The following is a 57671-nucleotide window of genomic DNA, read 5'->3' as shown; positions in this document are numbered from 1 at the left end:
ATCGGAGCCTTTTCGCCTCGGCGCTTGGCGAAAACTGGCCGCTGATCCCGCTTGAACTCGACCCCCCGGCTCACAGCGTGTTTCGCTCACTTCTCAATCCGCTGCTTTCGCCCAGGCGGATAATGGAGCTTGAACCGGCGGTCCGTGATCGGGCGATTGCGTTGATTTCCAAGATTTCCGCGTCGAGCACAAGCTGCGACATCTTGACGGACTTCGCCTTTCCTTTTGCGGTTAGTATCTTCCTCCGTTTGCTCGGCTTATCCGATGAGCGCCTCAATACATTCGTGGGCTGGGGGAAGGACCTGCTCCACGGCGACGGCATCAGACGAACCGCAGCCGCCCGAACAATTTTGGCGTTCATCGATGAACTTGCAGCGATGCGCCGCAAAGAACCGGCCGACGATTTCATGACCTTCGTCGTGCAGGCAAAGGTCGACGGCCGCCTGTTGAGAGACCAGGAAATCCATGGAATAGGCGTGCTTCTATTCGTCGCGGGACTGGACACCGTGGCAACGGCGATCGGCTTTGACCTGGCCTATCTCGCGCGCAATCCGACAGAACAGGAATTGCTGCGGAGCAAACCGGATCGAATTGTGCTCGCAGCCGAAGAACTGCTTCGCGCCTATTCGACCGTGCAGATGATCCGTGTGGCGACGAAAGATATCAATTTCGAAGGCGCGCCGATCCGTAAGGGTGACTACATTTCCTGCGCCACGATGATTGCCAATCGTGATCCGGTGGAATTCGAAAATCCGAACACGATCGATTTGGCACGAGAAGACAATCGCCACACCGCTTTTGCGTACGGTCCCCATCGCTGTCTTGGATCACACCTTGCCCGGCGAGAGATCATCATCGGCCTGGAGGAGTGGCTGTCGCGCATCCCTGACTTCCGTATCAAGGATGGTACGGCGCCCATCACCTATGGGGGCCACGTGTTTGGAATGGAGAATCTGATCCTGGACTGGTCCTGATAATTGAGAGGAGGAAAGACATGGAGTACCGTATGCGCGTCATAGTGCACACTTCCAAATGCCAAGGTCATGCAAGATGCTGGGCCCAAGCGCCCGAAATATTCAATCTTGACGACGAGGGATACATACTGCCCGGTGCAATCGATGTCGAGGAGAGGGACGAACTGTTCGCGTCGCGAGGCGCTCGATCCTGCCCTGAACGTGCGCTGGAGATAGATTGCGTTTCGGATGCGTTGCTCGATCGCCTTTTGTTCAACCAACATTGTGGGGGTTGAAACGCAACGCAACTGGTGCATGACGGCGCCGTCGCTGTCCAAACACCTTACCCGCAGCTCTCCCATTGGTGTCTACTTCTAAGGGCAGTTGTTTACATGCATGCCTAAGCAGAGGGAGGGTTTTTCCTTACGTCAGCCGAGCAGTTGAAAGCTGGCTGCGTCACTGGATGGGTAAGCGCCCCGATATCAGATGTGCGACAAGCGATGAAACACAAAAAAAAATTACCGAATTGCTCGACCGCGAGGCGCTCCGCGACTGCCTCTATCGGTATTGCCGCGGGATAGACCGCGCCGATGAAAGGGCGCTGCGCAGTTCCTACTGGCCCGATGCACGTGACAATCACGGGACCTATCCCGGTTCGGCCGAGGGCTTCATCGAGTTCGCCCTTGGTGTCTTCAAGACGGGACCGCGCAACATCCATCAAATCACGAACATTCTGATTGAGTTCAGCAGCCCGGAAAAAGCCGCCGTCGAAAGTTACTTCGCCGCACTGCAACGCGCACCGGACAAGGCCGGAACGCTAAGTCAGGCCCTGATCTGCGGCCGCTATTGCGATCTGTTCCTGAAAAAGGGAGGGGATTGGAGAATTGCCGAACGGACGGTGGTCTATGATCTAGTCGAGGAGCAGATCTTGGCCGCGGCATCCGAGACTGAGCAGTTCGGCCACCGGCAGCCGATCGGAGCATCATGTCCCGATGACCCCGTCTACGCATTTAGGAAGACTGCATTCCTTCAAGAGGATGAAAGTGAGACTTGATCGATCAGGATTCAGCCTCGAGATCGTCAACGTTGGTCAGGGAACTTTTACGTGCGCATGCCGATGGTTTCGGAACTTGAACGCGCGGGCAAGATAGACCTCACCGCGGTGCGCAGCCGGGTGCCAATGGGTCGCGTGGCGCGTCCAGACGAAATTGCCCGAGCGGTGCGCTTTCTCGCCAGCGCGCAAGCGTCACCGGGTCTGTGGTGACCGTCGACGGTGGCTGGAGATCGTTTAATAACCGGGGTAGGCGCACCCGCCATGCCCGGGACGCCACGAGCCGAACTCTTCCCTCCTGCCGAGCACTCCACCGCGCGAATTGCGCTTGTCATGGCGGGGCGGACTGCATAGGCGCTGCCGTTGTGCGCCGCTTTGCGGAAAACGGCGACGCGCTTACCAGAACACTGCCGGAGCTGCTCGGAGTTTTCTCCCTCGTCTGCGGTTGATTGGCGCGCATGCGGCGCTGCCGATTTGTTGAAACGCGACGCGATATTGTTCGGGCGCTGTTGATGCAGTTGCATTTAGGCTCCGAGCAAATAGGAAAACTTTTCCTAGGCTCTTTTTGCAGCTGGCACGATTTTTGGATCTACCACATGCCGAGAGATTGGAGTTTTGTTTATCAGCAATGGGCGCCGAGTCGACCGTAATGGTGAAGTGGGGCTTCATACGACCGTATGGGCCTCCCGAAGCCGCCTTATACTTCTTGACAAGCTGGAAAATCGCCAGCGATGGGTTGGGCCAAATGAAAGGCTCGAAGAGGAGGAAAAGAGCATGAACGGCGTTATGTTTCGGACCGTCCACCGCGGTTCTGCCATTGGCGAAGAAGACGTCAAACTGCAACAAGGGCGACGTGTGTCTGTCCCGGCTGCAAATTCAGGTGCGATGTCGCCCCTCGTACCGAGTGAGGTCGCTCGTGCACTACTTTAAGCCGTTATTAAAGCGTTCTCATCAGGTGTTTGTAGCCGACGACGGGAGTATCTGGATCGGGAAGGAATCCCAGAAATCAAGAAAGATCATCCAATCTCCTCCGCCTTGGGTCGCCGGTTTGGTTTCGAAACTGGACGGCGAGTATACACTACCAAGGATACTGAGCGAGCTTAAATCAGAACGGTATGACGTCACCAAATGCGACGTTCACGATTTCGTCTCTGCCCTTGCTAGCTGTGGCCTCATTGAAGAGAGCTGAGCCACTTAAGTTGGAGACTGGGGTCAATCGGGCAATGGTTGCCCCATGTCCGGCCGCGGCGTTGGAACTGGCTAAAAGGGTTTCTCATCAAGGGCGATCACGCAACGAGCGTTCGACGACAAAATGGGGTTTCGATGAAAGAGATCATGCGGAAGATTGTCGAACAGCCCTTTGATGTCGAATTCCAGAACCCAATCGTACTTCCAGCACCGCTGACGCGTTACCCCAACGGCATCCAAAGCCGACTTCATCGGCCTGTAGCCATAGGAGTCTCGCAAGAAGAGCGGCCCTAAATCCGGCTCAATCATCTGCTTGACCACCATCTGCGCGATCCGATCACTGACCGTCGGCACACCCAAAACCCTTTCGCCTCCGGTCTTCTTTGGAATGGAGACGACGCGCACCGGCGGCGGAAAGTAAGCCCCAGCCACCACGGCTCTTTATCGCAGCAGTTCGGACTGGTTTGAGACCCGCTCCTGAAAGCCGATCCCGGAGGGCCATCCTCCATCATTCACGCAGCTTCACGTTACGGGGTTAGCTCATACTGAACTCCTTCCGTGCCTCTGCAGCACACTTTCGTCGATGAAGATCAGCTGTTCTGGATCGAGATCAGTTGGCCGTCGAACCAGACACGCCGGCGCTTTAGGACATCCGGCTGGTTCCGCAAAGCCAATTTTTTCGCCGATACCAAGCTCGACGAATACCTCAAAGCCCTTTTCTGTGTAGTACGGCACTTCATTCGGCACGATCATAGTGCGGAATTCAGAAGGGTATTTTTCGCGCACGAAAACGATTTGTCTAGACATGTTCCGCCTCGATTTCGGAGAATACTTTCGGTTAAAGCGCTTCCACAATATTTGGATGCGTTATTCTTGTTCCAAGAAGACGCTTGTGCTCGCTAATATGGATCCGGGATGGACGAAATACGTCGCGCAACGCGGTGATACTCGCGTACGGGTCTAGCGAACCACAAAAAAATACGTCTATCGCGACCATGCGTTCTTCGTGCCAGGTATTTACGCAAATGTGCGATTCAGCGAGAATTGCGAAGCCCGTGACGCCCCCATCTTCGCTATATTTTCTATAACTCGATTCCAACATCGTTGCGCGGCAGTCATGAACGGCTTGCGCTACCGCCGCCTCAATCGCTTCAGCATTTCAGGTATTTTCTGCATCCCACATATCGATAAAGAGATGGGTTCCGGCGCATACTCGGTCTGAGCTAGGGTAATTTATTCCGCCTTTAGGCGCTCCGTTCAGCATATATATGCTCCGCTTCTTGATCGTGTCCAATGGAGTGGTGTAGCTGGATTTCCTAGCCATCGGTGATTTCCGGTAGGGTCGGGTTGCTTAGAGCCAACCTGAGGGACACCACCGATGACCGACGACATGATGAACCTGCGCTCACTCGTTGAGAAGAGCGCCGATGCCGATTTGCTGCGCGAGATGATCGGCTTTACTGCCGAGAAGCTGATGGCGCTGGAGGTCGGCACGAAGACCGGCGCGGGCTATGGCGAGAAGAATGGCTTCCGACTGGCCCAGCGTAACGGCTATCGCGACCGGGATTGGGAGACACGGGCGGGCACCGTCGAGCTGCGCATTCCCAAGCTTCGCACAGGCAGCTATTTCCCGAGCTTTCTCGAACCACGCCGGATGGCCGAGAAGGCCCTGACGGCGGTCATCGAAGAAGCCTATATCCATGGCGTTTCGACCCGATCCGTCGATGACCTCGTCAAGGCCATGGGCATGAGCGGCATCTCCAAAAGCCAGGTATCCCGGCTGTGCGAAGAAATCGATGAGAAGGTGAAGGTCTTCCTCGACAGGCCCATCGAAGGAGAATGGCCCTACCTGTGGATCGATGCGACCTCCCTCAAGGTTCGGCGCGGTGGTCGTATTGTCTCCGTCGCCGTAATCATCGCCGTCGGCGTCAACACCGACGGTCGACGCGAGGTGCTCGGCACGTCCGAGGCCGAGGCGACCTGGACGGAGTTTCTTCGAAAGCTGACCAGGCGGGTCTGCGTGGCGTGAAGCTCGTTGTCTCCGATGCGCATGAGGGCATCAAGGCCGCAGTATCGAAGGTGCTCTCCGCCACCTGGCAGCGCTGCAGGGTCCACTTCATGCGCAATGCCTTGGCCCATGCTGGAAAGAGCGGACGCCGAGTTTTCTCCGCCTTCATTGCCACGGCCTTCGCTCAGGACACGCCGGAGGCGGCAAGCACTCAGTGGCGCAACGTCGCCGACCAGATCAGGCCAAAGGTACCGAAGCTCACCAGTCTTATGGACAGCGCCGAGCAAGACGTGCTCGCCTACATGTCCCAAGCAGCATTGGGCCAAACTTCACTCGACCAACCCGATTGAGCGATTGAACGGCGAGATCAAGCGGCGGACAGAGGTCGTCGGCATCTTCCCCAACGACGACGCCATCGTGCGCCTGGTCGGTGCGCTGCTGCTCGAACAGAACGATGAATGGGCCGTCCAGCGATCCCGCTACATGACACTTGAGACAATCGCCACAATGAGCGATGATCCCCTCATCAGCCTGCCAGCAGCAAGCTGACACTCATCCGGCTGGGATGAGCCGTGGTCGTCTAAGCTACACCACGTCCTGGGACATGATCCGCTTCTTGCTTTTGCATTGGGTGTGCAGGCGGCATAGCCATGATCTCCTTGGTGGCTTGGAGAATATCCTTTACGGAGGCTTCGTCTGGGCTTGTACCGCCGGCAATTGGATAGATTTCAGAGGATTCGCCAAAATTCCTTAACAACGACAGCATGGGACCGGGCGACACCGCCCAATCCAAATAGGTATATTCATTCCCCTGAACCGTGTTTCTCAAAGGGTGTTGGACGGCCCAGTTCATGCTGATTGTGATCAGAGAGCCCGTTTTCCGCCAGCATTCTAAGGCCGAAAACAATTGCTGCCTTTCAGCAGCTCCCTCGCCCATACCAAATAGGAGGGATACCCCAACCTTGATTCCGGCTTCGGACAAGATCTCAACTGCTTTGTCCGCGCGTTCCATCCACGAACCCTTCTTGGTGGCGATGTTCTTGTGAAGACCTCCAACAAGTTCTGGGCGCGGTGTCTCGACCCCGATGAAAAGATATCCAGGCCCATGCGGCCTAGTCTTCGTGCAAGGGCTGGGTTATTGACAATTTGGTCAATGGTCGCTTGTCCGCCAAGCCGCACAGGATTTTCGAGTGGGTCGAATACCTTTTCAAACTGGGCTACGAGGGCCGAATTCCATCCAAGAAGAGTTGAGTCTTCAATGAACGCCGAGACAGGAAAGTTTTCGCCGTAATCTGCCTTGACTACGCGGCGGGCTGCTGCGAGTTGGCCGCATAACCGGTGGGGGCTTATCTTGAACTGTCGAGGAGGCCCGCCAACGCTGATCCTCTCACTGCAGAAGATACAATCATAGATACATCCACGCCCGATGTCGCTGAAGACGTGCGCGGTAGGCGCGCCACCAAACACGTCAAAGCTAGTTGTAACTCCGAACATTTCGGCTGGGGATGGCATCCCATTATAATCGAGCGGCATGCCCGAAGAGCACACAGTGTGGACCTGATCGTCCATGATTGTGCCGGCGATCCAGTGCCCCGGGGTGGTCGTCAGGTGGCCCAATGAGAATTTCGCCTCCCTTGGCGAAAAACCTCTTGCTTCCAAGGAAGCGACGACGCACCCAATTTCCGCGATAAAGTGTTCACCATCTCCGGAGAGCGCGATGTCGAAACAGCTGGAAACTTTTCCGTCAGCAATTAGCCGCAGAGGGGACGCTAGATGATGTCTTACACGATTTTCGTCATCCCGATATATTGTTTCGGTGGCGTGGCGACCGCCAAGAACGATACAAACGTCATCGCCTAGAAACTCTCTGATGTATTTCGCTGTCTCAATCGCACCACGGAAGCATATCGACATCGCTCCTATGAGAACTAAATTGGGCCGGACCCGGACTAATAGCGGCGTTAGCCTTCGCTGCACATCGTCCCTGTCAGATAGCAGAAGCGTTGATTGTCGCCTGTCACTCCTGGTGCCGCGCCAATTGCTTTCGCCCCATGCACCTTCCGCCTTGGATGCCAGTGACGCAGCATATCTGCAGGCATTGTAGAGGCTTGCCGGATCGGCGCTTGATAATGCCATTTCGCCCGCCTCGCCGTGAGAAAACTGGGGAGCAGAACACGCGATTACACGTAAGCCCACGGGCTTCCTCCACTATCTGTAATATTTTTTGAAATGATTCGGGCGGTTAAGCGATCTTTTCTCCGGTATTAGACTCGGTCGTATCCGATGGCATAAGTATTGATACAACAAATAGGGCTCGTATAACCGCGAAGCACGCAGAATACACCAAGTGGTAATGCCCGGTATATTTGATAATCCGTCCTCCGCCGAAATTGCCTAAGAGCCCGATTTAAAAGAAGTTGAGCGATAACAGTCAGTTGTGATTCCCTATTGGTGCTAAATCAAATGGGGTTTCGATGAGCTGGACTGCTATCGCTCGCCGTGAGCATAACCGAGACGTGCTTCGTTTTCCAAGTGATTTGAAGGACCGGGAATGGGCGTTGATCAAACCGCTGATCTCGCCAGCGCGTCGTGGCGGGCGGCGTCGGACGACGAATATGCGCTCGGTCGTGGAGGCGATCCTCTATATCGCCTCGAGCGGCTGCCAATGGCGCATGCTGCCGGGCGATTTTCCGCCGGTTTCGACAGTGCGCGGTTATTTTTATGCTTGGCGCGCGATCGGACTGTGGCAGAGCATCAACCAGCTTCTGGTGATGGCGGCGCGGGAAATCGAGGGACGGGAGGCGCAACCGACGGCAGGGATTATCGACAGCCAAAGCGTAGCGACGGCGCACCCCATGTCCTCAAGGCGATCCGCCGCCGTTTTCCGTGGCTGCGCCACATCTTCGCCGATGGTGGCTACGCCGGAGCCAAGTTGAGGCGAGCAATGTGCGGCCATGGTGACTGGACGATCGAAATGGTCAAGCGTTCGGATCACGCCAAGGGCTTCGTCGTCCTGCCCAAGAGATGGGTGGTGGAAAGAACTTTCGCCTGGCTTGGACGCTGCCGCCGTCTCGCCAAGGATTGGGAGAAATCGATCGAAAGCGCAACCGCATGGGCGCAAATCGCTTCAATCAGAATGCTCACAAGGCGCATCGCAAGATAGGATATACGAATGAACTTTTGAATCGGGCTCTGAGACGCGGGTGCGCTACGGCTATCGCCGCGTGCATGTGCTGTTGGAACGCGAGGGTTGGGGCACCAACATCAAGCGAACCTACCGCATTTACAGGGACTTGGGGCTACAGTTGCGGAACAAGACACCGAAGCGGGGGGTAAAAGCCAAGCTTCGCGAGGATCGGCACATGGCCGTCGGACCCAACGACGTCTGGGCGATGGACTTCGTTCACGACCAACTCGCAACGGGTAAGAAACTGCGCGTGCTGACGGTGGTCGACACCTTCTCGCGCTACGTGCCGGTGCTTGATCCACGTCATAGCTATAGAGGCGAAGACGTTGTGCAAACCCTTGAACGGGTGTGCCAAAAAGCCGGCTATCCGAAAACGATCCGTGTCGACCAAGGGACCGAGTTCGTGTCGCGCGACTTGGACCTGTGGGCCTATTCCAAGGGTGTGACGTTGGACTTCTCACGCCCCGGCAAGCCGACTGATAATGCTTTCATCGAAGCGTTCAATGGCCGCTTCCGTGCAGAATGCCTGAACCAGCATTGGTTCCTGACCCTTGCGGATGCCCGCGAAAAGATGGAGGATTGGCGTAGATACTACAATGAGGAAAGACCTCATGGTGCGATCGGCAACAAGGTGCCGATCTCGTTGGTGAATTCGGGAGGCGCAACCAGCCCGCCTCCCTGAATGAAGCCGGAAAACTCTAGCATCCGGTGGTCCAACGTTTGGGAGCGTTTCAAGACCGCCGAGGCTCTAATCGCCGTCAGTGGCAGGTCAGGATCGAAAGCTTCAACATTTTTCGATTGGGAGCTGGGTGCGATTGTCTCCAGTTTTCGGATCCGTTGTCCTGCTGATAGTCGCGGTCGACCTAGCGGTGCAAGTGATGCCATCACGACACCGTCTGTCGGCTTTGTCTGATCGGCGACATTAGGTTTGTTTGGCAGTTTCCTGTGGTGGTTCGGAGTAACTTTCTGAAACCCAACAAAAGGATCTTTCCTTTGGCTCGATCGGCCCACATGGCACGGGTTTTGAAGATTGCCATGCGAGGCGGCGCGAGCTGCCTGCCTTTTACTCAGCGATGGATGGAACGAAAGAAGGAAGGCGATATGTCAGATTTGCGTCAAATCGCATTTTACGGCAAAGGGGGGATCGGCAAGTCCACCACCTCCCAAAATACGCTCGCAGCGCTTGTCGACCTCGGGCAGAAGATCCTGATCGTCGGATGCGACCCGAAAGCCGACTCCACCCGGCTGATCCTGAACGCCAAAGCACAGGACACGGTTCTGCATCTGGCAGCGCAGGAAGGTTCGGTGGAAGACCTTGAGCTCGAGGACGTGCTCAAGGCCGGCTACAAAGGCATCAAGTGCGTGGAGTCCGGCGGTCCGGAACCGGGCGTCGGCTGCGCCGGGCGCGGCGTCATCACCTCGATCAATTTCCTTGAAGAGAACGGTGCATATGACGATGTCGACTACGTCTCCTATGACGTGCTCGGCGATGTGGTGTGCGGTGGCTTTGCGATGCCGATCCGTGAGAACAAGGCCCAGGAGATCTACATCGTGATGTCCGGCGAGATGATGGCGCTCTATGCCGCCAACAACATCGCCAAGGGCATCCTGAAATATGCCCATTCCGGCGGCGTGCGGCTCGGCGGCCTGATCTGTAACGAGCGCCAGACGGACCGCGAGCTCGACCTCTCCGAGGCGCTGGCTGCCAGGCTCAATTCCAAGCTCATCCACTTTGTGCCGCGTGACAACATCGTCCAGCACGCCGAGCTCAGGAAGATGACGGTGATCCAGTACGCGCCGGACTCCAAGCAGGCCGGGGAATATCGGGCGCTAGCCGAGAAGATCCATGCCAATTCGGGCCAAGGGACCATTCCGACCCCGATTACCATGGAAGAGCTCGAAGACATGCTGCTCGACTTCGGCATCATGAAGAGCGACGAGCAGATGCTGGCCGAACTACAGGCCAAGGAGTCAGCGGTGGTTGCGGCTCAATAACTGCCGCTGTCGACAGGACGCGCTGGCCCTTGCGCCAGCGCGTCCTTCCAAGAAAGCCGCTTCGGCGACGACGACCTAACCCGAACCTTGAAAGGGGGCAGGGGCCCATGAGCCTTGATTACGAGAATGACAGCGTTTTGCATGAACAGCTCATTGCGGAAGTATTAGCGCAATATCCAGACAAGGCGGCGAAGCGCCGCAAGAAGCACCTCAGCGTCGCAACGAGCGGCGACGAGCCTGGCGATGAGCCGAAGGCCCTTTCCGAATGCGACGTCAAATCGAACATCAAGTCCATTCCGGGCGTGATGACGATCCGCGGCTGCGCCTATGCCGGTTCCAAAGGCGTGGTATGGGGGCCGGTCAAGGACATGGTCCACATCTCGCACGGGCCGGTCGGTTGCGGTCATTATTCCTGGTCGCAACGCCGCAACTACTACGTCGGCCTGACGGGCATCGACACGTTCGTGACGCTGCAGTTCACCTCAGACTTCCAGGAAAAGGACATCGTGTTCGGCGGCGACAAGAAGCTTGAACAGGTCATCGACGAGATCGAGGAGCTTTTCCCCCTCAACAACGGCATCAGCGTGCAGTCGGAATGCCCGATCGGGCTGATTGGCGACGACATTGAGGCGGTGTCGCGCAAGAAGGCCAAGGAGCACGAAAAGACGATCGTGCCGGTACGCTGCGAGGGCTTCCGCGGCGTCTCGCAATCGCTCGGCCACCACATCGCCAACGACGCCATCCGTGACTGGGTTTTCGACAAGAACGAAGTCGAGTTTGAGACCGGCCCTTACGATGTCAACGTCGTCGGCGACTACAATATCGGTGGCGACGCGTGGGCTACGCGCATTCTATTGGAGGAGGTGGGGCTGCGCGTGGTCGGCAACTGGTCGGGTGATGCCACGCTCGCTGAGGTCGAGCGCGCGCCAAAGGCCAAGCTGAACCTCATCCACTGCTACCGCTCGATGAACTACATCTGTCGGCACATGGAGGAAAAATACGGCATCCCGTGGATGGAATACAATTTCTTTGGTCCGTCCCAGATCGAAACCTCCCTGCGCGAAATAGCCAAGCACTTCGGTCCGGAAATCGTCGACAAGACCGAGGCTGTCATCACCAAGTACCGGCCCCTGGTCGATGCTGTCGTCGACAAGTACCGGCCGCGCCTCGAAGGCAAGACGGTGATGCTCTATGTCGGCGGCCTGCGTCCTCGCCACGTCATCACGGCCTATGAGGACCTCGGCATGCGGATCGTCGGCACCGGCTACGAGTTCGGCCACAACGACGACTATCAGCGCACCGGCCATTATGTGAACAAGGGTACGCTGATCTATGACGACGTGACCGGTTACGAGCTGGAAAAGTTCATCGAAGGCATCCGCCCCGACCTTGTTGGGTCCGGCATTAAAGAGAAGTATCCGGTGCAGAAGATGGGCATCCCCTTCCGCCAGATGCACTCCTGGGATTATTCCGGCCCGTATCACGGCTATGACGGCTTCGCCATATTCGCCCGCGACATGGATCTGGCCATCAATAATCCGGTGTGGGATCTCTACGACGTCCCCTGGAAAAAAGAGGCCGCGCCAGCTGAGGCGGTTGCGGCCGAATGAGAGCCTGGCCTGTCTTGGGAAGGGGCAGGCCAGGCTCTTCCCATCGGACTTGATCCGCACTCGTGACAGATGACATCCCATTGCCGCCACCGGTGCGGCGCGATGAAAAGAAAGGTGCTTACTATGCCGCAGTCGGCGGAAAAAGTTCTCGACCATGCTCCCCTGTTCCGCGAGCCGGAATACAGGCAGATGCTCGCCGAGAAGAAAGCCAATTTCGAATGCCCCCACCCGGATCAGGTCGTTGCCGATCAAAACGACTTCACGAAGACCTGGGAGTATCGCGAAAAGAACCTGGGCCGCGAAGCCCTGGTCGTGAACCCGGCCAAAGCCTGCCAGCCGCTCGGTGCCGTCTTCGCAGCCGCAGGCTTTGAGCAAACGATGTCCTTCGTCCATGGCAGCCAGGGCTGCGTCGCTTATTACCGTTCGCATCTGTCGCGTCACTTCAAGGAGCCTTCATCGGCGGTCTCGTCCTCGATGACGGAGGACGCGGCAGTGTTCGGCGGGTTGAAGAACATGGTCGACGGGCTCGCCAATACATACAAGCTCTACGATCCGAAGATGATCGCCGTCTCGACCACCTGCATGGCCGAAGTCATTGGAGACGACCTCCACGGCTTCATCGAAAACGCAAAGAACGAAGGGTCGGTCCCGCACGACTTCGATGTTCCTTTCGCCCACACGCCTGCCTTCGTCGGCAGCCACGTCGATGGCTATGACGGCATGATCAAGGGCATTCTGGAGAACTTCTGGAAAGGCAACGAGCGGAAGGAGGTTGCTCAAGCCATCAACATCATTCCCGGCTTCGACGGCTTCTGCGTCGGCAACAACCGCGAACTGAAGCGCCTGCTCGACATGATGGGCGTATCCTACATCTTCATCCAGGATGCCTCCGACCAGTTCGACACGCCGTCTGACGGTACGTACCGCATGTATGACGGCGGCACGAAGATCGAGGACTTGAAAACGGCGTTGAATGCCGAAGCGACCCTGTCGCTGCAGCACTATAACACGCGCAAAACGCTGGAATATTGCAAGGAGGTCGGTCAGGTTACGGCTTCGTTCCATTATCCGCTGGGTGTTCAGGCGACCGACGAATTCCTGATGAAGGTCTCGGAGATTACCGGCAAGGAAATTCCTCCGGCAATCGGCCTGGAACGCGGCCGTCTCGTCGACGCTATGGCAGATAGCCAAGCCTGGCTGCACGGGAAGAAATACGCGATCTACGGCGATCCTGACTTCGTCTACGCCGTTGCCCGGTTCGTCTTGGAAACCGGCGGTGAGCCGACCCACTGCCTTGCTACCAACGGCACGTCGGCCTGGGAAGCCGAGATGAAGGCGTTGCTCGCATCCTCGCCCTTCGGCAAGGATGCCCAGGTCTGGGCGGGCAAGGACCTGTGGGCGTTGCGCTCGCTGCTCTTTACCGAGCCGGTTGATCTTATGATCGGCAATTCCTATGGCAAGTATCTCGAGCGCGACACCGGCACCCCATTGATCCGGCTGACCTTTCCGATATTCGACCGGCACCATCACCACCGTTTCCCGCTCATGGGCTACCAGGGCGGCCTGCGCGTCCTGACGACGATCCTCGACAAGATCTTCGACAAGCTCGATCGCGAGACGAGCGAGCCGGGTGTGACGGACTATTCTTACGACCTGACCCGCTAGGAGCGGCGGCGGTCGGCCTTGTGAGGCCGGCCGCCTTCATCTGAACTTGGAGACCGCAATGCCCTTGCTCAATGCTAAAGTCCAGGATGTCTTTGACGAGCCTGCCTGCGAGAAGAACCGCAGCAAGGATTCCAAGGCGCGCAAAAACGGCTGTTCGAAGCCGCTGATCCCCGGGGCGGCAGCCGGCGGATGCGCTTTCGATGGCGCCAAGATCGTGCTGCAGCCGATCACCGACGTCGCGCACCTGATCCATGGGCCTCTCGGCTGTGAGGGCAATTCCTGGGACAACCGCGGATCGGCTTCCTCAGGTCCAACGCTCTGGCGCACCAGTTTCACGACCGACCTCACTGAAACCGAAGTGGTGATGGGGCACGGCGAGCGGAAACTTTTTAAAGCAATCCGCGAGATCAAGGAGGCCCATGCTCCACCGGCGATTTTCGTCTATTCGACCTGTGTGACAGCATTGATCGGCGACGACATCGAGGTCGTCTGCAAGCGGGCCGCGGAAAAATTCGGCCTTCCGGTGGTGCCGGTCAACGCACCGGGCTTTGCCGGCTCCAAGAACCTTGGCAATAAGCTCGCCGGTGAAGCGTTGCTCGATCATGTGATCGGCAGCGTAGAGCCGAACGACGTGACCGCCTACGACATCAATATCATTGGTGAGTTCAACCTATCCGGCGAGTTTTGGCTGGTAAAGCCGCTTCTTGACCGGCTGGGGATCAGAGTAAGGGCCTGCATTCCAGGAGACGCCCGATATCTTGACATTGCTTCTGCGCATCGCGCCAAGGCGTCCATGTTGGTGTGCTCGACAGCACTCATCAACCTCGCCCGCAAAATGGAGGAGCTGTGGGATATCCCGTTCTTCGAAGGCTCCTTTTACGGAATTACCGACACCTCGGAAGCACTCAGACAGATCGCCAAGCTGCTCGTGATGCAGGGGGCGGATCCCGAAATCCTCGAGCGCACCGAGGCATTGATCGCGGAGGAGGAGGCGATTGCCTGGATGAAACTCGCAGCATATCGACCAAGGCTTGAAGGCAAGCGCGTGTTGCTCAACACCGGCGGCGTCAAGTCCTGGTCGGTTGTCCATGCGCTGATGGAGGTGGGCATCGAGATCGTGGGCACCTCGGTCAAGAAATCCACGCCTGAAGACAAGGAACGTATCAAGCAACTCCTGAAAGACGAAAACCACCTGTTCGAGTCAATGGCGCCGCGCGAGCTTTATAACATGCTCGCCGACGGTAAAGCCGACATCATGTTGTCTGGCGGGCGCACGCAATTCATCGCGCTGAAGGCCAAGACACCTTGGCTCGATATCAACCAGGAACGCCACCACCCCTATGCCGGCTATGACGGCATGGTGGAGCTCGTTCGCCAGATCGATCTTGCTATTCACAATCCGATCTGGATGGAGGTGCGGGAGCCGGCACCGTGGGAATGCCAGCATGCGGTGGAAGAAGAACTGACGAATACCAAGAGCGAGAACGAGACTGGGTACGTCTTGCAAAACTTTGTCGGCGCGGTCGCCGGCAGCTTCTGCAAGCGTTGAGGAAAGCCGATGGTTCAAGTCTTTCCCCAGACCAAATCAGCTGCGGTCAATCCGCTGAAATCGTCGCAGCCGCTCGGCGCCGCGCTCGCCTTTCTTGGCGTCGAGCGTGCCGTGCCGCTGTTCCACGGCAGCCAGGGCTGCACCAGCTTGGCGCTGGTACTTTTAGTCCGGCACTTGAAGGAAGCCATTCCCTTGCAGACAACGGCATTGGACGCAGTGGCGACCATTCTTGGCGGCGCAGGCAATCTGGAAGAGGCGATCCTAAATCTCAAGAGGCGCGCAAAACCCAAGCTGATCGGAATTTGCACGACAGCCCTGGTGGAAACCCGCGGCGAAGATTTCGCAGGCGATCTCGCCAACATCAAGCGGGATCGTGCCGATGAGCTCGCGGGTACGGAGGTTGTGCTGGCGAATACCCCGGATTTCGAGGGAGCGATCGAAGAGGGATGGGCGAAGGCCGTCATCTCTATGGTCGAGCGCATCACCACTCCAGGCGAGCAGAGCCGCCACCAAAAGAAGATTGCGATCCTACCAGGATGGCATCTGACAGTCGCTGACATCGAGCTTCTGCGCGAAACGGTCGAAAGCTTCGGTCTGAAGCCGGTGATCCTGCCGGACATTTCCGGCTCTCTCGACGGCACGGTGCCCGGCGATCGTTGGGTTCCGACCACCTATGGCGGTACTCCCGTCGACGAGATACAAGAGCTTGGCACGGCGGCGCAATGTATCGCGATCGGCGAGCATATGCGCCGCCCCGCAGAGCTACTGCGGACCCGGACGGGAGTCCCTTACGCATTGTTCCAGTCGCTGACAGGATTGAAACGAGCCGACCGGTTCGTCTCGTTTCTTTCTGAGATTTCTGGTGCGCCGGTGCCAGCAAACATCCGCCGTCGCCGAGCACAGCTGCAGGACGCCCTGCTCGACGGACATTTCCATTTCGGAGGCAAGAAGATCGCAATTGCTGTGGAGCCGGACCAGCTCTACCAATTCGCTACCTTCTTCACCGGCATGGGCGCCGAAATCGCGGCAGCGGTCACCACGACCGGCACCTCAAAAATACTCGCGGAAATGCCGGCCGAATCGCTCCAGGTCGGTGATCTTGGCGATCTCGAAGAACTTGCCGTCGGCGCTGATCTTCTCGTCACGCATTCGCATGGACGACAAGCGGCGGAGCGCCTTGGGATTCCGCTCATGCGGGTGGGCTTCCCGATATTCGACCGACTCGGCAGCCAGCATAAGCTCACAAGTCTCTATCAGGGAACGCGCGACCTGATCTTCGATGTTTCCAACATCTTCCAGGCCAATCAGCGCGCGCCGTGTCCTGGATCGCTTGATTCCTCCCGCAAAGGAGAACTGCCTAGATGATCGCCGCTCGTCGCCTTTCCCTCGTCCCTGACGGGGTTCACTCGTCAGCTCCAAAACGGAAGGCTGGCGCGTTGCGCGTCGCAATCGCCACTCAAGATATGAAATCTCTCGACGCCCATTTCGGATCGGCAAAACGTTTCGTCGTCTATGATGTGAGTCCCGACGACTGGAAACTGGTGGAAGTCCTGGACTTCGAAGACGTTTCCGACCAGAGCGGAAAGCATCGGAACGAGGACGTCGATCGTATTAACCCGAAGGTGAAGGCGTTGGAAGGTTGTCACTTATTGTTCTGTCTGGCGATCGGTGGGCCATCGGCAGCCCGAGTTGTTTCGGCCAAAATCCACCCAATTAAAGTATCCGATCCTCAACTGATCGAAGATGTTTTGTCGCGAACTCGGGCGATGCTCAGGACTACTCCGCCACCCTGGTTACGCAAGGTGCTAACCGAAGCAGGCGCCATTGAAAAGAAGCCTTTCGATGAGGAGGACTAAGAAATGGGTACATTGACAGGAAGTACGGATGGCCCTGCTGTCAACGAGGATGGGGATCTCGCCACCCCTTTTCTCAGATGCCTGCTAGACTAGGCTGTAGTGACAAATTAATGATTTGGGATTCCGTTTTGGGAGCAAATCAGATTCAACGCTGACTTTTGGAGGTTGGCGATGGATGGTGAGGTTCTTCGAGACGATCAATGGGAGCGGCTGACGCCGTTAGTGCCCGGCGGTCGCAAAGGCCGGCGCGGTCCGCGTAGTGACGGACGCCGGTTCTTCGATGCGGTGTTGTGGCTCGCCCGGTCGGGTGCGCGCTGGCGTGATCTGCCGGAAGACCGCTTCGGCCCCTATCAGACGATCAAACGGCGCTACTATCGCTGGATCGAACAGGGCATCTTCGACAAGATTTTCGAAGCCGTCGCGATCGATCCGGATATGGAGTGGTTGTCCATCGACGCCACGGTGATCCGGGCACAAGCGCAAGCGGCAGGCGGACGCCGAAAAAGGGGGGACCGCAAGCCCAGGCTCTCGGCCGTTCCCGCGGGGGATTTGGCAGCAAGATCCATGCAGTAGTCGATGCGCTCGGCTTGCCGGTGCGCCTTCACCTGGGACCCGGCCAGCAGAATGATATGGCGCCTGCCTGCGATCTCGTCCGGGGGCTGCCGGCCAAGCAGGTGCTCGCCGACCGCGCCTATGACGCCGACAGCCTGCATGACATTATTCTCGAACAAGGTGGCGAACCGGTCATTCCACCACGCCGTCATCGAAAGTATCAGCATGCCTACGACCGTATCGCCTACAAGGCCCGCTGGGGGATCGAGAGCTTCTTTGCAAAGCTCAAGCAATGGCGGCGAATCGCAACGCGCTACGACAAAGTCGCCGCCAACTTCATGGGATTCATCAAAATCGCCGCCATCATGCTCTGGCTCAAATGATTAAATTGTCACTGCAGCCTAGAACGTGGTGTCAGCCACAGCCTATCATGAGGGCGAAAACCTCGGCGTTCTTTGGAACGCCTCTCATCCAATCAGATCCAACCATGAGTCAACGGAATTCGAACCTGCCGGATGACGTGGATGCGTCGAGAGCCCTATCGCCGCGCAAGCTCTGCAACCTCGGCCGTGCCATGATGACGTGTAACAGGTGGCCTGCTCATGCCCTATCTGTGGTGGCTCCGACTTCATTCGCGGCGGCGAGACCGTCAGCGAAGTGCTGGACTATGTTCATGCGTCCTTCCGTGTCGTGCATCATGTCCAGCCCCGCTTTACCTGCAAAGCAAAGTTGGCCCTTGTTTAGATAGTCGAGGCCGCACTGCCAGAACACAGCGAGGCGATTTTGTCTTGTGGCCAGGTATGTGAAAGACGCTCATGCGAGCCCACTGGACAGGAGAGGTCAGCATTTGAATTTAAAAAGGTACCTTGATCCAAAAGTGGATGTGCTCGCTTCAGTAGCTGAATTGGATGGTCTGTACCGCGTCCAGAGGACCATAAAGAAACGTAAGTTATAAGGCTGAGCCTATGAATTTCATGAGAACGGAGCAGGGGCTTCTCTGCGTTTCAATTGCCGTTACCATCCTCCTTGCCTGCATCGGCATTTTGTTCGGGATCATTTCAGGTTCGTTCGCAATCATATTCGATGGTGTCTACGCATTGACGGACGCTGCTATGACTGTCGTAGCTCTGCTTGTTACAAAGCTCATCGCGTCATCCGAAGCGCCCTCCAGCAAAGGAAAACTTATCGAGCATTTCACGATGGGGTTCTGGCATCTTGAGCCCATAGTCTTGGCTCTCAACGGCATTCTCATAACCGGGTCGGCTGTTTACGCACTTGTCAACGCAATCGGCAGCATTTTGCATGGGGGACGTCCGCTCAACTTTAGTCAAGCGATCGTCTACGCCGTCGTAACACTCGGTGTGACAGCCACCATGGGGGTTATTGGTGATCGAGCTAATCGTAAGATCAAATCTGATTTCGTTGCCCTGGATACGAAAGCTTGGCTGATGTCCGCCGGGCTAACGATCGGGTTACTCGTCGCGTTTGCCATCGGATATTTCATTCAGGGGTCTTCTTACGAATGGATCTCGCCGTTTATTGACCCGGTCGCGCTGGCATTAATCTGCATTGTGATCATTCCCATTCCGGCGGGCACGGTTCGGCGAGCGCTCGCCGACATACTGCTTGTTACGCCATTAGATCTCAAACAACAAGTTGACGCGGTCGCCAAAACAATCATCGAACGACATGGATTCATATCCCACCGGGCTTATGTGGCCCGGGTCGGCCGAGGCCGGCAAATCGAGCTACATTTCGTTGTCTCAGAGAACCTCCCGGCGAGGAAATTGCAGGAATGGGATAAGATCCGTGACGAAATCGGGCTCGCGATTGGTAACGAGGGTCCGAGTCGTCGGCTCACCATCGCCTTTACAACCGATCCTGAGTGGGCGGATTAGGATTTTGAACCGAATTTGGAGCCCTGTATCGCAGGCATTCCATAACGGGCGTGATCCTCGAACCGGATGCATAGCTCGGCGTTTTTTCCAGCCACCATGCGTCAATTTCACGGTTCGTACCAATCTTCGATCAATGCGGCCAGTTTCGATGCCGTAGTTTTCCGTTATGCCTCCAGGCGCGATACTCGATTCAGCGAATAGGGTTGGCTGAACCCAGATCGCGCCTTTGCGTTCAAGCTCCACAGGCGGTTTCGCCGTCTTGATCTTGTTGAGATCCTGCCGGAGGCCGATTGTCTCGCGTTCTTTGAAACGAGCGACGCCTATGTCCTTGTACTGGCTCAGGAGGGCGCGGCCCAGCTGCCCAGGTTCCGATAGATGTCATCGCGCAGCTGTCGGACCTGTCGATTGAGCTCACCAAGTTGCGCAGGCGTATGGTCGGAAATTTCCAGAAGAGCGTCGCCCAGGCAGCCAGCTCGCGACCTCAGCTCCGGCCCGCGTAACCCGCCGGGTGATGCTGCGGGCGGCAAGGGTCATCAGCGACTATGGTTCCGCGAACGCGACGAGGCGCCCGCGGATAGCCGTCGGCAACATGAAGTCGCCTCGTAGGTCAGACCTTGTGCAGAAAATCGACCACGCCGGTATCGAGATCATAATAGGCGGGCACGATCTTCACCTTGCCTTCCTCGACCAGGCGAGAAACAATCGCACTTTCGGTGAGGATGCGCTCGGCGCCGTTGAAGGCATTGGCATGGACGGTCTTGTCGACAAAATTGTCGCCGCGATCGGTCTCCGCCAAAGCCACGGGCAGGATCGGCTGGGTCATCTTGCCGATTGAGCCATCGAGCTTGGTGCCCTTGGACACGACCTCGCAGGCGGCAGAGACCGCCCCGCAACGCTTGTGGCCCATGACGACGATCAGCGGCGCATGCAGATGTTCGGCGCCATATTCGATCGTGCCGAGCACATCGGTGTCGACCACGTTTCCGGCATTGCGGGCGACGAAGAGTTCGCCGAGCGTCACGCCGCCGAATACAAGTTCCGGCACGACACGGCTGTCGGAACAGGTCAGCACGATCGCCCAAGGTGCCTGGCTCTTGGCGACGTCCTGCCGGCGCTTGGAAATATTGGCGGCGCAGGCTTCCGTGTCGGCGACGAATTTCTTGTTGCCTTCCTGGAGTTTTGCCAGTGCTTCATCCGGCAGGAGGGCGGGAGCGTTCGAGGCGAATGCCGGCATGGTCATGTCAAAGCCTGCAGTCATGACGGCCACGCCTCCGATGCCGGCAAATTTCAGCAGGGAGCGACGGCTGAGTGGGGAGGAATTGCATTCAAAGCACATGGTATCGGTCCTTTTGCAATATCCGGGATGGCTGCGGAGAAATGGCACCTGCTCCAAGTCATGTCCGGCAATTCTCCGGGAATCGGAGAATGGCCGATTGGTTATGCCTTGATATGGCACTCATCAAGCGGAATTTTGACGCATCGGAGGAGCTAAGCCAATCCTGGAGTATTGCCCCGGCCGTACGGTAGATCAACCCGGCCCTGACGGGTTCTGGCGAGGGATGCTCATGCGCGGCATATTGGGTTGGAAGGGACCCTTTGGGCGCTGCCTTCTGCTTCTTTAGTGGCTCCGCTGCCGCCGGCGGGATCGCATTCATTAACTCACTCGGGAACCTAGGAGCATTTGTGGGGCCGTTCGTTATAGGGTATCTCCGTAGTCACCCCGGAGGTTTTTCCACAGGCCTATACGCTTTGGCAATCATGGGCCTAGCCGCGACAGTCATGTTGATTTTCCTCCTGCGCCTCCTGCGCCTCCTGCGCCAAACTCGATAGAAACAACCAGATGTTCTTGTGTTTGTTGTCACGTGAGCCGAGCCGGTTAGGTGCACAACGAGATGCGGCTCGGGTCCGCGAGGAACCAACAGCAAGAGCTCGCAAAATTCCTCAGCGTCACCGGCCGCCGTCTTCGCACCCAAGGCCGAACCCGGCAATGCCGCTCATGTCGGCGCACCGATGCCGGGCGCCATCTCGCGCGTCTTTGTGTCGCCCGGACAGGCGATCAATGCCGACGATGTGCTGGTGTCGACCGAAGCGATGAAGGTGGAAACGGCAATTCACGCCGAGGAGAACGGCACGATCGCCGAAGTTCTCGTCAAAGCCGGCGACCAGATCGATGCCAAGGACCTGCTTGTAACTATCGCGGCCGGTTCAGCGTAAAGTTCCATAACGTTGATTATGCTATTTGGTGTTGTAGAGGCTATTTAGTAATGCGACAGTTGGGCCAGTTAGAGATGCGACAATCTCGCCTCTCGACGACTGGTCAATGCCAATGTCGGGAGCAAGGATGACGACCTTCAGCCTGGTCGAGACCATGAGCGGTCGGAGTCGTCATGTCCTTTATGATCACTATGTCGCAGAAAGAATTGCATCGCCTCGAACTCATCCAGAAGATCCGTGACGAACGCCTGAGCGTTGTGCAGGCCGCCGAACGGCTCGACCTCAGTCGAAGTCAGGTCCATCGGCTGCTGCAGGCCTATGACCGGGATGGTCCGGCCGGGCTTGTTTCCAAGAAGCGATCGCGACCGAGCAACCGGCGCCATAGCGAGGAGTTTAGCAATGCGGCGCTGAATCTGATCCGTGAGCGCTATCTGGATTTCGGTCCGACGCTGGCGCGTGAGAAGCTGATCGAGCTGCACCGGATCTCGGTCGCCAAGGAGACCCTGCGGCAATGGATGACCGAGGCCGGCATCTGGGTCTCGCGTCGGGAACGCAAGAAGCGGGTTTTCCAGCCACGCGGCCGACGTGATTGCTTTGGCGAACTGGTACAGATCGATGGCTCGCATCACTGGTGGTTCGAGAACCGTGGGCCCAAATGCGCCCTGCTCGTCTATATCGACGACGCCACCGGCAAGCTGCTGCATCTACGGTTTGCCGGCTCGGAGAACACCTTCGACTATCTGCACGCGACCAAGGCCTATCTGCAGCAATGGGGCAAACCGCTGGCCTTCTACAGTGACAAGCACGGCGTCTTTCGTTCGACCCATGCGTCGGAGAAGGACCGGACGAGCGGCCTGACACAATTCGGCCGCGCGCTTTATGAGCTGAACATCGACATCATCTGTGCCAATACCCCGCAGGCCAAAGGCCGCGTCGAACGTGCGAACCAGACACTGCAGGATCGGCTGGTCAAGGAAATGCGGCTGCGCGGCATCGACACGATCGAGGAAGCCAACGCCTATGCGCCTGAGTTCATTGCGGATTTCAACGCGCGTTTTGGCAAACAGCCGCGTAATCCGAAGGACATGCACCGGCCGTTGGCCGACCACGAGAACCTCGATGGCGCCATGTGCCGCAAGGAAGTTCGCACGCTGTCGCAGGCTTTGACGCTGCGCTATGACAAGGTGCTGTTCATCCTTGATCCGACAGATCTTTCCAGGTCCCTGGCGGGTAAGAAGGTCGTCGTTTGCGACTATCCGGACGGGCGCCTCGAGATCATGCACGAGAGCTTTGCCCTGCCCTACCGAACCTTTGACACGTTACGCTCCGTGCATCGCGCCGAGGTCGTCGATAACAAGCGGTTGGACGACATGCTGTCTGTTGTCGCCGAGCTGCAGGCTGGGCGGGAGCAGCAGCGCAGCAAGGGCGGACCACGGCGAACTGGGCAGACGGACCATATGTTCGGCATTCGCGATGGCAGCACGGGGAACGGCTACCAGAAGCGTGGACGCAAGCCGAGAACGGATTACATGAACGATCCGGCGGTGATCGCACGGCGGGAGAAAGCGTTATTGAGGCAGCCGGCTGCGGAATAAAGGGCGTCAATGCACGCCGATATCGCTTTGCGTATCTGACTCCAATTGCAGGCAGGCGGACCAAAGCGGCGTCTTGTGGAAGGCTCCGTCTTGAAGAAGCGTGAGCCCTTCTCGTGCCTCATAAAGCAGGCCCAGCCAGCACAGGCGCCGCAGGACGCCATATTGGAGATCGGATTTGAGCTCCCAGGCTTCCAGGGTCATTTCGGTGGCGGACAGAGGTGCCGTGTCTGGATAGAGGATCTTCACGACGTCCAAAGGCGTACAGCCTTCTCTCGCCTTGATATTGAGAAGATTGAGGAACATGCGCCACCAGCGTAGGCGCGCTTGCACCTCAGCTTCCCGCTCGGTGGCATGGACATACGAGTAGAGATAGTCTGTGGCCACGAGATCGAAGAAGGCTTGCGGGTTCACCAGAAACTCCCGGCCGCGTCTGGTTGGCAGCAGCACATCCTTTTTCCGGCGAAGCAGCTTCAGATGGCGGGTCATGTCCCGCACGACCCAGAGCGGCGGCATGTCGCTTTCGTTCAGCACTTTGTTCATGCTGTAGAGGTCTTCGGCTGTGAAGTCGGGCCACAGGAAGTTCACAGCGGCCCAATGTACGAATTTGCGGTTCATAGCACCGGTCGCGGTCAATCCTATGCCACCCTCACCGTCAGCATAGGCAACGGACAGAAGCATGCCGCGAAGAAGAGGTGACAGCGCGGCGACATCGACGTCACCCTGCAGCTTGATTTCCGGAAGCATCGTGCAGCTTTGATCCCTACCCGCTCAATTCAGATAAAAGCGAGTATCAGCCGGCGACTGAACAATTGCTATTGAGAAAGCTCACATGAGGATTTTGCCGTCAAGATCAATCATAGTTTCATAGCTTGTTCCCTTCAATTTCGTTTCGAACCCATGGTCTGAGCCACTTTGCTTGACGCGGCACGTTTCCGTCACCGGTTCAAACTCACATACGGTCGCCGTTTTGTCCGGCAGCACCATTATCCCGCTTGCGTAGCGGCAAGGCTCAGGAGAACGGGACCAATCTAAAGCGCGGCATTTAAAGCCCGACTTTGAGGCGGTTCGCTCACCTGGATCCGCCAGGAGTGATCAGTCCTGGAAGATTTGTGTATTCGGCAATCTTTTGGGGTCGTCAGGCGGTCTTCATGACAGCCCCCTCGATGACAACACCCGCGGTGACAAACTTCCACAGTGCGATAAGGAGTTTGCGCGCCAGGGCCACTATCGCGGCTTTTTTTAAGCGTCCACCATTCGACTGAACCCGATCCACAAACCAACGGCTAAGCGCTGATGCTGGCTGATTGCGTAGCCACAACCAAGACAGTTGGATCATCGTGGTGCGCAGCCGAGGGTTTCCTGCCTTTGAGACACCCTGTTCGTGGTCGATGGTCCCGCTCATCCATGGGGTTGGTGTCAAACCTGCATAGGCGGCAATCTGCCGCCGATTATCAAAATGCCGGGACAGGGCTTCGGTCCAAAGAACGGCGGCAAATTCAGCGCCAACACCCTTCAAGGACAGCAGCATCGCTGCGGGCGAGGTTGCCTCAACCGCTGGCTGCTCGTCCATCGATAGGAGAGAATTACGCTCGCTCTCCACTGCAGCGATCTGTTCTAGCAGCAACTCGAGACGGTCGAGTTCGCGATTGATTTGAGCCTTCAGGTGTTTCGGTAACTCGCGCCCATCTCCGGTCTGGAGTTCCTCCAGCCGCTGACGGCGATCCTTACGGAGCGGTTGATAGCCGCTGACGCCTTGAGCGAAGAGTAGCCCCTTCACGCGATTGACATGCCTGACCCGCTCAGCAATCAAAACTTTGCGTTCCCGGCAAATCCGACGTCGATCTTCGTCCTTCGGATCTGGCGCTCTGACCATCGCACATACGCGAGGCTCGCCGCGCTTGAATGCAAGCAATGTGCGCGTCAGAGCCTCTCCATCGATCTTGTCGGTCTTGGCACGCCGACGTCGACGGGAAGTCGCGATCGAAGCTGCGTCGACGACGTAACTTTCGATGCCGTGAGTCTCCAGCACGCGGTGTATCCAGAAGCCGTCCAATCCTGCCTCCTGGATCGTCACGATGGGAAATAACTTCCCTGTTCTCAACCGCGCCTTCTGTTGTAGCTGCTCAAATCGATCCAGCAGCTCGGCTACATTGCCACCGGCCACTACGTGCTTCGACATCTTCTCGCCACTGCCAGGCGACAGCGAAGTGATCAACCAGGTCGATCGGCTCAGTTCCAATGATACAAAAATTGCGCCAAGATCAATGCGGACAGCGGTCGGATGAATGGATGCAGGTTCCATAAACTGCTCCTCCTGAGCGAGTGTTTTGATGCAACCTCACTCTGCCAGAGCGGCGGCCGCTGTTCACTCCTCATGGGATCTAAAGCCGAAGACGATCATCACGCGCACTTGCCTACCCTCTGCAACCCCGGCCAGCGCCGGGCAGGCCAAGCGCTGATCTACAGCATATGGGGGGTCAAAATTGGACGCCGATAAGGGGTGAACTTTGGACGCCGATTGACACCAAATGGTACGGTCGTCCGACAAACCAGGAGGTCTTGCCGCAGATGATCGACGATACGACCTATGCATGGCGCACCGGCGTTTTTGAGGCAACGCGCGTTTTCCATGCGGAAGACCCGGGCGGACCAACCTTCATCGGGGGCAATTTGCGCAAGCCGGACTCCCATGGAAGACAATAACCGGACGCTGGGCGCACGAGACTGAGGGACTCAGCGTTGAAGATGTGCCGACAAGCTCGGCATTAGCGATGCACCCTGTATAGCGGGCAGCGACCGCCTTGCCATGCTTGAAGATGCCCTGAGCCGACACGCCCACAGTTGATAAAGATGTCGACTCAGTACCGCCGGCCGCTCCTCACCTTCTACCTTGCTGAGCCGCCAGCCATTGAGGCTCGTGGCAAGGATTTTTCGGACTCTTCCCGAGAATATGCACAACGCGACGCAGCGCTTGTCGACCCGCTGTTTCGTGAAGTTCGCGCTCGCCAGGAAATGGTGCGTGATGAGCCCTTTGTAAGAGTCACCCTTGCGCCGGCAGTCCGAGACCTCCCCGTTCATCTGGTTCGTCGTCTGGAATCGCAATCGATCGATGATCGACCTCCGCCCCTTCGTCGCAGGGATACACATCAAGTGGCATTGACCTGGACAGCGACCGCTCGCGCTGGAGCGCCGAATACCGGCGGCGCATTTCACCGGACGCAATCGACCCTGCCGTCCAAAGAGCGACCAGTTCCATGAAACCCGGGTCTTCATCGATCCGGATTCCTCGCGCCTTCCAACGCGCGATGACCCGCTCGGCTATGTCCCTGCGTGAATCCATTACCACTTCCCTGCCCCCTGCCCCCTGCCGCCTACGCGGTTAGATACCAAGATGGTGGGTTCTTCGCCAGTTCAAACCGTCCAATATGTCACGCCGGCCGCCCGCGATCCGTTTTCAGGAGCTTGTTAGCTGGAGCTATCGAGATCGCAGGACACACTTTCCAGCTCTCTCCCGACCTGATGGTCCCCGTCACCATCTTTTCCGTCCATGAATAAGGTAGGCCGCCCCCGATCAGTCCAGGCGATTTAAGTGCGAGTCCGCTTTTACGTCGCCTTGAGGTCCGTCAGCACCTTGTCAAAAGCATCCTTGACCGGCTTTGAGATTTCCTCCACCGCCCTGCTTGAGAGCACCCGGACTTCCTTGGTGTGCTGCAAACTTGTCTCAACCCGCTTGCGGAAAAAGGTCGACTGCTGTTCGAGGATCTGCGACGGCGAATTCGCGCCCAGCAAAGCTTGCAAATGTGAGAAGCTGGCCTCGGCGTCGGCCTGCAGTGCAGCGATCGTCTTCCACCACAATTCGTTGCCGAATAGACTTGTCGTTTCGAGGATCGGAGGCAGCATTTTCTGTGTCGCTTCAGCGCCGGACGCAAATTTCAAAAAAGCCTCTGTCACCTTCTTGTTCCCCTTTTCAACAGATGCGCCGAACTGATCTGGCACCTTGAGCGACGATGACCCCGGGTTTTCGATCGTTTCAAAGGATCTTTCGGAAATCTTGGTCATTGCATTTTCCTTCTCTTTGAGTTGGTTGCAAGCTGTGACATCGGGATTGACCCTTCCGCCGGCGGATGCATGGCCGCTTGGTAGAACGCGGATCCGATGACGAACGGTCAGGTGGCCTCCGTTCCGTTCGTTTCATGAACCGGCATAATGCAGACTGCTTTCTGCCGCTTGTAACCAGGGATCAGCAAACACCATGCCAACTGCTCCGACGCGCCAAGAAGATCATTTTCTTTTATCAATGGGCGGGTTGAGGGCAGGTTGATGTGTATTTGACGGAGAGACCGGCGAACAAAACGTTCCAATCACGACAAACCTGACAAAAGTGGCGGATGCCCGACATTTGCGAGAAATGTCGACGGTTGCGCTGGGGACAAGGGAATTCACGTGGACTTCAAATCGCGCCAAGGATCATGTGCCTGTTCGTGGCTAAGGGGCGTTACCCGGAAAATCAAAACTCGCGGAGCTCTCCGCTATTCCATATCGCGCCGCGATATCTTCGAGCGCTTCCTGAAAGACGGCCGCGTCGAAGTGGACTCCACATGTTGAGCGGGCAATCCTGAGATATCGGACGCCGGGATCGCCTGGCATCGGCTTCGCGGCGCACGGTTTCGTGTTGAAGGTCGGAAAGCTGGATGATCCACGGCGCTCCGGTGCATAACTGGCGAGCGGGAAGGACACCGCTGCTGACCATCCGGTAGGCGGTAGCTCGACTCACCTTTAGAATGTCGGCGGCCTCGTCGAGGGTTCTCTCACCGCGTTCGGCCCGTTCACCTTCTCGATAGACGGAGATGCCGTGGATGTTGCGAAGACTGCAGACGTGGCTTCGCGTCCAGCTGGCGCCATGCCCTGTCCGCTTGCCGGATCGATTCAAGATCGCTGCGATCGACAAATCGGGCAACTGCCTCGCCAAGTTGCGAACGAGATCGACAACATCAGCCTTAACTGCCCAGCGGGTCTGGCCGATCTTGTTTTTCTTCACCGTCATCCGGGTGTGATCGCCACCCTGCCAATGAATGACGAGCGCCAATGTGTCGTCAACGGTATCGACAATGATTTCTTTGATCAGCAGCCGAATGATCTTTTGGCGTGTCTCGATAGACGCGTCGGGACCTGTGCCATGCCTTACTATAGATCGCTACCGAGCATCATCAATCTTGTACGGTCGTCGGCCGATAAAGCAGGCGTGTTACGGTCGGTCGAGAGCATCTCGAACTGGACCTCGAGATCACGCAATAGGATCAGCTTCTCATTCCAGCGCCGCTCCAGTTCGCCGGCGACCAACCGATTGCCCGGATCGACAGCATCATACTGGCGGCGCGCCCTGGCAGCCTCGTATTGTGCTTGCTTGATTAAGTTCTCGAGTTGCTGTTGATTGTCGCTATGACGCTGCGTGTGCGCCTCCATTGCCCGCAAGGCCGCCTCGATTCCCAGAGGTTGCAATCGCTCGAGCACCTCCTGCGCCACGGCCCGATCGACCCGCATGCCGCCGAACCCGATACAGTTGCCGACCGCCATGGCGCCGAACGTGCCGCGACAAACATATCGCTGCGTATTGCCGCCTTTCCCGGAGTATTGAATGTGCAATCGGCGACCGCAGCGACCGCAACGGAATAGTCAGGCAACAAAGCTTGGCGCGCAGTTCAACGAGTTTGGTTGCCGAAAGGCGCGGCGCAGCTACGATCTCGATCGAACTTGCCGCAGGATCAAACATCCATGCCGGAATTTGAAATGAACCACCGTGTGCCAGAATGAGCAGATAGTGAACGCCTTCGTGCTCATGGCTGCCGGTTACCAAGACGGTTTGGTCAACCAGTGGATGGAAGGGATAGGTGACCCTTGCTTCAAACGTCAGAAATCCGGCATTATGAACCCGGCTCGGAAGGCGGCGGCAGGACTTGGACGACGATCGCGACGCTGCTTCAAACTGCATTTTGCCGCGCGCGGCAAAAGCACGTTTATACTGACCAGCAAACTATGCCGATTAACCGACTTTGCCAACGTTTCCGGCACCATAGCAGCCGCCTAGTCGGCATAGCTTAGGGTCTCTCCGTCGCGAAGGAGAGGACACATGAACGCAACTCAGGATCGCATCGCCCTATGCAGGAAGCTAGTCTACAGTCCACATCGGGACGACGATGCACGTGGCACTCGCTAAGCCTGTTTCGGGATCTGATCGACTGGCATGTCGGCAATGGAATACTCCGCAGGATTTAAGCGAGGTTCACGTCGACCGCTTCCCTGAGCATCGTTTCAAACACTGGAGACCCGACTCGGGCGATTGATCGGCGCTCCGCCGCTCGCCTTTGGCGTTACGGGAGAATGGCTTAATACCGACCGCGCTTCCTATTCAGCGCAGTGAGCACGAGAAGATCGACGATGCTGGCCGGTCCCAAAAACGGGATGGCAGCTTCTAGAAGTCGATTGAACGGACCGGTCGGGACCGGCGTCCGCACGCGGTGCCCCACGGTCTGTGGGCCTCTGAATTCTGTTCTGCAGGTAAAGTCAGCCGACGCCGTCGCGTATCGCGACTTTGGAGCTCGTTGGGTTCGCTCGCCAGCCCCTTCCTCATGCGATGCGGCTCCGCCCCTTGCAAGAAACGCTCCGGCGTCCCAATACTTTTGGCTTTGCTCGACGGCGCTGTATCCCGCAGCTTCGATAGCCTTGCTCCGAAACGCTTCCTGCGGGGTCGTCAACTCCTGCAGTCAGGCGCCTTCCGCCGCTGCGTTATGATCCGTCGGAGCCAGACTTTCAGCGGCTGTTTCCGCCGCTGACTTTATGGCTGCGGACCCTCACGGTTGAACTCTCCAACCCGGATTAGTGCCGGTCGAGTTCGGCTTCGACCTTCTTGCGACTGTTGCCTACGTTCTTCACGGTCTTCTTCACCGCTTCCTTGGAAATGCCTTCCTTCCGTGCTTCGTACTTCACCTCGTGATCCTGACCACCTGCGACGCGAGCACGATCCTGGCTGCGGGCTTTGGATGTGGTTGCCATGGTGAGATCCTCCTAATGTCGGTCCTTACGAACGGGCGCCGATTCAATAAGTTCCGGCCTCCGTTATGGTGAGGCGCGCTTCGGCGATGTCGCGGACGCGCTGCACATGGCCTCGGGCGAGATGGTTCACTTCGACGATGAGATCGCGCAAGGCATATCTGCGACCGCAGTTAATCAGTAGCGGACAATTCTTCCCAGGCAGTTGGTACGGCTCGTCGTGTGCCTATGAGCAAACCCATGGATTGATTGTCATAGAAAGCAGGACTAGAACAACAGCGCTAATGCAGGAGCGCTCGGCATCCGAACGCAGAACAAGATCGCGGCGGAAGCCACGCAAGAGCGTCGTCTGCGAAGAGAAACCAAGCGGCTCGGCAGGTTGCGGCTAACCTCTGACCGAGTCGGCACCACGAAGGAGCCAACCCATCGGGGACAGATCCCCCTCAGCCGCTACATCAACGTGATTTGGAGTTTGGAATGGATCAATTTGCTACCGCCGACAACACCTCCGCAGCCGCTCGTCGCCGCGAAGCCAGGATTGCGAAGGGCTACAGCCTTGAGGACCTGGCCATCGCCACCGGACTTACGGTCGAGGAAATCGCAGCGGCCGAGGAACCCCTTCAGATCGTGCCTCAGCACCACCTCGAGCGCATTGAGCATGTGATCTCATAGCTTCCGTCGCCACCGGCACGCGGTCCCGGTTTAGGGGCCGCAGTCAACCACGGAGGGCGCGGAACGAAAGATCGATGCTCTATGGGACGTCCTAGGCGCATTGATGCTCCGCTTCACGCCGACAGAATGCGCAAACTACTTCAGGGCTGCTGGATATGAGCCGGATTGAACAGGGTTTGCTCTAGTCGATATTGCGTCCAATTGAAGTGTCATCCGCCATTTTAAGATAACTGCAGAATCACTTAAAGAGAACATGGCACCAATGATCGCACAAACAACCGGTCCGCTTCTGCCAACCGACGCAGTTCCGATTGTCGCGATGTTCTTCTACGATATGGCGCAACTATCTGCTCGGTGGCTTAGGTAAGCCACCGCCGTTCGCGGCTTGTGGCTACTCATCCTGCCGGGCTGCGCTGTCCGTCGCGTCACGCGCCGCACCCAATCGATCGCGATGCTGATGCCAATGCGGAAGCGCTTGGACGCCGCCCGGCACCACACCCCTCCTGTATCACCGCTTCTACAGCTTCTCGCGGTTATTCGAAACAGGTCTCGCCATCCAGCTCAGCCTCCTGACCGGCCAGAAGGATGAATCTGATTTGCGTCATAGGGAATCCTTCTCACGGGCCTACCTAAAATCATCCCGCTCTAAGCTTACGCGCACAACTCGCGGTTCAGCATGAACTCGCAACATCTGTTTTACGGTGCGAGGGTCATACCTCGATGCGATCGTCAAGCAGCCCGATCTGTCAAAGCCGCGACTATCTCTTCCAATGCAAATCTTAGGCTATCACTCAGCTTTCGATCTTTTTGCCAAACGACGACGTAGTGATATGTTGCCCCTGGCTGAAATTCGCGGAATGCAACGTCGAATTCAGCATATTCGCTCGCAATGATCTCGTTCGTAATCGAAACGCCGATCCCTGCCATGACATAGCCAATGTCATGGCCATTGGCGTCATATTCCACGGCGATGTCAGGAGCGGTTCCCATATATCGAAGGGCATTGACGCTCATTTGGTGAGAGGCAATTTGCGGGTCGATATCGATGATCGCCTCACTAGCAAGATCTTCGGCAGTGACAAGCTGCTGTGCCGCAAATCGATGGTTGGCCGGAAAAAGACATACGTTGGTGGCCGAGCCGACGGGCACCCAATCAAGAATGCGCTCATCAAGAGGCAATCGGGAGATGCCAAGATCCGAGCGGCCGTTTAACACATGATCTGCAATCTGCTCATAAGTTCCTGATTTCACCTGAACGGCGTAAGAGCGGCTTCTCTCCCGAATCCTTTTGACCACTTTCGGCAAGGTCGCGAAGGAGAAAGCGCTTGGCGCCGCGATGCCGATCATTCGCGTATCGTTGTTCCGCAGGAAGTCGATTGACGGTCCGATCCGATCAAGTCCGGCAAACGCCGCGTCGATTGTGCGTAGAAATTCCCATGCCTTGACGGTTGGCACCAGTCTGTTGTTTTCCCGGCGGAAGAGCGCGAAGCCGACAGTCTCCTCTAGCTGCTTGATGTTTTGGCTGACCGCCGGCTGGGTTATTCGCAACATCTGCGCTGCGAGCCTTTCCGAGCCGGCGCGCATAACCTCCCGCAATATTTGAAGGTGGCGGATCTTCACTCCGGAGTCGGTGACGTCCATGGCCGGGAATCTCAATCGTGGTCGAGCGACGCGCCTCATAAGCTGCGCTTATCAAAACTTCCTGAATCTTATAAATTGACGGCGGCAAGTCAAAGTATATTTTTGACATACGCCAAACTTAGAGCGCCGGTTAAGCTAATAAATCCAATCTACCCTCGGTTAAATCTCGGCAAGACCTTTGTATATGTCGGGAGAATACCTTTCCTATTTCGGTGCGCTCGCAAGAATATTGGAGACTTGCATTGTACGCATTTGTAGATCAATTTTTATCTGGATTGAAGAACACACTTTTAGTGTTTGCCTTGAGCTGCGCTTTCGGGACCCTATTAGGTTTGCTTATTGCCGTTCTCCGCAACTCGACCCGTAAGTCGGTTTCATCGTGCATGCGGGCCTACACGGGCATCATCCGGGGTGTTCCGGAACTTCTGATCATCCTCCTGACGTATTTCGGCGGAACCGCCCTTTTGAGCGCGATTGCCGGTGGCTACATCGAGATTAATGCATTTGCGGCCGGTGTCGCGGCACTGACCGTCGTGTTCAGCGGGTACGCCGCGGAAATATTCCGTGGTGCGATCAACGCGGTTGCACCAGGCCAACGAGAGGCTGCAGCGGCGCTCGGGCTTTCGAACGCGCAGATTTGGTTTCTGATCATCATTCCCCAGATGATCCCGATCGCTCTGCCGGCATTCTGTAACCTTTGCATCTCCTTGATAAAGGATACATCGCTGATTTCCGTCGTCGGGCTGACGGATGTCATGCGCGTCGCCTATATAGGCGCAGGCTCACTGCGCGCTCCACTCCCCTTCTATCTCGCAGCGTCTGCAATCTACCTCGCCCTCACAAGCCTGTCCCTTCTTTCGTTCCGGTTATTGGAGCGCCGCTATTCGCTCCCGGCGATGAAAGGTTGAGGCAATGAGCATGACCATCGCGCTTGAAGCGTTTCTCACCCTTCCCCGCGGCCTTCTTCTCACTCTGGTTCTGACATTCGCATCGCTTGCCGCAGGCTTCGCCGTCTCGGTCCCGCTCGCCTTCCTACGGGCATCATCAAATCCGTGGGCTTCCGCGCCCGTGCTGGCATATACCTATGCGTTCCGCGGCACGCCACTTCTGGTTCAGCTTTTCCTGATTTACTACGGGATTGGCCAGCTTCCCCTCGTCCGCCAAAGCTTTCTATGGGCCGTGATGCGAGAGCCGTTCTGGTGCGCCTTCATTGCTTTCACCCTGAACAGCGCCGCCCATACGACAGAAGTTGTGCGCGGCGGGATCCAGGCGGTCCCGCGTGGGCAGATTGAAGCGGCCAAAGCCTTGGGCCTTTCCCGTTTCCACACTGCCCGTCTTATCGTGTTCCCTTTGACCCTCAGGATCGCTCTTCCCGCCTATGCAAATGAGGTGGTTGGAATGCTGAAGGCAAGCTCCCTTGCAAGCACCATCACGCTGCTTGAGGTGACCGGGCTCGCCCGACAGCTGGTGTCGGAGACATTCGCCCCATACGAGGTCTTCATTGCCGCGGGGGCTTTCTATCTGCTGCTTACCCTCTTGATCACGCAAGGTTTCCAGATGCTGGAGACGCGTTGGACGCCGACGGCAAACCGTCCACCGCCGGCGCAACCTGTACCTCGAAGAGCGAACGGAAAGCCGCCTCTCGCCTCGGCTGAAACTTGACGCCAGCCCACATCCCGGACGCCAACAATCAAACTCAGCAATGAAAGGAACATCGTCGTGAAACGAACACTTCTGCTTGCCCTGTCTCTTGTCGTCTGCGCCAACAACGCGGGAGCAATGGACAGGAAGACACTGACAATCGCCTCTGAAGGTGCTTCGCCGCCCTGGAATGCCATCACCCCCCAAGGGGAGCTCGCCGGCTTTGACATCGACGTCGGCCGCGATCTTTGCCGGAGGATGAAGTTCGAGTGCACTTTCGTGCCTCAGGACTGGGACGGAATCATACCGGCGCTCACCGTTGGAAAGTTCGATGCCATCATGTCGGGGATGGCGATAACTGAGAAGCGGAAGAAATCTATCGCTTTTTCCAAGCCCTACGCCGGAGGTTTCAACCAAGTTGTCATACGCAAAGATCTCAATCTTCCGCCCACGGATACGTTGGCCGAGCTCGACCTCACAACTATCGACCCTGAAAAGCAGGCAAAGATCGAGGAGCTTCGAGCCGCTCTCAACGGCAGAACTTTGGGCGTATTGCGATCATCGAATTCGGAAGCGGTGCTCAATGAACTGTTCGGAAAGGTCGCGACGATCAGGAGCTACGATTCCCAGGACAACATGCATCTCGATCTCGTGGCTGAGCGCATCGATGGCGGTCTTGCCGACTATTTCACCTGGAAAGCCTTCCTCGACAGCACGGATGGCGGGATTGCGACGCTCTACGGCCCGCGGCTCTCCGGTGGCCTGTGGGGCCCGGGTGTCGGCGTCGGGCTCCGGCAAGATGACGGCGAACTGGTTGCGGCATTCGATAGCGCCATCGAGGCCGCCACGAGCGACGGAACCCTGAAGCGGCTGAGCGAGCAATGGTTCAAGATCGATGTTTCGCCGCAGACATCGAACTAGACACTGGCTTTCCGACACGCATTTCCCCCGAAGCCATAGCGCGTGAGCAGTCGGCAGTCCCAAAGATCGAAGGTAGACCATATGTCCGCACCCTTTTCCATTGCTGTCACCGGCCAGTCGCTCATCCGTCATGATCTTCGAACGATCGGCGATCCACGGCTCGCTGAGATCGCCGAGATCCTCAAAGCAAGCGATGTTGCCTTCACCAATCTCGAGACGACTATCTATGGTCGTCATGGTGGATGGCCGCTCAAAGGCAGCTATTTCGGCGCTGCAGCGCCGGATGTCTTGGCGGCGTTGAAGGAGCTCGGTTTCAATAGCCTGGCTCTGGCGAACAACCATGCTTTCGATCTTGGACCGCCGGGGATCCTCTCGACGCTGGAGGAGGTTGCGGCACACAATTTCCTGCATGCCGGCATCGGCCACAACAAGCATCATGCTTCCACGGCACAGAAAATGACGTTCGGATCCCGAAATGTCGCGCTGATTGCCATGGATGCCGGGCCAGGCCCGTCTTTCATGTACGCCGAGGACGCAACTGAGGGCAGGATAGCAAGGCCCGGCATCAATAGTCTGAAAGTCTCCAGGGTATTCGACCTGGAAGCGGGAACATTCAACTTGCTTCGCTCCATTCAGGAGCGTCTTCTAAGTTCGCCCTTGGAGCGCGCGAATTATGCCCAGCCAGAGGATCCGCCTGATCTTCATGGCCAAGACGAAATTGATTTCTATGGAACCGTGTTTCGCAGATCAGATGAGACCGCTCGCCGCATCGTCATGGACCGGCACAGCGCCAGGGCTCACCTTTCGGCGATCGCGGAAGAAGCGGGCCGCGACACGCTCGTCATCGTGTATTTGCATCATCACCATTGGGAGCCGAACTGGCAGCAAGTCCCCGTCTGGGTCCGCGAATTTGCGCACGATTGCGTTAACGCGGGCGCAGGCCTCTTTGTCAGCCATGGCGCTCCGGTCCTTCAAGGGGTTGAGATATATCGGAATACGCCAATTTTCTACGGCCTTGGCAACTTCCTCTTCCATACGGAAAAGGACGAACAGGAATGGAGCCCGCCGGAAGTGTGGAGGAGCGTCATCGCGACCTGCAATTTTGGATCTAGCGGACAGCTGGAAAATGTACGCTTGCGTCCGATTGTGATCGGTGGAACCGAGGCATTATCGAATCCTGCACGCGATCGCCTCCCCTTCCCTGTGCTCGCCGATGGCAGAATGGCGGCAGACATCCTTGACGATCTTGCCGACCGCAGTGCCGGTTTTGGCACTGTGCTTGACCGAGAGAAGAACGTTGGCCAGATCGCTTTTTAGAACCTGCAGTATGCGGCGATAACTCTACGAACCGCTGACCAATTTTTGCGGCCGCGCTCTTGTTGGTCTTTTTATGGGGAAACGTCCTTGTGTTCTTCCATCTCTTCATCGACAATCGAGCTGACGAGGGCAACGACCCGGCTGCGCACACGCGGAGAAAGGAGCAAAACGTCGTCTATCAGACGCCGTCCCTCCGCCGTGGAAATGTAGGCAATCTTCTCATCGATCTCTGTTATGATTTGCTGGCCCTGAGTGGTTTCGGGATCTGGAAGACCTTCGAAAAACCTCGAAACCGGGATCTTGAGGCAATTGGCAAGCTCGTAGAGCATCGAAGCGCTGACGCGGTTCTTACCGCTTTCATATTTTTGTACCTGCTGCAAACTCACCCCGATGCCGGCGCCGAGATCCCCTAGGGAGACATTCGACTGCATTCGGCGGATACGGATTTGCTGTCCGACATGCCGATCGACTGGATGTACCGACTCGCGTGCAACATCCGACTGTTTGGCTTGCGCAGGTCTCGAAGTCCGAACCTGGGCTGCTACATAGCGCTTCATGGTGGTCACCCCGATGGAGAGTTTCACGCGGTGCGCCCCCGCTGAAAACTCGCTCAACCCACTGATCGGGGAGTTCGTAACCGTGCTAGACGGCCCTGTGGCCTTTAGTTCCGAGGAACCTGGACATACGCCACAGGCTCCTCGACCGAAGGTCAAGGAGTGTGGTGCCGAATCGGCCGGCACCAACCGCTAACAGGGGTTACGAAGCCCCAAGGCAGCGCGTACTGCCTCGCTGCCAAACTTAGTTGAAATCCGCCCGCCGCGCAACCGAATTCTTTACAAAATTCAATAGCTTCGCTTTACGCGCGGGCACTTGTCTCAAAGCGAGAGGTCACGCTTCGGGCGGTAAAGTGGTCAGAAAACCAAAGGAGGTGCGATCAGCGGAACGCCCATTGCCAGGATTGTCTGCCCACTCTCCCGGAGGAATAGGCTACCGCAAGCTCCGCCCATAGGGGGTCCTGGGTGAAGCTGGAAAGGGGCCCGCAAGCGTCGATAATGCTCATCTTGCCGAACAGCCCGAGAAGCGTTTCAATTCCCCCACGGCTAAAAGCATTCAACAGCGAAAATGGCTCGCACGGCGAGGAGATGATGCGATGGCCCCAAACCCCCGGCCGTTCGTCCTTTGACAGTGCGTTGAGAAGCTGTGTGTCACGATGGTTGTTCCTCAACGCCTCGCAGAATGCCCAGCGCATCAACGGATAATAGATCGTATGCCGACTTCCACCCAGGACACGCACGCCAGGCAGGATCGACGTTACGATGAACATCAGCAGAAGGTTCGGAACGATCCGGCCAGTTCTCAGGGCCTCCACAAGACTTGGCGGCGAGAATTCAACACAGACATCATCTGTCGCCTTCGACCGGAGGACCCTGCCATCCAGCCAAAGTGGAAAAAGCCGCCCTTCAATGCAGCCCCAGAAAAAATGCGTCGAGTTTTTCAACCAGCCTCGCCAAGGCGTGTCAGCGAGTTGATCGATGCAATGGATGAGGCGCATCGCGAATGCTCGGTCCTCGATCAGCGAGGCTCGCAGCCAGGACCGGCCATCGGAAAGGTGGTCCGCGACCAGATCGGCAACGTCGCTATCATCAAGCTGAAGAAAGTCGACCTGGCTGTCAAAATACCGCTTCCAGAGGCAAAGATTTGCCGCTTTGATCGCCTCTGCCGCCGACTGAAATTCGCCACGAGGCAAAAGGTCTCGCAAGCACGAAATTGCCTCCGAGTCACGAGCGGGCCTGTCCACGTTTTGAAGATGGAATCTGTAGCAGCCGTTTCTGCCAAGAATGCTGTAAGGGATCATCTTGCTGCGCGACAGCCCGAAGACATTGACTGCATCACCATCGACGTGGAGCCAGGCCGGCCCCTTGCGACCGCGTTCCACGAACTTCACCGTCGAGCAAGCGTAGGAGATATAGGATGTCCTGCCATGCGCTCGAAGTCCCATTAGGGAGAACAAATGGGTGTAAAATGCGTCCGGCTCGATCAACAGGTGGAGATGGGGGCCGCTCTGCAGCACCGGAGCGACTTCAATTTCGGTTTGAAAGCTCGACACGGCTCCTGCTGAATAACCTTGACGTTGCGCGACGGCCCCCACGCGTGACCTCAATAGAGACATTGCCTGGCTTCGCGCGACGCACCCCGATTGATCCGATCCAACCGAGAAAGCCGCCTTTGCATATTCGTTCAGCGATGCCTGCTGAAACTGACGCAACCAAGGGAATAGTTCACAAATGAGAGCCAACACCTCTTCTTTTGATACCAGCTCGCTATTGGGCGACGTCTCCATCCTCAGACGAACCGGCTTTCCACCGGCTCTCCCCGATCCATATTGAAATGAATGAAGAGCGCGACGGCCACCATCAACGCCCCGAAGACGCCGAAAATCCCCGAAGGTGGAATTGCGTCTCCGATGGTCCCGATGATGCCATAAGCAAGAAGCCCGATCGAAACACAGACCGTGTGGATCTGGCTTCGCGCCCGACCCAACATGTCGATCGAAACAGTCGATTGAACCCGTACATCGATTAGAATTCGCGTGATATTGTAGCAGAAGCCAAGCAACACCATTTGAACGAGAGCGGACAAAAAGCTCTGGAAAACAGGAAAGCCCAACAGAACAATGCCAGCGAGCGCCGACTGGAAGAGGATGCTTTGTCGTCGCAAACGTGCCCTTTTGAGAAGAAGGATTGAACAGCCCGCAATCGAACCGAGCGCCCAACCTGCCTCGAAATAACCGAACTGTAGCGCCGACCCCTTGAGTTCACGGGTGACATATGCGGCGCCCAATACACTCACAAGCATGCCCATCGCATAGGTTAACGCATACATGACGGCGATGGCCTTCAGGGGGTGAACGACGAAAGTCGTCGGCAAGAGATCCAGCCCACGGATGCTGTTTGCCTGCAAACGTCGAGAACGAGAAAGCGGCTGTCGGCCGAGCAGTGCCAGCAGTCCCAACAGTGAGAGGCCGAAAAAGGCGCCAGGCAGGATCGACGTCAGATTCATCCCGGCGGCGGTTAAGCTGTACCCGGTGACGATGGCGGCGAGGAAATTGCCCGCCTGCATCGCAATATAAGACGCCGAGTTGAATGAAGTGAGGTTCTTAGGACGCACGATGTCTGGAATGATGGCCTGCAGCGCAGTCGAATAGGTTCTGTCGATGAACGCGAAGATGGTCCACGACAGGCAAAGAACACTAAGTGGGTCACCGAACGAGAGACCAATGCCCGTTGAAAATATGAGGATCAACCTGGATAAATCGCAAGCGATACAGACGAAGCGACGATCAAATCGATCAACTAGAACCCCACCAACATTGCTGGTGAGCAACTCAGCGGCACTGCCGAGCGCCAAAAGGATGGCGAGAGCGCTCGTGCTCTTGCTGACATCTGTCGCAACCCATGCCGCCAGCACAAAGTAGACATTGCGGCCGGTGGCCGACGCCAGAACACAGAAGAGATAGATGCCGCGAGAGGCATAATACCCTATGCCGCTGCTTTCCGTCGCGCCCACTTCATCCACACTCCCTACTGGCAGGTTCATGGGGACATGCTATTCTTCTGAACAGCTGGCGGCTTTCATGAATTTGATATTATCTCTCGTCCAGAACCAGCTATTCTTTCCAGAGCGCCCGGTACTCGGCAGGGGAAAATCCCGTCTCTCGGCGAAATCTGGTCGAGAGGTGGCTCCCGCTGGAGTAGCCACAGGCGATGGCGATCTCGGTCACACTGATCGCAGTCGTGCGGAGAAGGTCGGTCACGCGTTCAAGCCGGCGCTGGTTATAGAAGCCATAGGGCGTCGAGCCTTGCGACTGCTTGAAAGCGCGGGAAAAATGCTCGTAGGTCAATCCCGCCTCTTCAGCCAGAGCGCGCACGCTCGGAGGTCGATCGATGTGAGCTTCAATTCGCCCTATCACCCGCTTGAGAACCGTAGGAGACAATCCTCCTCGAGACAATCTGCCAGATGTGCCGGAGCGGCGCTGCAGAAGTCCGAAGATAGCCGCTAGGTGCCCTTCAACGATCAGACTCCCTACGGAATCGTCGTGTGAAAGTTCTCCGGCAATCTGCCGCGCCAAGCATTGGATTGGCAGATCTCTAAATCCAAGCTCCGGACGTAAGGTGCCTACGCGCGGGAGCTTGGTCGTGAGGTTGGAAAAAAAATCCTGCGTCACGGTTATCATAAGATAACAACCCTCCGCATCGCCTTCATCCCAACCGCTCCAATGGCAACCGGGCGGAATGTAAACAAGCGAGCCGTCTGGACGCGGACTGAACTCGACTCTTCGTCCGTCCACAAAATTTTCGCCGGATGCCGCCGTACCCCTTATGTTGAGGAAGATCAGGTGGTCATCCGCGACAACGTCGATAACCTGTCGCCCGAGACTGCGCCGGCGAACGACATCTGCGCGGGCATGGCTCCAAAGGCCTTGCTGGTGAAGGATGATCTCCCCTTGTGACTTCTTCATCCTCTCGGGGTGAATTGATGGAATGATCCCCACTCGAAAGCTGCTCCCCTGAAAAACCGGTGTGGTAGCGACCCTACCTCACCCCAAGTTGTCAACAAGCCAGGCTTTAACCTCAGGTCGAATTTCATGTCAATTTCATGAAAACCAATCAAAATCGTGGATGCGAAAAGATGACGTTCGCGATCATCTTCTGCCGACATCATCGCTGACGGCACAATCTTTTCGGGATGCGCGATTTCCCTCCTGAATCCCAAAAACGCGATGGTGCGAGAGAAAGGCAGGCTTTCGCATGCGTGAATTTGCCGACTTCATTGAGGAGTGCGACCGTGCCCCTCGCCTTAACGAGCTTTCTGAGTTTTTTTCGACCACCGCATCCGGTGAGGCCGGAATGCCTATCCGTCCGCCCGAGCTCGATCGCCGCTTGTTCCCAGTGGACATGACGTTCAGGCGCTTTTCAGCCCTTCATCCGCTGCGCCAAGGTCCGTTCGACAAGCACTACTTGAGCAGCATACCCTACCGGTTCGAAGAAGAGTGCCGCATGGGCAGCGCGATCCTCAAATATGCGCGCGCCAGAAAGGGTCAACTGCAACTCTACACGCTAGGTACAGCCGAGGGGACGATGGCTCGTGTGATCGGCGAACTTGGCAAGGGCAGGATAGAAACACTGTCATGCAGTCCCAACGTCGAAAACCTTAGAAGCTTCTATGCCTATGGCGTTCCTCCTCATGCCATGTTTTTTCACGGACCATTTCATCATTTGACATCGCAAAGGGTCCAAGAAGACGTGGAGCTCCGAAAGTTTGGCAGCGGTTTCGATATCATCCTCGAGGACACGACTTTCCAGATGTATTCGCCAAATCGCTTCGATCAGATCCGTTTCGTCTCGCAGCATCTCAAGACCAACGGGCTCTTCATGTTCGTCGAGAAGTTCAGGCATGAAGACGCCGAGGAATATCGGCGGCGGGAACGCCAGAAGGACCATAGCTTCAAAGCTCGCTTCTTCAGCGCGTCAGATATTCGCGCCAAGGAAGAGACGGTGCTAACGCGAATGGATCGAAACGAAGTCACCCTTTCGGAGATGAGCGAAACACTACGCCGGTTCTTTGGACACTCATTCGTCACCTGGAACAGCGGCAATTTCTACACGCTTGTCTCCAGCAACAGTCGGGAGAATCTCGACCTGTTCCTATCGAAGCTGTCCCCACCCGCGATTCCGGCAGAATATGTCTATGCGGACCTTCCCTACCGCCTTTACCCGGAATCCGAAGCAAGGCGGCTATCGGGGCGATCTTGGACCCTTTAGCGATTCCTCATCTTCACCGTCGCGTAAGCGCAACTGCGTCACGTCTTCACGAGCCTCAACTGGAACAACGTTCGCGTCAGCAGAAAGCGCTCCATCACGTTGAGCAGCCCTCAGCGCTTTGCCACCTCTAAAAGCCTTTTTTCTCCAAATAGGCAGGAACAGCATGAAGAAATCGATTGGCGAAGTCCGTCACTTCGTTGAGCTGAGCCCGCCGTGCAACGCGCATCTGGTCCTGCCACGAGCGCCATCATTCGCGGGTGAGGAAGATGTTCCAAAGTGCGTGCACGTCGCCGAAGCGTGTGTCGCAATCACGCGCACGCAGCACGTTGCCGACAAGATCTGCACGCAAATCGAGGACTTCTACCAATCCCTCGTCTCCGTGGGACCTGACAGGTTTCTAGCTTTCGAAGGTGGAGGCGCGATCATAAGGCCGACCAGTGAAAGCCTGTTCTTCACGGTCTCAGCGCGAGACCTCGTCACTTTCTGTGGCATCCGCGCGCTGCTGGAAGCAGGCTTGTTTCTGGCCACGTCCGTGTCCGAGGGGGCTATAGAGTGGCTTCACGCAGACGGCACCCGATCTGGTGAAACCTGCAATCGCCTCTACAACGACCGCTGCGGAACGGACGAACAGTAGCTTCGACCGCTCCGCCACCCAAAGGAAGATCGATCTCGGGACAATCGGGTCGTAGTGCTTTTCCAATCGACCAACCATTTCGTCCCCCCGCTTTTCTTCGAGTCTCAGAGGTTGATGCCGCGAGCGCGGCTAGCAGCCCTTTGGCGCCGCTCCGCTATGATCTGCTCACTGCTCTGCAGACGGACAGTCTGCTGCAGGACCTTCAGCCGCTCCTGCATCGCCTCGAAAGCTCGACGCTGCGCCGGCGGCACGCGGTTGACAAGATCCTTGTCACCCCGGACGAGGGCATTGCGACCGAAGCGCTCGTCGAGCGCTCGGCTGACAGCGGCAAACTCCCGGGCAATGCCCTGCTCGAGGGAAGCGGCGGAAACACTCAGCTTCCTGCTGTCCTTCCTCACCTCGACCGTCAGGTGCGCCAAAGCCTCTTCCGCAGCTTTCGAAAGAGCTGGAATGGCAACCGCCATGCGCCGCCGTTCGTCCGTGATAGCCTGGCGTTCGGCATCGAGGGCATTGAGGTGGGCCGCACCGAGCGCGCGCAGGCGAGCCGCGGTTTCCGGCACGGCCCGCATCGCCTCTTTCCGCTCCCGGCCGGACGCCAGCATCCGGTCCAGCAGGCGATTAGAACCGCGCAAAGCCCCATAGGCGGCCGGATCATTGGTCACCGCGGCGGCGATGCGATCAGCAGCAAAGCCTTTCCGGAGCAGCTCCTCGATCTTGCCGACGGCGCCCGACGGATCGCGCCAGATCATTGTCGCGGCGTTGGCCAATGCGCCACGCTGCTGGCGATAGAAAGGGTTGGAGAGCGCCCGCAATCGAGCCTCATCGTCGACCGACGTCTTGAACGCGATGACGGCAGCAAGCATCGGCGGCACGGCGACATTCTCCTTCCCCGGTCCGTTCTCTGTCTCTTGGCCCCGAACAACACTGGCAGCCATGACGATCTTCGAGCGATCCTGCCGCTCGGCGAGATGCTGCGCCTCGGCAAAACGTTTGACCGCTTCGAACAGCCGGGCCAGCTCCTCGCGCCGGCCGGCCGTCAGATCTTCCGGCAAACGCTCGGTCATATTGCGTTCAGCAACCGCATCCGCCTTCGCGGTGAATGCGCTCCAGCCGAAGCGTGCCGTTAACGCTTCGCTGACCGCCTTGATCTCCTGCACGACCGAGCGGTCCTCGGCGGCAAGCGCAAAGGCGCTCTTATAGGCGTCGTCCCCGTCCCGGTTGCGCACCGCCTCGATCTCCATAAGGCGCGGCATCGCGCGCTCGGAAAGCGCCGGGATCGATAATGACATGTAGGAGCGCCGCGTCTGCTCACGCATTTCGAACCGTTCGGCATTCCGGCGGAACCCGGTCGCATGGGCCCGGGCCAGGGGAAGCAGTTCCTCCAGGGCTGCCTTTGCGACCTTGCGCTCGGAAAGCGCCGCGCCTCCGTCGACGATCAGCTCGGAGCCACGCAGCCGGCCGAGCCGGTCGGGTGCTGCGGCAAGATCAGCAGTGAGCCTGCGGGGTTCGGTGCCGGTGTCCGAGGCGAGCGCATTCAGGGCGACAAGTGCTGCATCCGGATCCCGGTAGATCTTAGTAAGCAGCGGTCGCAGCATCGTTTCCCGCTCCGTCCAGGCCGGTGACGAACGCTGCGCCAGCCGCGCATCCGCCTCGACACTCCTAACGAAGGACGTGCTCGGCGGGATCAGATACTGTGGTTCGCCAGCGCTTGCGCTCGCGATGGTGTGGGATTCAGTTCGCGCCTCGTTGTAGGCGAAGCGCCGTTCCCGCTCGATGGCAAAACCGAGCGCCACGCTTGCCCGCTCCCAGAGCTTTTCCACCTGCTCTCGCTTTGCGGTAATCCACGTCCAGCGCCGGGAAAGGCTTTCCTCCATCTCGGCGGCAGCAAGCGAGAGATGATCGAGCCCGCGGCGCCGGGCGAAGTCTTGCGCCTGGGCGCGATAGCCCGCCTCGCTCTCAAAATCGAGCGTCGTCGTCTTGGCACCGGAGCGCGACAAGCGTTCGACGAGACGGCTGAACACATCCGGCCGATGACTTTCCCGTTCGATGCGCTCCTGACGCGCTTCGGCGGTTTCGATCTGTCTGGCCGTCCAGACATTGCGGTCGACTTCCCTCTCCTCGTAACGCTTCTGACCTGTCTCCTCGTCGACAATGGCAATCTGGACCTTGACCCGCTCGACACCATCCTTGCGCAGCGTGATGGTGTCGCCGTCGGAGATGCCGGCATCGTCGAGCGCTTTCGGCAGGCTGACGCCCCAGAGCCGATGGGCGGTTCCGTCGTCCGTCCTGACATCGGCATAGGGGCTGTCGTCGGCATCCTCGTCCTCGGGCCGGAATTTGGCTTCGCCGGTTTCGACAAGCTCGCCGGTGACACCGGCGGCATGATCGACACGCGGTTTGCGTCCCCATTCCGGTCTCGGCTCAAAATCCTCTTTCGCCGCATAAAGATCGACGCGGTCGCGATGCCGGGTCATCGACACATAGGTCAGATGCCGGTCCATCATGCCGGTGGCGAGCACGAAGGTGCGATCGACGGTCGACCCTTGAGATTTGTGGATCGTTGCGGCATAGCCGTGATCGACATTGTCATAACTGTCCTCGCCGAAGACGACTTTATTGCCATTGTCGAGCAGAACCGACAGCAGCGGATCGCCGCGTTTGTCGCCGGTCGCGGTGACCGTGCCGAGCATGCCGTTCTTGACATATTGCGGCCCGGAGTGCTTGGCCCGCGGCTCGAGGAAGCGGGCGTTCTCCAGGAAGATGATGCGGTCGCCGGCGGCAAATTTTCGCGCCCCGCGCTCGGTCCGGAAGCTGCGGCTTTCGCCGAGGGCATTATCGCCGGCCATCACCTCACGCAGCGCCTCGTTGAGCTTGCGGACATCGTCGTTGGTGTGGGCGAGCACCAGCAGTTCATCACCGCGAAGACGGCCATCCCTGCCCTCAGACGTTGATCGCTCTATTGCCTCTCTGCGCGCAGCAGCCCAGTCGGAGACGATGCGATCGATCGTTTCCTCGCGTGTGCCCGCCTCGACCAGATGGCCATGCCGGGCATAGGCGTCGAGGCCTTTCTCGACCTCGCCGCGGGCAAACAGCCGCGAGGCATTACGTGCCCAGGCCTCACGCTGGCGGCGCACGCCGGCAAGCTCGGCAAAGCCGATGCGTTCGGTAATTGCCCGGAAGGCAGCACCGGCCTGGATCGGCTGCAGCTGCATCGCATCGCCGACCAGCACGACCTTTACCTCAGCCTCCTCGGCAATCTTCAGCACACGGGCCATCTGCTGCGAGGCCACCATGCCGGCCTCGTCGATCACCAGCACATCACCGCGATGGAGCGTATCGCGGCCATTGGCCCAGGCCAGTTCCCAGGAGGCAAGTGTCCGCGACTTGATGCCGGAACTGTCTTGCAGCCCTTCTGCGGCCTTGCCGGCAAGGGCTGCACCGATCACCCGGTGTCCCTCGCTCTCCCAGGCAAGACGTGCGGCAGCAAGCAGCGTCGATTTGCCGGCGCCGGCAAGGCCTACAATAGCGGCAATGCCACCATCACCGGTGACATGACGGACAGCATCGACCTGCTCTGCATCGAGCCGGAACGGAGTTTTGGGATCGCCGCTCTCGATGCTCTCCACGCGTTCGATCGCCACCGTCACATTCCGCTCGGAAACGCCGAAGCCGCGACGCTCCGACAAAACCCGCGCCGACTGCGCCATGTCGTATTCGATGCGCAGCATCTCCCGCGTCGTAAACACCGCGGGCTCCGACACCTTTCCTGTCTCTGCCTCGATCTCCTGCGGCTTCAGTATGACCAATTGGTCCGACGCCATCAGCCTGGCGCGGATGTTGGCAAAATCGGTGGGATCGTCGACATAACGGTGCAGCGCCCTGGCGATATCCCTCTCGTCGAAGGTAGAGCGTTCATTGCCGAGCTGCTTCAGCAAAAGCTCCGGCTCTGAAAGCAGCCGATCGGCCATCTCCTGGCGGCGGGCGAGATCGGCCGGCGCGAAGTGGAGCTCCCTGCCCTTCCTCGCCAGCGCCGCCTTCTCCGGCCCGAGATGTTTTTGCGCGATCCCGTCGAGGCCCTGTTCGGCATAGGAGCGACCGTCGAGGCGGATGTCATGTCCGGCCAGCGCCAGATGCCGGTTGGCCGTTTCCGCCCAGGCGATCTTCCACGCCTTCATCGTTTCCTTGTCGCCCGCCCAGACTTTGTAGACGATCTTGCCGTTCGGGCGGTCCGGCGTGACGACACGCAGCGGCTTGCCACCCTCACCAAGCACTGGAACCTTCTTTGCCCCGAACCCCTCCTCCGTCAGCGGCCGGAGCGTCGTCATCAGGTGGATGTGCGGGTTGCCGTCCTTGTCGTGATAGACCCAGTCGGCGATCATTCCTTTCGAGGTGAGATTGTCGCGGACGAATTCGCGCACCAGCGTGATATTCTCGGCCCGCGTCAGCTCCTCCGGCAGCGCGATGATCAGTTCGCGGGCGAGCTGCGCATCTGCCCGCGTCTCGAAGGCGTCAACGGCATTCCAAAACACTTCGCTGGCCTTGCTGACGGACTGACCTGATATCGCCGACCGCAGCCAATCCGGGATCTCATCCGGCAGCGCCAGTTCCTCATACATCAGTTCGCCCGCCCCACCGCGATAGCTGAACGACGTTCCCGCCTGCTCGTCCATCATCCGGGCGCGGTGGCGATAGGCGGCAGCCGAGACGATGCTGCGTCCCGATCCCCTGCTGATCACCTGCGCTCTGACGAACATGATCGCCACTGGCGTCTCCAGACTGGCCCAAGCACGTCGCGACAGCGACGTATATTGCGCCCTCAAACAGATCGGACCGAAGGGCCGATGCCGCTTTTCTGGTTGCACGGTAGCGCATTTTACTGTTTTATTCTAGTTAGTATAATCGCACCTTCGACATCAAAGCAGAAAAGGAACCAGGAATGGCTGCAAAATCATCGATTTCCGATCTCGACGCCCAGATCGAAAAGCTGCGCGAACGCAAACGATTGTTGATAGTTAAATCGGCCGAGCGGTTTGCCCGCGCCGCGACCAGAACCGGGCTGGCGGAGATGGAGATCGCCGACGAGGAGGTCGATCGGATCATCGAGGAAATCGCCGCGCGATTTCGGAAGGGGGAAAGGAAAGGCGCCGCTGGCCCCACTCCTCAAACGCGTCGATCAGGAGATAGCGGCGCTGGAGCGCAGGGGCAGGCTCCAAATGACGGCTGAGCGGAAGCGCGACGCGCGCGAGAAGTTCCTGCTCGGCGGAATCGTCGTCAGAGCCGGGCTGTCGAAAGCCGATCGGGCATTCCTGCTCGGCGGCCTCATAGAACTGGCAAAGCTCGCCCCAGGCTCCATTGAGCATCGGCGGCTGCGCGATATCGGCGAAGAGGCTTTCAAGGCTCCGTCGCTGGCCGACGTTTCATCGCATCTCAAGGAGACGGCGGAATGGGCCTAAGAGGGAAACCGCATCCGAGCCTGCTGCTCGTTTTGGCGCCGATCGCCGTCACCACGATCACAATCTACATTGTTGGCTGGCGGTGGCCAGGGCTCGCCGTCGGCATGTCGGGAAGGATGGAATATTGGTTCCTGCGGGCAGCACCTGTACTGCCTCTAATGTTCGGACCTCTTGCCGGACTTCTGACAGTTTGGGCCCTGCCGCTGCATCGGCGAAGGCCGGTCGCCATGGCAAGTCTTTTGTGTTTTCTCGGCATTGCCGCCTACTATGCGCTACGCGAATTCGGCCGGCTTGCACCGACTGTGCAGGCCCGGGTCGTTCCGTGGGATCGAGCGCTGTCCTATCTTGATATGGTCGCAGTCATTGCTGCCGTCGCCGGCTTCATGTCAGTGGCGGTGTCAGCCCGCATCTCCGTCGTCGTGCCAGATGAAATCAAGCGTGCCCGGCGTGGAATATTTGGAGATGCCGATTGGCTGCCGATGGCGGCAGCAGGAAAGCTGTTCCCGCCGGATGGGGAAATCGTGGTCGGCGAGCGTTATCGGGTCGACAAGGAAATCATCCATGCGCTTCCCTTCGATGTAAACGATCGCAGCACATGGGGACAGGGCGGGAAGGCGCCATTGCTCACCTACAGACAGGACTTCGATTCCACCCATATGCTGTTTTTCGCGGGATCGGGCGGATACAAAACGACCAGCAACGTCGTGCCGACGGCGCTCATATATACCGGACCCATGATCTGCCTCGATCCTTCCACTGAGGTCGCGCCCATGGTCGTCGAGCACCGCACCAATGCGCTCGGGCGCGAGGTCATGGTGCTCGATCCGACGAACCCGATCATGGGCTTCAACGTGCTCGACGGGATCGAAGCATCCAAGCAAAAGGAAGAGGACATCGTCGGCATTGCCCATATGCTGCTGTCGGAAAGCCTTCGCTTCGAAAGCTCGACGGGATCCTACTTCCAGAACCAGGCGCACAACCTCCTGACCGGTCTGCTCGCCCATGTGATGCTCTCGCCCGAATATGAGGGCCGGCGAAGCTTGCGCAGTCTCCGCCAGATCGTTTCCGAACCGGAGCCCTCGGTGCTCGCTATGCTGCGCGACATTCAGGAGCATTCCGGTTCGGCCTTCATCCGCGAAACGCTCGGCGTCTTCACCAACATGACCGAGCAGACGTTTTCGGGCGTCTATTCCACAGCATCGAAGGATACCCAGTGGCTGTCGCTCGACAGCTATGCCGCGCTCGTCTGCGGCAATGCCTTCAAATCGAGTGATATCGTTTCGGGCAAGAAGGACGTCTTCCTCAACATCTCCGCATCGATCTTGCGCTCCTATCCGGGCATCGCTCGTGTGATCATCGGCTCGCTCATCAACGCCATGGTGCAGGCCGACGGCGCCTTCCAGCGCCGGGCGCTGTTCATGCTCGATGAGGTCGATCTGCTCGGCTACATGAGGGTGCTCGAGGAGGCGCGCGACCGCGGCCGCAAGTACGGCATCTCGATGATGTTGATGTACCAGTCGGTCGGGCAGTTGGAGCGGCATTTCGGGAAGGATGGCGCGACGTCATGGATCGATGGCTGCGCTTTCGCCTCTTACGCAGCGATCAAGGCGCTCGACACGGCGCGCAACCTCTCTGCGCAATGTGGCGAGATGACGGTGGAGGTGAAGGGCAGTTCCCGCAACATCGGCTGGGACACGAAGAACAATGCATCCAGGAGATCCGAGAACGTCAACTTCCAGCGCCGGCCGCTGATCATGCCGCACGAGATCACCCAGTCGATGAGGAAGGACGAGCAGATCATCATCGTCCAGGGGCATAGTCCGATCCGCTGCGGCCGGGCGATCTACTTCCGGCGAAAGGAGATGGATCAGGCAGCGAAGGTCAATCGTTTCGTCAAACCGGTGCTATGATCGTGGTTTTATGAGCGGCCCACCTCGTCCTCGCCGGCATAGGCGTCGACGGCGTTTTCGAGTTCGGCAAAAAGCTCATCGGGCATCGTTTCGATAGTGCCGACGGTGCGTCGGTCTGCCTGCCTGATCAGTTGCTGATAATCTTCGATATTGAGGAGAACCAGCCGGGGTTTGTTCCGCTGGGTGATCGTCACCGGATGACGCAGCGCCTCGGCGATGATGTCGCCGGATTTACGTGAGAGGTCACTGGTTGAATACGTCTCGCTTGGCTTCGGCATTGGGCTTCCTTGCTATCGCTGGAATTTACAGCATTTACAACATTACTGCGATTGTTGTGAAACTTCGCAGCCGTCCTTCCTCGGCTCACTTGAGGGCCATCGGCAACTGAGAGGCAACCTCGTCTGTCGCCTCTCAGTATGTGAGATGGTGCTGCTACCACCATGACCAAACGACGCGCCCCGCATAGACCGGGATGCGAGTTGCCAACGTGATATCCTTGATGATCGGCGCCAGCGAGTTCGTCCGCAATCAGCGCAACGAGCTCAGGATAGTTGATATCGACGCCAGTGTCGTCGGCAGCCCAAGCGCTCATCCAATCGCCGCCGTTGACGCGGAATTCATGCGTGTCGTAATCAATTTCGAGTTCGTCCAGCAGATTGATAGTGAAGCGCCCGAAAATCTCGATCTCGCCCTCCAGCTGATATTCGGCAATTCATCCTCCCCGATGAGAACACTTCGTTCCAATTCCATGATGACGCTGATCCGATCGATTGCCGCGTCGAGCCCCTCAACCAGGCGATCGTGAAGCTCTCGCGAAAAATCGCTGTCGCAGCCGAAGCGGTTTGCCAGGACGACGAGCCGGAAGCCGGCAAACTTGGTGTAGAGTATGAGGTTCTGATCGGTTGTCATAATGTGATCTCCTTCGTTGATGACGGAGATCGGCCACTCTGTTGCAAAGAGGGGTCAAGGACCGCGGAACGCGGCTCGCAAGCGGGGGAACCGATTTTTCCAGAGCGCAGTGAAACGCAGCAGCGGAAAAATTGGGGGAGACGCGCCGTCCTTGACGCCGGATTTGCTGGAGTAAAATTGGACGTCAGAGAGAGAAGAGACCCGCGGACCCGAAGGGGACGCGACCGTTTCCGGCGTGAGCCGGCAGGAGGTGTCGAGGATAGAACCGCCGCCCTGCGGCTGGGCAATTCGCTCACGTCATTCCGCGAGAGGGGGCGTGACCGGAGGCGGAGACGGTGTTCGGGCTCCGTGAGCGGAGCGAATAGCACCCGGCCGCCGATTGGCCGGCTCGCCCAAATCCATGATCTTCGGCTTCAACGATCATCACAAAAATGAATCGGTGTGGGCCGACCGATTCATAAGTGTCGTTAGACGCAAAAGCTGGAAGAGGCGACTCTCCGTCATGCTCACTCAACCCTATCAGCTCTACATCGAACGCAGGGACGCGACGAAAAACATGGCGCGCTTCTACGCGCTCGCAATCGAACCGACGTTGTTCGGCACACCATGCCTGACGCGGCGATGGGGACGCATCGGAACGATCGGACAAGCCATGGTGCATCACTTCGACAGAGAGGAGGATGCAGTCCGTATGTTCCTCGAACTTCTCCGATCAAAACGGGCGCGCGGCTATAGGCCGAACACAAATGTCGGACGGGAACCCATGGTCCGGGCTGTCCGCGGAAGTCTTCCTGGTCCTTGCCGGTAATTATCGGCGTGAAGCGCAGCTTCGGGTCGACGCGCCGGTCGATCCGGCGTGCCGGCCCAGGCGAGGAGGCAAACGCCGCCTCAGAAGGGTGGCGCGGCGTCGATGGCGCCCTCCTGCTCGGCGATCGCTACCCTCAGTTCGGCCCGAGCGATCTCCAGCTCCGCTTCGATCTGGCGGCGCTCAGCCGGATCGGCGTTTCTGAGCTCGGCCCGCAGTTCCTCAACCTGAATTTCGAGTGCAATCGTCATCGTCGTCGTCTCCTGAAATGTGAAAGATGATGCCCGGGGTCGTGAGGATCGGGCCGGGTCAAGGATCGCGTCAGCGACCGGCGGAGCCGGCGAGCGGAGGAACCGATTTTCTGACGGTGCCCTTCAGGGCGCCGGCTGAAAATTGGAGGGGCCGCGAAGTCCTTGAGGCGGCACGAGCCTCACGGCAGACTTCAAGTATCTGAGCAGACAGGGTCCTTGGTCTCGTGTGGCACGACAGGAGGATTGAAGGCGGGCTCGATGCCCGCTTTCAATCCCGCTATTGCGCGCAAAACCTGAGATACGGCGAAGCCGGCCCCGATTGCTCGGGGCCGCTCGCTTTGTTCTTCAGTTCGGGCTGTTCCAGAGGATCACCTTCTTGCTAGGATCGCCGCCGGGTGCCGGTGCGAGATTGCCGAAGATCACACCGATCTCGGGAGCCTCAAGCTTCACTGAGAGGTATTCCTCGCCGGTCTGCCGCGCGATGCGGTTCCAGGCGGCGCCGATCTCGAAGCCCGTCTTGCGGTGAATGACGCGGTAGTCGGGCGCTTCTTCGCTTGCCTTGCTGGCATTTGGGACGATGGCGATCGGGGCGTTGACCCGGATCGTGGCGAAGACGCCTTCGAGGATGCCGTCGGTCTTCTGCGTGAGCGTTGCGATCGTGGTGGCCATGGTTGTTGTCTCCTTCGGTTGCTCGGGACCATTCCCGATGGCGCACGAAGAGACGGCCGACCTGCTGCGGTCAGCTCGCCTGAAAATTTTGCAAAATTCTATTTTCCACCAGGATAAACGAACCGAAATCGAATTTTGCAAAAATTTCGGGCGAGTCTTACCCCTTCAGGGGTTGGCCGCCAAAGCAGGCGGTCGTCTATACGAGCGATATAAAACGGGAATGGTTCGGGGCAATCGAAGGAGACAACAAACCATGGCCTCCCGGTCCAAGCACTGGGGGATATTGGCCGCACACTCCACGGACGCTTCGCCCGCATGTCGATCAACATAATACCCTCGCCCGCTCCCGGCTGCGGCAGGCTGTGAGCACCTCGATAACATTTCTGCTGATCGGCGAGGTCGCCGCGGCACCGCATTGCCGTCTGCAGACCGTGCTCCAATCCCGGGTGAAGCTGTTCACGCGGGCGTCGAATGAGTGATCTTCCCCAAACGTGCCCGCTCCCAAGCACCTGAGCCGCCGATAGGTCGCCAGGTACGTCGCCATTGGCAAACACGCAACCGGAACGATCTGAGCCGGCTTCATCCGCGGAGCCAAGCTCGGTGAGATCACAAGGCAACAGGATCGGAGCAAGTCACAAACGGAATGCCATAAAGCGCGACATTTTGATCGTCCGAAACCAAATACGCTCCCTCCGCCACGGCTTGCGCCATGAGCAGATGATCGAAAGGATCGCGGTGATGAAGTGGAAGAGCAGCGAGAGCGATAAGATGCGCGTCCGAGATATCCAGCCGGTCGAAACCTTGATCCGGCAAAATCGCAACAATCTCTTCGATATCGGCATCAAGTTTGCCGATGCGCAGCTTCACAGTGATTTCCCAAAGGGAGACAGCACTGACGAGGACATCATTCTCGGGATCGCCAATAAGGCGACGCGCATGGTTCCCTAGCTTCTCGTCGTCGTTCAGCCACCACAGCAAGGCATGTGTATCGAGCAGCAGCCTCACGTCCCGTCTTCCATGGACTTCAGAACATCCGCCGGCAGACCATCGAAGTCATCGGCAACTTTGATCTTTCCGCGCAACGCGCCTGGTTTCCGCATGACGACGCCGGCTGACGGCGGGCCGATTTCGGCGACAACCTTGTGATGCGACGTCAGGACGAACCGCTGGCCGTCTTCGACCTGCTTGAGGAAAGACGTCAGGTTGCCGCGAAATTCCCGCACGCCGACACGGCGGGGAGATGGTATCTGCTGCCGAGATTGGGTCATGGCGAAGCTCCGTTTCAGCGGCAAATGTGTACACAATTTTTGCGAAATGCAAGCATCTCCTTCAGCCGTATGGACAGATGGCGCTTACGCGCCATCTCCCGCCGCTTGCCAAAACGGAGATGCCAAGTCGGCGGGCCTTGTCGGCAAGATTGCCGGTAATGCCGGAGCCGGGGAAGATGACGACGCCAGCCGGCATGACCGAGAGCATGTCGTCATTGCGGCGGAACGGTGCGGCCTTGGCGTGCTTCGTCCATTCGGCTTGAAGGCGATCTGTATCACCTTGCGCGCTTCTGCCCAGCAGGCAGCGATACGTTCGGCGCCCTTCGGCGAGCCGCCGTGCAGCAGCACCATGTCGGGATATTTGGCGAGGGCTTGATCGAGTTTCGCCCAGATTCGTTCGTGATCATTGTAGTCGATGCCGCCGCCGAAGGCGATCTTGGTGCCTGCCGGGATCAGCACTTCGGTCTCGGCGCGCCGGCGGGCGGATGGAAAGTCTCTGGAGTCGATCATCGCCGCGGTCATGTTGGCGTGGCTGACCTTGGAGCCAGTCCGCGGCCGCCATGCCGAGCCGCATTGGCTTCGAAGTGGTCGCCCGCATAGGCGCGCATGAACTCGAAGGCATTGCGGCGCTCAAGCAGCGTGATGCCTTCGGCAACGAGGCGCTCCAACTCGACACTCTTGACCTCCGAGCCGTCCTGCTCGCGCTGACCGTTGCGTTGGCTATCCTCATTACGCTGAAGCTCCCGCTGGATGCGCTCGCCGGCGCGGTGGAAGAGATTGACCGTCGACCACAGGAGGTCTTCGAGATCGGGCTCCAGGCGGGTATCGCCGAGCATTTCGAATAGAGCATCGAACATGGCGGTCAGCGCCGACTGGACGACCGGCTCCTCCGGCAGCGGACGCGGGTCCGGTTCATCCTGGAAGGGGCGATGGCCGTAGATCTGCATCTCGTAGATGAAACGGTCGGTTGGGGACGAGGCGGGGCGGGGCTCGAAGGCGTCGTCGATGGGAAGACTTAGGTTCAGATGGTCTCCGTCGGATTTGGGCCGCGCCTCTCGCGGCCTGACGGCGATCCCTGTCCACGCGGCAGACGGGCCGGAACCGCGGCGCCTGACGCCGCGGCGAAGCGCCGGGCGGCGGAAGGGAGGTTTCTTGCTGTGCCAGGAATGGCGGGCCGCACGCGGCCCAAGCCAGGGGAAGAAACCTGAGCGACCCGCTGAAGGCCCGCCCGCCGCATGGTAAGGGTCGCCTCTCGGCAGGCCCGCGGGCGGGCGCCTACCCGTGCGGCGACCGGCAGAGACCTGCCATCCTGTAGGCCCTCACGCCCCCACCTTCCCCGTCCGGCTCGATCATGCGGGCAGAAAGGCCAGAGCGTTTCAGAACGAGCTGCGCCCTGAGATTAGCGATGAGCCGTTCCGGACTGAGCCGGCGCAGATCCTCGTTGAAGTCGCCGAACTCCGGGGCAAGCACTAGCGGCAGGATCCCCAGCGCCTGGGCGCGGTAGCTCAATCCCTCGATACGTGCCGGCCGGCCGCATCGGCGTCAGCTGCGATGTAGAGACGCCGGCAGCCATCGGGCAGTCGGAAGGCGGCAAGGTGATCGGCGGTTCAGTGCCGGCCGGCTCGAAGGGCTGGGTAGCACGCGATTAGAACTCACTTCATGCTGGCGCAGCCTCTACATTTTGACCGGCTGACTTCTAATCAACGCACCGTTGACTTCTAATTATCATGATCGTTAATTTTAATTTTTGGAGGCTGGAATGCACGTATCTTCTTTCCTGCCTTGGCGTTGAAATCGGCCCCAGCGGCCGTAACATTTACATACTAACTATTTTGCGCTAGTAAAGTCCGCGAAGCTCATGCTACGCCTTCCTTTTACGGCTCGATCAGCCTTTGGCCAGGCAAGGGAGGAACGACGTGCGACAGTTTTTGATCGGCAACCAGGCGTTCGACGACAGTTCTCCAGAGTTTCTGCCGCAGCTCGAACGCGCTTACGAACAGAAGCTCAGGCCACTTTGCCCGTGTCGGCAACCGCCGGTGCCGATGTATATCGCCCGGATGGATGGCCAATTCCTGATCAAACGGATGCCGCTTTCAGGACGAGATCACGATCCCGGCTGCCCATCCTATGAACCGCCATATGAGCTGTCGGGTCTTGGTCCATTGATCGGCAATGCCATCCAGATCGACGCAGCGACGGGCGCGGCTGTGCTGAAACTCGATTTCTCGCTGTCGAAACGAGGGAACCGATCGGCTTCGGCCTCATCTTCGGAGCCGTCGGAAACGGTGCGAAACGATCCGAAAAAGCTGTCGCTCAAGGCCATGCTCCATTATCTCTGGGAGACAGGGGAACTGACTGAATGGACGGCGCTGTGGGCTGGGAGACGCGGCTGGGGTCGCGTCCGCAGCAGCCTGCTGAACGCAGCGCGACAGATGATTGTCCGCGGCGGTCCGCTTAGCGACATCCTGTTCGTGCCGGAAGTGTTTCATCAGGAGGACAAGGAAGGGATCTCCGCCAGGCGCGCAGCGATGTTGGCCGGAGCCCAGTTAACCGGTCCCGGTCCGCGGAAACTGATGATGACCGTCGGAGAGGTAAAGGAATTTTCCTCAGCGCGCGATGGCCAGAAGATGCTGGTGCGCCACCTGCCTTTCCCCTTCATGCTCGATGAGGGTGCGTGGAAACGGTTGAATGCCCGATATGAAACCGAACTGGAACTGTGGCGATCCAACGAGGGGTTTCATCTCATCGTCATCGCCACGTTCGGCATTTCGGGAGCGGGGATAGCTTCGGTCGAGGAAGTGGCGCTGATGGTGGTCAACGAGAACTGGATCCCGTTCGAAACCATCCATGAACAGCGTCTCCTGGAGCGGCTCTCAAGCCTGAAGCGAAGAAGCGTGAAAGGACTCCGGTTCGATCTTTCGCGCGACCAGCCGATCGCCTCCGTGACCTTACCGGAGGCAAAGCCACCGCCGATCGCCATGTTCATCGTTCCGACGAAGGCCGACGAAGACTATGACGTTGCACTGAATGAGATGATCGCCGCGAGAGCCGAGATGACGCCGTGGATCTGGCGTGTGGCCGACGGCGAAATGCCGCGGCTGCCATGATCCACACCAGCCTCCTTGGTCAGCGACGTAGACGCCCTAAAAGGAAGCCATCGCGCGGGCGATCTCGACTGCGTGAAGCTATACCCGGTCAAATCGGCCCAGAGAACTCTCTGCCATTTCTGCATAGCTGCACTGCACAAAAAATGTTTTACCAAGCGGTCAAAATATGAGCATATTGCCTCCAGTTGATGCAATCGATGGTTTTCCTCCCAGTGCCGTCGTATCAGCTGTTCCCCTCTGGAGGTTATTGACCTTCACACCTTAAAGGGCCCTGGTTTTCCAG

48 protein-coding genes and 13 pseudogenes (1 of these 61 cut by a window edge) are annotated in these 57671 nt (G+C 58.1%); 34 read left to right on the top strand and 27 right to left on the bottom strand.

What is annotated here, in order from left to right; translation table 11 throughout:
- The 5 genes and pseudogenes from RHE_RS30465 to RHE_RS35045 form a co-directional block, all read left to right on the top strand.
- On the top strand, positions 1-974 hold the 3' portion of the coding sequence (locus RHE_RS30465; RefSeq protein ID WP_042120111.1) for a cytochrome P450. The gene continues 205 nt to the left of window position 1, outside the view; 974 of the gene's 1179 nt are visible here — the last part of the coding sequence; its start codon lies beyond the left edge, outside the window; its stop codon occupies positions 972-974.
- Between the two features lie 20 nt (positions 975-994).
- Positions 995-1249: a ferredoxin gene (locus RHE_RS30460; protein ID WP_004678571.1), complete on the top strand. Its 255-nt coding sequence runs from the start codon at positions 995-997 to the stop codon at positions 1247-1249.
- 167 nt (positions 1250-1416) lie between these two features.
- On the top strand, positions 1417-2007 hold the full coding sequence (locus RHE_RS30455; RefSeq protein ID WP_011053426.1) for a nuclear transport factor 2 family protein: 591 nt from the start codon (positions 1417-1419) through the stop codon (positions 2005-2007).
- Between the two features lie 48 nt (positions 2008-2055).
- Positions 2056-2402: pseudogene (locus tag RHE_RS34765) on the top strand (SDR family oxidoreductase); the annotation flags it as partial.
- A 455-nt stretch (positions 2403-2857) separates the two neighbouring features.
- Positions 2858-3193 carry an RNA-binding protein gene (locus RHE_RS35045; RefSeq protein WP_011053424.1) on the top strand — a complete coding sequence of 112 codons (336 nt, stop codon included), beginning with the start codon at positions 2858-2860 and terminating at the stop codon, positions 3191-3193.
- Positions 3194-3333: 140 nt separating this feature from the next.
- On the opposite strand, the pseudogene RHE_RS30445 reads toward RHE_RS35045, so the two are convergent.
- The 3 genes and pseudogenes from RHE_RS30445 to speD form a co-directional block, all read right to left on the bottom strand.
- Positions 3334-3621: pseudogene (locus RHE_RS30445) on the bottom strand (reverse transcriptase domain-containing protein); the annotation flags it as partial.
- Between the two features lie 138 nt (positions 3622-3759).
- Positions 3760-3857: pseudogene (locus RHE_RS35185) on the bottom strand (IS630 family transposase); the annotation flags it as partial.
- Positions 3858-4030: 173 nt separating this feature from the next.
- Positions 4031-4339, bottom strand: a complete 309-nt coding sequence (gene speD / locus RHE_RS34760; RefSeq protein WP_276328768.1) for an adenosylmethionine decarboxylase — start codon at positions 4337-4339, stop codon at positions 4031-4033.
- Between the two features lie 231 nt (positions 4340-4570).
- Between speD and RHE_RS30430 the strand changes: the two are divergent.
- Positions 4571-5749: pseudogene (locus RHE_RS30430) on the top strand (IS256 family transposase).
- A gap of 31 nt (positions 5750-5780) precedes the next feature.
- Here RHE_RS30430 and RHE_RS34755 read toward each other — a convergent pair.
- A complete protein-coding gene (locus tag RHE_RS34755; protein WP_239789226.1) occupies positions 5781-6212 on the bottom strand; it encodes a hypothetical protein in 432 nt (143 codons plus the stop codon).
- Positions 6213-7674: 1462 nt separating this feature from the next.
- Between RHE_RS34755 and RHE_RS30415 the strand changes: the two are divergent.
- From RHE_RS30415 to RHE_RS30370, 11 genes and pseudogenes are all read left to right on the top strand, one after another.
- Positions 7675-8363: pseudogene (locus tag RHE_RS30415) on the top strand (transposase).
- A 31-nt stretch (positions 8364-8394) separates the two neighbouring features.
- Positions 8395-9069: pseudogene (locus RHE_RS30410) on the top strand (IS3-like element ISRel21 family transposase); the annotation flags it as partial.
- A 419-nt stretch (positions 9070-9488) separates the two neighbouring features.
- On the top strand, positions 9489-10382 hold the full coding sequence (gene nifH / locus RHE_RS30405) for a nitrogenase iron protein (protein WP_004675840.1): 894 nt from the start codon (positions 9489-9491) through the stop codon (positions 10380-10382).
- 107 nt (positions 10383-10489) lie between these two features.
- Complete coding sequence (gene nifD / locus RHE_RS30400) at positions 10490-11992, top strand: nitrogenase molybdenum-iron protein alpha chain (RefSeq protein ID WP_011053416.1); 1503 nt, start codon at positions 10490-10492, stop codon at positions 11990-11992.
- Positions 11993-12115: 123 nt separating this feature from the next.
- Positions 12116-13657 (top strand): nitrogenase molybdenum-iron protein subunit beta, encoded by a 1542-nt coding sequence (gene nifK, locus RHE_RS30395; RefSeq protein ID WP_004677342.1) that lies wholly within the window; start codon positions 12116-12118, stop codon positions 13655-13657.
- Positions 13658-13715: 58 nt separating this feature from the next.
- Positions 13716-15206 carry a nitrogenase iron-molybdenum cofactor biosynthesis protein NifE gene (nifE, locus tag RHE_RS30390; protein ID WP_011053415.1) on the top strand — a complete coding sequence of 497 codons (1491 nt, stop codon included), beginning with the start codon at positions 13716-13718 and terminating at the stop codon, positions 15204-15206.
- Positions 15207-15215: 9 nt separating this feature from the next.
- Positions 15216-16571, top strand: a complete 1356-nt coding sequence (gene nifN / locus RHE_RS30385) for a nitrogenase iron-molybdenum cofactor biosynthesis protein NifN (RefSeq protein ID WP_011053414.1) — start codon at positions 15216-15218, stop codon at positions 16569-16571.
- The gene (nifX, locus tag RHE_RS30380) at positions 16568-17062 is read left to right on the top strand and encodes a nitrogen fixation protein NifX (protein WP_008536565.1); all 495 of its coding nucleotides are present in this window, start codon (positions 16568-16570) and stop codon (positions 17060-17062) included. Before nifN ends, nifX begins: the two co-directional genes overlap by 4 nt.
- A gap of 171 nt (positions 17063-17233) precedes the next feature.
- A protein-coding gene (locus RHE_RS33115; protein ID WP_086005066.1) for an IS5-like element ISRel11 family transposase occupies positions 17234-17997 on the top strand; the annotation gives its coding sequence in 2 pieces (ribosomal slippage) (positions 17234-17561 and positions 17561-17997; 765 coding nt in all).
- Positions 17998-18205: 208 nt separating this feature from the next.
- A complete protein-coding gene (locus RHE_RS35040) occupies positions 18206-18358 on the top strand; it encodes an IS66 family transposase zinc-finger binding domain-containing protein (RefSeq protein ID WP_196411598.1) in 153 nt (50 codons plus the stop codon).
- A gap of 221 nt (positions 18359-18579) precedes the next feature.
- Complete coding sequence (locus RHE_RS30370) at positions 18580-19512, top strand: cation diffusion facilitator family transporter (RefSeq protein WP_011053410.1); 933 nt, start codon at positions 18580-18582, stop codon at positions 19510-19512.
- 607 nt (positions 19513-20119) lie between these two features.
- On the opposite strand, the gene RHE_RS30365 is transcribed toward RHE_RS30370, so the two are convergent.
- Positions 20120-20848: a carbonic anhydrase gene (locus RHE_RS30365; protein WP_042120140.1), complete on the bottom strand. Its 729-nt coding sequence runs from the start codon at positions 20846-20848 to the stop codon at positions 20120-20122.
- A gap of 629 nt (positions 20849-21477) precedes the next feature.
- Between RHE_RS30365 and RHE_RS30355 the strand changes: the two are divergent.
- Both RHE_RS30355 and RHE_RS30350 read left to right on the top strand, forming a co-directional pair.
- Positions 21478-21726, top strand: a pseudogene (locus RHE_RS30355) (biotin/lipoyl-containing protein); the annotation flags it as partial.
- Between the two features lie 173 nt (positions 21727-21899).
- Positions 21900-23321, top strand: coding sequence for an ISNCY-like element ISRel10 family transposase (locus tag RHE_RS30350; RefSeq protein WP_011053408.1), 1422 nt, complete (start codon positions 21900-21902; stop codon positions 23319-23321).
- A gap of 6 nt (positions 23322-23327) precedes the next feature.
- On the opposite strand, the gene RHE_RS30345 is transcribed toward RHE_RS30350, so the two are convergent.
- Together RHE_RS30345 and RHE_RS30340 are read right to left on the bottom strand one after the other, a co-directional pair.
- Positions 23328-24065 (bottom strand): hypothetical protein, encoded by a 738-nt coding sequence (locus RHE_RS30345; protein WP_011053407.1) that lies wholly within the window; start codon positions 24063-24065, stop codon positions 23328-23330.
- A gap of 391 nt (positions 24066-24456) precedes the next feature.
- Positions 24457-25623: an IS110-like element ISRel9 family transposase gene (locus tag RHE_RS30340; protein WP_011053406.1), complete on the bottom strand. Its 1167-nt coding sequence runs from the start codon at positions 25621-25623 to the stop codon at positions 24457-24459.
- 266 nt (positions 25624-25889) lie between these two features.
- Between RHE_RS30340 and RHE_RS34145 the strand changes: the two genes are divergently transcribed.
- Complete coding sequence (locus tag RHE_RS34145) at positions 25890-26024, top strand: hypothetical protein (protein ID WP_004680433.1); 135 nt, start codon at positions 25890-25892, stop codon at positions 26022-26024.
- 337 nt (positions 26025-26361) lie between these two features.
- Here the strand turns inward: RHE_RS34145 and RHE_RS30335 are convergent, their stop codons facing one another.
- The 4 genes and pseudogenes from RHE_RS30335 to RHE_RS34745 form a co-directional block, all read right to left on the bottom strand.
- The gene (locus RHE_RS30335; RefSeq protein ID WP_004680434.1) at positions 26362-26661 is read right to left on the bottom strand and encodes a hypothetical protein; all 300 of its coding nucleotides are present in this window, start codon (positions 26659-26661) and stop codon (positions 26362-26364) included.
- 263 nt (positions 26662-26924) lie between these two features.
- Positions 26925-27380: a phasin gene (locus RHE_RS30330; protein ID WP_011053404.1), complete on the bottom strand. Its 456-nt coding sequence runs from the start codon at positions 27378-27380 to the stop codon at positions 26925-26927.
- Between the two features lie 1125 nt (positions 27381-28505).
- Complete coding sequence (locus RHE_RS33105; protein WP_011053402.1) at positions 28506-28964, bottom strand: hypothetical protein; 459 nt, start codon at positions 28962-28964, stop codon at positions 28506-28508.
- Between the two features lie 136 nt (positions 28965-29100).
- Positions 29101-29175, bottom strand: a pseudogene (locus RHE_RS34745) (DUF5372 family protein); the annotation flags it as partial.
- On the opposite strand from RHE_RS34745, the gene RHE_RS33095 reads away from it, so the two are divergent.
- On the top strand, positions 29140-29406 hold the full coding sequence (locus RHE_RS33095; RefSeq protein ID WP_244425849.1) for a hypothetical protein: 267 nt from the start codon (positions 29140-29142) through the stop codon (positions 29404-29406). The pseudogene RHE_RS34745 and the gene RHE_RS33095 sit on opposite strands and share 36 nt — an antisense overlap.
- A 788-nt stretch (positions 29407-30194) precedes the next feature.
- Here RHE_RS33095 and RHE_RS32610 read toward each other — a convergent pair.
- Entirely contained in the window at positions 30195-30371 is a 177-nt protein-coding gene (locus tag RHE_RS32610; protein WP_004668584.1) for a DUF3606 domain-containing protein, read from the bottom strand.
- 474 nt (positions 30372-30845) lie between these two features.
- Here RHE_RS32610 and RHE_RS32605 point away from each other — a divergent pair, with 474 nt between their 5' ends.
- Entirely contained in the window at positions 30846-31040 is a 195-nt protein-coding gene (locus RHE_RS32605; RefSeq protein WP_010068053.1) for a hypothetical protein, read from the top strand.
- 58 nt (positions 31041-31098) lie between these two features.
- Positions 31099-31209: pseudogene (locus tag RHE_RS33985) on the top strand (IS630 family transposase); the annotation flags it as partial.
- Positions 31210-31418: 209 nt separating this feature from the next.
- Here RHE_RS33985 and RHE_RS34740 read toward each other — a convergent pair.
- Both RHE_RS34740 and RHE_RS30310 read right to left on the bottom strand, forming a co-directional pair.
- Positions 31419-31596: pseudogene (locus RHE_RS34740) on the bottom strand (IS630 family transposase); the annotation flags it as partial.
- 173 nt (positions 31597-31769) lie between these two features.
- Positions 31770-32681: a LysR family transcriptional regulator gene (locus tag RHE_RS30310; protein WP_042120104.1), complete on the bottom strand. Its 912-nt coding sequence runs from the start codon at positions 32679-32681 to the stop codon at positions 31770-31772.
- A gap of 242 nt (positions 32682-32923) precedes the next feature.
- Between RHE_RS30310 and RHE_RS30305 the strand changes: the two genes are divergently transcribed.
- From RHE_RS30305 to RHE_RS30290, 4 genes are all read left to right on the top strand, one after another.
- Complete coding sequence (locus RHE_RS30305; RefSeq protein WP_016737469.1) at positions 32924-33589, top strand: ABC transporter permease subunit; 666 nt, start codon at positions 32924-32926, stop codon at positions 33587-33589.
- A 4-nt stretch (positions 33590-33593) separates the two neighbouring features.
- Complete coding sequence (locus RHE_RS30300) at positions 33594-34343, top strand: ABC transporter permease (RefSeq protein WP_011053398.1); 750 nt, start codon at positions 33594-33596, stop codon at positions 34341-34343.
- A gap of 57 nt (positions 34344-34400) precedes the next feature.
- Positions 34401-35243 (top strand): transporter substrate-binding domain-containing protein, encoded by an 843-nt coding sequence (locus RHE_RS30295; RefSeq protein ID WP_011053397.1) that lies wholly within the window; start codon positions 34401-34403, stop codon positions 35241-35243.
- Positions 35244-35324: 81 nt separating this feature from the next.
- The gene (locus RHE_RS30290) at positions 35325-36560 is read left to right on the top strand and encodes a CapA family protein (RefSeq protein ID WP_004668595.1); all 1236 of its coding nucleotides are present in this window, start codon (positions 35325-35327) and stop codon (positions 36558-36560) included.
- Positions 36561-36631: 71 nt separating this feature from the next.
- Here the strand turns inward: RHE_RS30290 and RHE_RS30285 are convergent, their stop codons facing one another.
- The 4 genes from RHE_RS30285 to RHE_RS30270 form a co-directional block, all read right to left on the bottom strand.
- Positions 36632-37117 carry a helix-turn-helix domain-containing protein gene (locus RHE_RS30285; protein WP_011053396.1) on the bottom strand — a complete coding sequence of 162 codons (486 nt, stop codon included), beginning with the start codon at positions 37115-37117 and terminating at the stop codon, positions 36632-36634.
- A 377-nt stretch (positions 37118-37494) separates the two neighbouring features.
- Complete coding sequence (locus RHE_RS30280; protein WP_011053395.1) at positions 37495-38901, bottom strand: hypothetical protein; 1407 nt, start codon at positions 38899-38901, stop codon at positions 37495-37497.
- A gap of 2 nt (positions 38902-38903) precedes the next feature.
- Positions 38904-40157, bottom strand: coding sequence for an MFS transporter (locus RHE_RS30275; protein ID WP_042120102.1), 1254 nt, complete (start codon positions 40155-40157; stop codon positions 38904-38906).
- Positions 40158-40227: 70 nt separating this feature from the next.
- Positions 40228-41079, bottom strand: coding sequence for a helix-turn-helix domain-containing protein (locus RHE_RS30270; protein WP_157214064.1), 852 nt, complete (start codon positions 41077-41079; stop codon positions 40228-40230).
- A 289-nt stretch (positions 41080-41368) separates the two neighbouring features.
- On the opposite strand from RHE_RS30270, the gene RHE_RS30265 reads away from it, so the two are divergent.
- On the top strand, positions 41369-42382 hold the full coding sequence (locus tag RHE_RS30265; protein WP_011053392.1) for a class I SAM-dependent methyltransferase: 1014 nt from the start codon (positions 41369-41371) through the stop codon (positions 42380-42382).
- 163 nt (positions 42383-42545) lie between these two features.
- Positions 42546-43016, top strand: a complete 471-nt coding sequence (rctB, locus tag RHE_RS30260; protein ID WP_004676103.1) for an SMa0974 family conjugal transfer regulator — start codon at positions 42546-42548, stop codon at positions 43014-43016.
- 104 nt (positions 43017-43120) lie between these two features.
- Here the strand turns inward: rctB and traA are convergent, their stop codons facing one another.
- Positions 43121-47779 carry a Ti-type conjugative transfer relaxase TraA gene (gene traA / locus RHE_RS30255; protein ID WP_011053391.1) on the bottom strand — a complete coding sequence of 1553 codons (4659 nt, stop codon included), beginning with the start codon at positions 47777-47779 and terminating at the stop codon, positions 43121-43123.
- 173 nt (positions 47780-47952) lie between these two features.
- Here traA and RHE_RS30250 point away from each other — a divergent pair, with 173 nt between their 5' ends.
- Genes RHE_RS30250 through traG form a run of 3 tightly spaced genes read left to right on the top strand, consistent with a single transcriptional unit; the run spans position 47953 to position 50379 of the window.
- Positions 47953-48240, top strand: coding sequence for a TraC family protein (locus RHE_RS30250; protein ID WP_011053390.1), 288 nt, complete (start codon positions 47953-47955; stop codon positions 48238-48240).
- Complete coding sequence (locus RHE_RS30245) at positions 48230-48469, top strand: conjugal transfer protein TraD (RefSeq protein ID WP_011053389.1); 240 nt, start codon at positions 48230-48232, stop codon at positions 48467-48469. Before RHE_RS30250 ends, RHE_RS30245 begins: the two co-directional genes overlap by 11 nt.
- Complete coding sequence (traG, locus tag RHE_RS30240; RefSeq protein WP_011053388.1) at positions 48460-50379, top strand: Ti-type conjugative transfer system protein TraG; 1920 nt, start codon at positions 48460-48462, stop codon at positions 50377-50379. Before RHE_RS30245 ends, traG begins: the two co-directional genes overlap by 10 nt.
- Before the next feature lie 8 nt (positions 50380-50387).
- On the opposite strand, the gene RHE_RS30235 is transcribed toward traG, so the two are convergent.
- Together RHE_RS30235 and RHE_RS32595 are read right to left on the bottom strand one after the other, a co-directional pair.
- Positions 50388-50657 (bottom strand): type II toxin-antitoxin system prevent-host-death family antitoxin, encoded by a 270-nt coding sequence (locus RHE_RS30235; protein WP_011053387.1) that lies wholly within the window; start codon positions 50655-50657, stop codon positions 50388-50390.
- 154 nt (positions 50658-50811) lie between these two features.
- A pseudogene (locus RHE_RS32595) lies at positions 50812-51288 on the bottom strand (hypothetical protein).
- 502 nt (positions 51289-51790) lie between these two features.
- Here RHE_RS32595 and RHE_RS30225 point away from each other — a divergent pair.
- Positions 51791-52096 (top strand): WGR domain-containing protein, encoded by a 306-nt coding sequence (locus tag RHE_RS30225; RefSeq protein WP_004676097.1) that lies wholly within the window; start codon positions 51791-51793, stop codon positions 52094-52096.
- An 80-nt stretch (positions 52097-52176) separates the two neighbouring features.
- Here RHE_RS30225 and RHE_RS33980 read toward each other — a convergent pair whose 3' ends face one another.
- The 6 genes and pseudogenes from RHE_RS33980 to RHE_RS34735 form a co-directional block, all read right to left on the bottom strand.
- Positions 52177-52344 (bottom strand): hypothetical protein, encoded by a 168-nt coding sequence (locus tag RHE_RS33980; protein WP_004676096.1) that lies wholly within the window; start codon positions 52342-52344, stop codon positions 52177-52179.
- Positions 52345-52689: 345 nt separating this feature from the next.
- Entirely contained in the window at positions 52690-53013 is a 324-nt protein-coding gene (locus tag RHE_RS30220) for a DUF736 domain-containing protein (RefSeq protein ID WP_004676095.1), read from the bottom strand.
- 606 nt (positions 53014-53619) lie between these two features.
- A complete protein-coding gene (locus RHE_RS30215) occupies positions 53620-54018 on the bottom strand; it encodes a type II toxin-antitoxin system VapC family toxin (protein ID WP_008536014.1) in 399 nt (132 codons plus the stop codon).
- Complete coding sequence (locus tag RHE_RS30210) at positions 54015-54281, bottom strand: type II toxin-antitoxin system Phd/YefM family antitoxin (RefSeq protein ID WP_004676093.1); 267 nt, start codon at positions 54279-54281, stop codon at positions 54015-54017. The genes RHE_RS30215 and RHE_RS30210 overlap by 4 nt, the downstream gene beginning before the upstream one ends.
- 84 nt (positions 54282-54365) lie before the next feature.
- Positions 54366-55306, bottom strand: a pseudogene (locus tag RHE_RS30205) (DUF2493 domain-containing protein).
- 324 nt (positions 55307-55630) lie between these two features.
- Positions 55631-55888 (bottom strand): annotated as a pseudogene (locus tag RHE_RS34735) (toprim domain-containing protein); the annotation flags it as partial.
- 309 nt (positions 55889-56197) lie between these two features.
- On the opposite strand from RHE_RS34735, the gene RHE_RS30195 reads away from it, so the two are divergent.
- Positions 56198-57388, top strand: a complete 1191-nt coding sequence (locus RHE_RS30195; RefSeq protein WP_011053380.1) for a DUF1173 domain-containing protein — start codon at positions 56198-56200, stop codon at positions 57386-57388.
- The last annotated feature ends 283 nt before the right edge of the window (positions 57389-57671 follow it).

Origin of the sequence: Rhizobium etli CFN 42 (genome assembly GCF_000092045.1) — a bacterium.
Lineage (GTDB): Bacteria > Pseudomonadota > Alphaproteobacteria > Rhizobiales > Rhizobiaceae > Rhizobium > Rhizobium etli.
This window is presented reverse-complemented; position numbering and strand designations above follow the sequence as displayed.

Bases quoted from the DNA above. Each gene is read 5' to 3' on its own strand.
- RHE_RS30460 (WP_004678571.1), top strand. From the start codon at position 995: ATGGAGTACCGTATGCGCGTCATAGTGCACACTTCCAAATGCCAAGGT.
- RHE_RS30455 (WP_011053426.1), top strand. From the start codon at position 1,417: ATGGGTAAGCGCCCCGATATCAGATGTGCGACAAGCGATGAAACACAA.
- RHE_RS34755 (WP_239789226.1), bottom strand. From the start codon at position 6,212: ATGGAACGCGCGGACAAAGCAGTTGAGATCTTGTCCGAAGCCGGAATC.
- nifH (WP_004675840.1), top strand. From the start codon at position 9,489: ATGTCAGATTTGCGTCAAATCGCATTTTACGGCAAAGGGGGGATCGGC.
- nifD (WP_011053416.1), top strand. From the start codon at position 10,490: ATGAGCCTTGATTACGAGAATGACAGCGTTTTGCATGAACAGCTCATT.
- nifK (WP_004677342.1), top strand. From the start codon at position 12,116: ATGCCGCAGTCGGCGGAAAAAGTTCTCGACCATGCTCCCCTGTTCCGC.
- nifE (WP_011053415.1), top strand. From the start codon at position 13,716: ATGCCCTTGCTCAATGCTAAAGTCCAGGATGTCTTTGACGAGCCTGCC.
- nifN (WP_011053414.1), top strand. From the start codon at position 15,216: ATGGTTCAAGTCTTTCCCCAGACCAAATCAGCTGCGGTCAATCCGCTG.
- nifX (WP_008536565.1), top strand. From the start codon at position 16,568: ATGATCGCCGCTCGTCGCCTTTCCCTCGTCCCTGACGGGGTTCACTCG.
- RHE_RS30370 (WP_011053410.1), top strand. From the start codon at position 18,580: ATGAATTTCATGAGAACGGAGCAGGGGCTTCTCTGCGTTTCAATTGCC.
- RHE_RS30365 (WP_042120140.1), bottom strand. From the start codon at position 20,848: ATGTGCTTTGAATGCAATTCCTCCCCACTCAGCCGTCGCTCCCTGCTG.
- RHE_RS30350 (WP_011053408.1), top strand. From the start codon at position 21,900: ATGTCCTTTATGATCACTATGTCGCAGAAAGAATTGCATCGCCTCGAA.
- RHE_RS30345 (WP_011053407.1), bottom strand. From the start codon at position 24,065: ATGCTTCCGGAAATCAAGCTGCAGGGTGACGTCGATGTCGCCGCGCTG.
- RHE_RS30340 (WP_011053406.1), bottom strand. From the start codon at position 25,623: ATGGAACCTGCATCCATTCATCCGACCGCTGTCCGCATTGATCTTGGC.
- RHE_RS34145 (WP_004680433.1), top strand. From the start codon at position 25,890: ATGATCGACGATACGACCTATGCATGGCGCACCGGCGTTTTTGAGGCA.
- RHE_RS30335 (WP_004680434.1), bottom strand. From the start codon at position 26,661: ATGGATTCACGCAGGGACATAGCCGAGCGGGTCATCGCGCGTTGGAAG.
- RHE_RS30330 (WP_011053404.1), bottom strand. From the start codon at position 27,380: ATGACCAAGATTTCCGAAAGATCCTTTGAAACGATCGAAAACCCGGGG.
- RHE_RS32610 (WP_004668584.1), bottom strand. From the start codon at position 30,371: ATGGCAACCACATCCAAAGCCCGCAGCCAGGATCGTGCTCGCGTCGCA.
- RHE_RS32605 (WP_010068053.1), top strand. From the start codon at position 30,846: ATGGATCAATTTGCTACCGCCGACAACACCTCCGCAGCCGCTCGTCGC.
- RHE_RS30310 (WP_042120104.1), bottom strand. From the start codon at position 32,681: ATGGACGTCACCGACTCCGGAGTGAAGATCCGCCACCTTCAAATATTG.
- RHE_RS30300 (WP_011053398.1), top strand. From the start codon at position 33,594: ATGAGCATGACCATCGCGCTTGAAGCGTTTCTCACCCTTCCCCGCGGC.
- RHE_RS30290 (WP_004668595.1), top strand. From the start codon at position 35,325: ATGTCCGCACCCTTTTCCATTGCTGTCACCGGCCAGTCGCTCATCCGT.
- RHE_RS30285 (WP_011053396.1), bottom strand. From the start codon at position 37,117: ATGAAGCGCTATGTAGCAGCCCAGGTTCGGACTTCGAGACCTGCGCAA.
- RHE_RS30280 (WP_011053395.1), bottom strand. From the start codon at position 38,901: ATGGAGACGTCGCCCAATAGCGAGCTGGTATCAAAAGAAGAGGTGTTG.
- RHE_RS30275 (WP_042120102.1), bottom strand. From the start codon at position 40,157: ATGAACCTGCCAGTAGGGAGTGTGGATGAAGTGGGCGCGACGGAAAGC.
- RHE_RS30270 (WP_157214064.1), bottom strand. From the start codon at position 41,079: ATGAAGAAGTCACAAGGGGAGATCATCCTTCACCAGCAAGGCCTTTGG.
- RHE_RS30265 (WP_011053392.1), top strand. From the start codon at position 41,369: ATGCGTGAATTTGCCGACTTCATTGAGGAGTGCGACCGTGCCCCTCGC.
- rctB (WP_004676103.1), top strand. From the start codon at position 42,546: ATGAAGAAATCGATTGGCGAAGTCCGTCACTTCGTTGAGCTGAGCCCG.
- RHE_RS30250 (WP_011053390.1), top strand. From the start codon at position 47,953: ATGGCTGCAAAATCATCGATTTCCGATCTCGACGCCCAGATCGAAAAG.
- RHE_RS30245 (WP_011053389.1), top strand. From the start codon at position 48,230: ATGACGGCTGAGCGGAAGCGCGACGCGCGCGAGAAGTTCCTGCTCGGC.
- traG (WP_011053388.1), top strand. From the start codon at position 48,460: ATGGGCCTAAGAGGGAAACCGCATCCGAGCCTGCTGCTCGTTTTGGCG.
- RHE_RS30235 (WP_011053387.1), bottom strand. From the start codon at position 50,657: ATGCCGAAGCCAAGCGAGACGTATTCAACCAGTGACCTCTCACGTAAA.
- RHE_RS30225 (WP_004676097.1), top strand. From the start codon at position 51,791: ATGCTCACTCAACCCTATCAGCTCTACATCGAACGCAGGGACGCGACG.
- RHE_RS33980 (WP_004676096.1), bottom strand. From the start codon at position 52,344: ATGACGATTGCACTCGAAATTCAGGTTGAGGAACTGCGGGCCGAGCTC.
- RHE_RS30220 (WP_004676095.1), bottom strand. From the start codon at position 53,013: ATGGCCACCACGATCGCAACGCTCACGCAGAAGACCGACGGCATCCTC.
- RHE_RS30210 (WP_004676093.1), bottom strand. From the start codon at position 54,281: ATGACCCAATCTCGGCAGCAGATACCATCTCCCCGCCGTGTCGGCGTG.